The organism is Pediococcus stilesii (assembly GCF_001437075.1).
GTDB lineage: Bacteria > Bacillota > Bacilli > Lactobacillales > Lactobacillaceae > Pediococcus > Pediococcus stilesii.
The window spans coordinates 54,950-112,620 of the sequence record NZ_JQBX01000004.1 but is presented as its reverse complement, the minus strand read 5'-3'; the positions used below and the strand labels follow the sequence as shown (position 1 = coordinate 112,620).

The following is a 57,671-nucleotide window of genomic DNA, read 5'->3' as shown; positions in this document are numbered from 1 at the left end:
TGTTGAAATTTTATAGTCATAGACTGGAATTTGAATAGTTTGATTATTCTTCAACATTTTTAAATGTTCGTACAACAAATCTGCATCAAATGCGAGTGGATGGTCATAATTGACTGCCCGACGCTCTTCCATTGTTTTTTCAGCTTGATCTTTATAATAAGAATCCTGCTGGATAATTGAAATCGAATGTCCACTTAACTGTTCTAAAATTTTCTGACTAACGGTTGTTTTACCACTACCGGATCCACCAGTCACCCCGATAATAATTGGGTTATTACTTGCACTCATAAACTCTAATTCCTCACTATTTACCATCTGGATTATATTTTGCTACTGCTTCGTTGAACGAATTAATGTCCTTGTAGAACAATACATCTCCAACTTTATATTTTGATCCGGGAACCTTTTCAGTTACGGCAAAGAAGAATAGGTATCCGTCTTTTGTATCAGCATTGACAACTGATAAAATTGAATTTTCACCTGGATTATCTACTGGGCCTGGCATGTAGCCGGTATTAACCCGTGTATTGTATGGATTAGTACTTGCTAAATCAGATGTTGTTAAATCTTCAGTTGCTGACTTCTTAACAGCATAACGCGTTGAGACGTCTGAACCTAATGTTTCGCCTTGCTTAATCCGATTTAAAAAGACACCCGCAATTTTAGTCCGATCGCCTGCTTTACTACCTTCCATTTCCACCAATGAAGCAACACTCAAAGTTTCTTGCACCGTCATTTTATTGGACTCAATTTTTGAGTAGTATGGTTGAAGCACTGCGTCCGTCTTCGCGACCATTTGAGTAACAACATCTTTTAAACTAGTCGTCTTGTCGACAGCATAGCTTGCTGGGAATAAATAACCTTCCAAACGATAACGCACATCAGATGCCTTCATCGCTGAGCCTAAAAGCTTAGGATACTTCTTAGCCAGTTGTTGAATAAATGTTTGATCTTTCATTAGTTTTAAAAAGTCATTTTTATTAAAGTATTTTGAGCTCTTTAAGGAATTAGCAATTTGATCAATGTTTTCGCCTTCCTTAATCAAGAGCTGTGGTCCATTAATTGCAATTGGTTCAGCGGCTCCGCCCTTTTCAAGCTTTGTAGCAATTTGTTTTAAAGTCATTGAAGGTTTTAAAACATAGTATCCTGCTTGAAAATTATTTATCTTTTTGGATTTTGTATAATAGTTAAATACTGCTCCGCTCTTAACAACGTGCTTGTTTTCCAAAATTGATCCAACTTCCCTTGAAGTTGTTCCAACCGGAATATTTATTTCAATTTGTTTACTACTCTTAGCGTCCAGTGGCTGTAATGACGTACTGTAGTAGCGGTAACCCATAAAAGTTGTGATTAGAACAACTGCTACCAAAATTCCAAGCACCCACTTAATAATGCTATGACCGCTTCTTGATCGTTTCGTGTTTGCTTGAACACGACTACGGCTGCGATTTGAATCATTGTTATTATTATCCAAGATCTCATTCTCCTATCGTTTCACAATATTGGTAATTATACAAAACTATTATTAATTTCGCATTAAAGTAACAAAGATTTAACACGTTTATCTGATTGTCGCATCTAGTTGTTCTTTGAGTTGTTCAATTACCTTTGAAAATTCTTGATTGACGGTATCTTCTTGTAAAGTGTCGTTGATATCTTGGTAGGTCAGCTGATATGCCATCGATTTCATTCCATCCTCAAGATGTTCTCCAGCATAGACATCGAATAGTTCAACGTTTACTAAGTTAGCTTGTTTAGTTTCACGGATGACATTTAAAATTTGTTCGTTTGTAACGTCTTTGCTAATTAGCATGGCAACATCGCGCGTAATTGCTGGATATTTAGAAATTACGCTGTAATGCTGCAATTTCTTTTGCGCATTAACAATTTCGGTTAAGTTTAATTCGAATACGTAAGTTTCCTTAATCTTAAACTCTTTAGCTGTTAATGGATGAATTTGGCCGAGGAACCCAATTATCTGCCCGTCTAATTTTACTTCAGCTGTCCGGCCAGGATGCATTCCATCAAGGTCTTGAACAGCAGTATACGTAATTTCACCCGTCAGTGCTAGATTCTTTAAATATTGTTCGACGATTCCTTTGATGTCAAAGAAAGATACCAGCTTTTCAGGCTCATTCCACGATTTCGCTTGAATTGAACCTGAAATCACACCCGCAATATGCTCAATTTCTTCGGGCTGCCCCGAACCATTAGCATAGAAGACACGGCCCTGTTCATACAAAGCAATGTTGTCTACCGAACGTGCCTGGTTATACGCTACATCATCCAGCAATCCACTGATTAAGTTCATTCGAAGTGCTTCGCGGTCTTTAGTCATTGGCCAGTTGACCTTAACTTGAGCATGATCATCTTTAACAAAGCGCGCACTCTTTGCAATTGTTGTTAGACCATAACTCATTGCTTGAGTAAGCCCTAAACCTTCTAAAACATTTCTTGAAGCACGAATTAATTTTTGCTTGGCAGTTAATTGACCAACCGTTGGAGCACCCGTTGGAAGTGTTACTGGTAAATTATCATAGCCAAAAATTCGGGCTACTTCCTCTAAAATATCTGCTTCGATATGAATATCCCAACGCCGAACTGGAACCGATATTGTAAACGTTTGTTCTTGATCGTCAAACTCGGTTTCAAAATCTAACCGACGAAAGATATCTAAGACTTCACCTTTAGAAAGACTAGTACCCAGAATCTTATTGATCCGTGGCAGAGTTACGGTCACAACTTGTGGCGATTTTTTTACATTACTACCTTCCACGACCCCGTCTAAGACACGACCGTCGCTAAACTGAGCAATTAAAATTGCCGCTTCTTTTAGAGCCTGATTAAGGGCCGAATAGTCAATTCCACGTTCAAAACGCATTGCTGCTTCACTGTGTAAATTATGATAACGAGCAGCTTTCCGAATCTTAATTGGATCAAAAATAGCTGCTTCGATGACAACATTTTGCGTTTGATTGGTAACCTCTGAATCGAGTCCGCCCATTATGCCGGCCATTCCCACGGGGACGTTATCCGCCATAATCATTAAATCACTCGATCTAAGTTCCCGCTTCATACCATCCAAAGTCTCAAACTCACTACCTTCTTTGGCGTCACTAACTGAAATCGTCTTTCCCTTCAAACTGCTTAAGTCGTATGCGTGAAGTGGTTGACCATATTTCAACATTACATAATTAGTTACATCAACAACATTATTAATTGGCCGGATTCCAACCTTCATTAATAAGGTTTGTAGCCAAAATGGACTTTCCTTAATTGATACTCCTTCAACACCCATCATCTTATAAACTGGCGTATCTTTTTCGTCGTTAATCTCAATCTTAATTTGATCCAATAATTTAGTTTCAGATTGAAGACTGGATTCAATCTCCGCTACATCAAAGTTTGCAGTCTGGTCTAAAATCGCCGCAATTTCATGCGCATTACCATTCATGCTAAACATATCACCCCGGTTAGGAGTAACAGATGTATCAATAATATCATCGTCCATCCCTAGTGCTTCCATCACGGAATCACCTGGTTTTACACCACTATCAGCGGGGAAAACGTAGATTCCATCGACAAACTCCTTCGGAACAACATTATCTGGGTAGCCAATCTCTTGTAAAGCACAAATCATACCGTTGGACTTAACTCCACGCATTTTGCTTCGTTTAATTTTGACATTATCTTTAATTCTTGAACCATGTAGAGCAACGATAACATCTTGATCGGCCGCGATGTTTGGTGCTCCACAGACGATTTGAATTGGCTCATCTTCACCGACGTCTACTTGACAGACATGTAGATGATCTGAATCGGGATGATCTGTCACTTCCAGTGTATGTCCAACAACAATTTTCTTTAACTTGTAGTCTAATCTTGTAACCGAATCGACTTCAACGGCTGTTCGTTCGATTTTTTCGGCTAGATCTTTTGGTTCAACGCCATCTAAATCTAAATATTTTGATAACCACTCATATGAAAGTTTCATTTTTTAACCTCGCTTATTGAATTGGGATAAGAATCTGACATCGTTTAAATAGAAATTACGGATATCATCCACTCCATAACGTAGCATTGCAAATCGATCTGGCCCTAAGCCAAATGCAAATCCGCCGTAAACTTCTGTGTCTACGCCAGCCATTTTCAAAACGTTTGGATGAACCATCCCAGCGCCTAAGACTTCAATCCAACCAGTATATTTACATACTGAACATCCCTTACCCATGCAATTAAAACAGGTAACATCTGCTTCAACTGATGGTTCAGTAAATGGGAAATAACTCGGACGTAAGCGTACTTCAAAACGATCACCAAAAAGTTCTTTGGCCAGTGTTACAAGTGTTCCCTTAAGATCACCCATCGTAATATTTTTGTCAATAACTAATCCTTCAATTTGATGGAATTGATGAGAATGTGTTGCATCGTCAGTATCCCGTCGATAAACCACACCAGGGGAAATCATTTTTAAAGGGCCCTTTGAAAAATCATGTTTTTCCATCGTCCGCGCTTGAACCGGCGACGTTTGAGAACGCATTAAAACTTCATCCGTAATATAAAATGTATCTTGCATATCACGTGCTGGATGATCCTTTGGTAAATTAAGCATTTCAAAATTATAGCGATCTAATTCTACTTCTGGTCCTTCAACGACCTGATATCCCATTCCCAAAAAAAGATCCTCAATGTTATCAATGATTTGTTGAATAACATGTGGCTGTCCCTGGTTCATTGGCGTTCCAGGCAATGTAACATCAAGTGCTTCTTCAGAAAGTTTCTTATTTAAAGCCTCCGCCTCTAATTCGGTTCTCCGCTTTTCAATTTTAGCAGTTAAGTTATCACGAACCCTATTAGCGAATTCACCAACCTTTGGCCGTTCCTCTTTACTCAAATCCCGCATTCCACGGAGTACCTCTGTAATTGGACCCTTTTTTCCTAAAAAGTTAACTCGAACCTCATTTAATTTTGACAGTTCTTTGGCAAGGCTAATTTCATTTAAGCCCTTTTCTTCTAGTTCCTTTAATTTTTCTTGCAGACCCATTTTCTTTCCACCTTTCTCCAAATAAAAAAACGCCCCTCAAAAAGGGACGCTTCAGCGCGGTACCACCCTTGTTTACAATTAACATTGCACACTTGGTTAGCCGATAAGGGTGGCCCACCCAATTTAATCGAAGTGAATTCACTGTAATCAACATCGAAATATCTCAATCACGTATCTCGTCCCTGTCTGTTGACCATACCAGCTACTACTCTTCAAAATTTTATTCTCCTAGTTACTTTAACCAAAATAATGTAGGAGGTCAATAGCTAATTAGAACCAGCAGTCAGCAAATTTATGCACCGATTCTAAAACCGGACGCAATGCTTCGCCTTGTTTGGTTAGCCGATATTCGATCAATGATGAATTTTTATAGGTGCAACGTTCAACTAATCCTTCTTCTTCAAGACTTTTTAGTCGTTCAACTAAAACGCGGTCACTACATTTAGTAACACTATGGGCAATGTCTTTAAAACGTTGTGGACCTGCATTTGTTAGTACCTCAAGAATTAATCCGTTCCACTTTTTACCTAGGATATCAAACATTTTTTCGAATTTCGGACAGAGTTCAAAGTCTGTTCTTTCTTGTAATTGTGCATTTTGCATAATAAAAACCTCTTTTACTAAATAAACTTAACAACTTTTTCTTTATATTTCATCAACTTTAATTTAAATTCTTTACGAAGATGACCAAAATACTCAACAATGGCCTGCTCGTCATCTACAAAAGAAACAATGCTACTTTCAAAGTATTTTGGTCGAGCAATAGTTGCTCCCCACATATGCTTCAAGATAATATCTTTCTCTTTTTCGTTTAGTTCCGTCAATTTTTCAGCATTCCGAAGTGCCACTCGCGGATGAATAAACGCATGGGATCCCAAAGTAAACTTAGTTGTTCGCCAATCATAATAAAAAAGATCGTGAAGCAACCCGGCCCTAGCCGTTGAAGTCGCATCTAGATGGAATCTTTTCGCCAATTGATAACTCTCATAAGAAACACTAATGCTGTGATCCAATCGTGTTCCATTATGATGTTGCGTATAATTATCTAATTTTTGAATCTCTTCTTTCTCTAACAAATCGCCAACAATCGCCATGTACTCAGAATCGTTTTTCCAATCTAGTGACTTCATTTAGAGCTCCTTTTTAATATAAGTTAATACCATATTAACCACAAACCTTTTTAAATCAAGTCCATCAAACTTTTTAATATAAAACGTAACAAAACCTTAATCAATCAAACCAAATATTAACACACCAGCCGCCACCGCAACATTTAGGGATTCGGCTGATCCCTTGATTGGAATATACAAGTTAGCATCCGTTAGCGAAATCAGTTCCTTACTCATCCCATTGCCTTCATTTCCCATGATCAACGAGAAGTTTTCAGGAGCCTCAACCTGATGATAATCTAATGCATTTTCATCAAGTATGGACCCAAAAATAGCATTACCATTTGCCTTATTGGAATTAATCCACTTCTTTAGGTTAAGGCGTTTTAGCTGTAAATGATACTGGCTTCCCTGCATGGATCTCAAAATTTTAGGATTATAAAAATCTGCCGTTCCATCGCCAAAAACCACTCCGGTAAATCCGGCTGCATCAGCTGTACGAACCATTGTACCAATATTGCCAGGATCTTGAACGTTATCCAGTAATAACCACTTCCCTGAAAAATCATTTGGAATTTGCCAAACTTGTTCGTCAATAACACCGATCATAAAAATCCCCTGATCATGGACTGTGTCGGCAATATGGTTGGCAACTTCCTTTGTAACTAAAATCAATCTTTCTTCATCAATTCGTTCGGCTAGTTCTCCTAGATCAAACCCCTCTTGGATGATAAGATACTCATAATCTGCTCCCTGTTCAAGCGCCGTTTCAACGGGATGGCGTCCTTCTAAGAGAAACTTTCGATACTTTTTCCTTCCATTGTTTGTCTTGAGTTTAACCCACTCTTTAACCTTTGTATTTTTCGTTGAAGAAATCTTTTCCATAATTATACCTTATCTCCTTACCATTTGTAAGTATAAAATACTATATCCTTTTTCATGGTATCATTATTAGCACCGAAATGGTACATTCCGCACGTTAAAAGCCTTCCCATATTCAGATTTAAAGTTAGAAAAGTCACTGGCTTTGATGTTAAACTATCATTGAAAGGAGCGATTTCGATGAAAACTGTTCATATGATTGTTTCCGGGCGTGTTCAAGCTGTTGGCTTCCGTTATTCAACAAAATTACTTGCCGACCGATTAAAAATCGCCGGCTGGGTTAAAAATAATTCTGACGGAACCGTTGAAATTGTAGCTCAAGCCCCAAATTCAGTTCTAGATCAATTCATTAGCGCTGTTAAAGCATCACCCTCACCTTCTGGGCGTGTCAATAACGTGCTGATTTCTGAAATTCCTGAAATTGATTCCAATTCCTTTACCGTAAAATATTAAAGTGCATTGAAAAAAAGCACAAAATCAAGTATAGTTACCCTTGTATTTCTAGCATAAGAAGGGAACTCTACATACATTATGAAAAAAATTAAAAGTATCTCGACGATTGGACTTATCTCGGGACTCGCACTCATTTTGAGCGGCTGTGTTCAACGTGATAAAAATGGCAATCCCTACGGATTTATTTATGATTACCTCGCGATTCCAACCCAGCACTTTATGAACTATCTTTCCCATTTAATGGGTGGCAGTTACGGGCTGGCAATTATTCTCGTTACTTTTGTTGTTCGCCTTATTCTATTACCTCTGATGCTTAATCAGTCCAGAAAAGCGACTATTCAACAAGAAAAAATGGCGTTTGTTCAACCTCAATTAAAAGTTTTGCAAGCACGAAATCAATCAGCTAAAACTCCAGAAGAACGCGCAGCAGTCAGTCAAGAAATGATGGCACTGTACAAAGATAACAACATTAGCATGACTGGCGGAATTGGCTGTCTTCCAATTTTGATCCAATTTCCAGTTTTTGCGGCCTTATACGCGGCCATTCAATATTCGCCCGAACTACATCAAGGAACGTTTTTGGGAATTGATTTAAGTCGTTCAAGCATCTTACTAGCTGCAATTTCATTCTTAGTTTATCTCCTTCAAGGATGGCTGGGAACATTGGGTGTTCCCGAAGAGCAAAGAAAAACAATGCGTTCAATGATGATTATTAGTCCATTGATGATTCTGTTCTTTACTTTCTCAACTCCTGCCGGACTCGGCCTATACTTTGCAGTTGGTGGTGTGTTTGCATGTATTCAGACCGTCTTAATCAACATGTATCGTCCAAAGATTCGTGCTCAAATACAAGCAGAAATGAAGAAGAATCCACCTAAAATTATCGAACCCACTGGGCCAGTTGATTTAACAGATATCGCCGAAAAAGCTAGCACAAATCAAGATACTGAAATTAAGCCAGAAATTAAACCTGCCCCAGAATCTAAAACTACAAATAAAGATTCACGCAGAAATGCCGGAAAACAACGTCATCATCGTGAATAATTAAAAAAACACGGATCAAGAGATGTGAATTCTCTTATCCGTGTTTTTTAATAGTTGTCATCTTCACTCGTATCGCTTTGGATAACCGGCAATTCAATTCTAAAAATTGATCCTGAACCAATCGAACTCTCTAACGAAATATTTCCGTGATACTCTTCAATTAGTTTTTTAGCAATTGATAAGCCTAATCCATTTCCACCCTGATCTCGGCTTCTAGCCTTATCAATTCGATAAAATCTGTTAAAAACCTGCTTTAAATTTTCCTCAGATATTCCTTCACCAAAATCTTGAATCGCAATCTCCACGGATTGCTTCGTGTTTGCAGTGGAAATATGAATCTCCTTACGTTTTTTGGAGTACTTAACCGCGTTATCTAATAAGATTACCAATACTTGTTCTAAGTGATTTCGATATATATGAACAATTGGCTCTCCGGTAATATCGTCATCCATCACAAAATTAAATTCTGGATGAATCATTTTAAAGTCATTGAATACCTGATCAACCAAGCGAACCACATTTGTCTTTTCGTTAGAATAATTAATCTCAATCTGATCCGCCCGGGTCAAATCTAGCATCTCGCTAACTAAGCTTTTCATTCGCTTAGTTTCTTCCAACGATGCCTCAATCGATTCCTCTAATACTTTTGGATCATCTTTCCCCCATCGTTCCAACATCTTTAAATGTCCTTCAACGACTGCCACTGGTGTTCTCAGTTCATGCGAAACATCTTCTACGAACTGTCGCTGCTGATCAATGTAACGCTGCATTCGATCAATCATCTCGTTAAATTCTTGAGCTAAATCTGAAAGTTCATCATTTGTTCGTAGTTTTGGAACTCGTGAATCCGTTTGAGGATCCTCTTCCAGTTGATGCATCGTTTCATTAATCGATTTCATTGGTTTTAAAAGATACGAAGCTAAGCTATAACCAAAAATCGATATAATCATAAAGATCAAAATCGAAGTTAAACCAAACAACCATATTAACCGTTGATAATTACTATCATAATCCGTCAGCCGATCGACTACGCTGACATAACCGATTAATTTTTTATTTTTATTCAAAATTGGAGATTGGCCCACAATGATATTTTGGTTTTGATATCGTTGCTTTGTGATCGATCTTTGATTAGAAAGCTTAACTGGAATCGTTGTCTCCTCATTTGAAAAGACCGCATCTTTTTTTAAATTATAGACTGTTACCACAAAATCTCGTCGCGTTAAATTGGCCAACAAGCTATCATTAAAACCGCCTTGGTTGTTTTTATTGGCTGTTTGTTGATTTAAATTTGGACGAAACGTATTGGTGGTTTTGTAATCAACTACCTCTTCGTTTTGAAGTCGATCGTGAACCTGGTTAACGGTCGCTTCTACATTGCGTAGTTCTTCTGAATATAATGAATCCGTTACATTTTTAAATAGAAAAAAAGAGAATAGACCAAAAATAAATAGAGCTCCTACTCCCGTGCCAATAGCCCACTTCCATTTTAGTGACATTCTCTTTTTCGGTTTTAGTCCGCTCGCCATATTATGTCCTCATTACATATCCAGTACCACGAACCGTCTGAATATAACTCGGACGACCTTCAACATCAACCTTATTTCTTAGATATCGAATGTACACATCAACCACATTGGTTTCAACTCCATCGTCTACACCCCAGACCTTATTTAACAGTGTTTCTCGTGATTGAACAACATTGACGTTTTCCATTAAAAGAAGTAATAGCTCATATTCACGTTTAGTTAAATTAATAACCTCGTTATTTCGTTTAACGACTCGATTCTCCTTTTCAATCACGATATCCTGATACTCTACCGTCGTTTGATGGAAAGATGTATCTTTTGTTTCTAAATCCACGCGCCGTAAAACCGCCCGCAAACGCGCTAATAATTCTTCAATTGCAAATGGTTTAACAATGTAATCATCTGCTCCATGATCAAGACCTGAAACACGATCAATAATTGAATCACGTGCTGTCATCATAATGATTGGAGTAATTTTTTCACGTCGGATTCGGCGGCACACTTCAATCCCATTGATCTCCGGTAACATTAAATCAAGTAAAATGCCATCAAAGTCTTCCGACAGTGCAGCATCTAATCCAGTCCGTCCGTTGCTTTGAACCTCAACTTCATATCCCTCATGCTGTAGTTCCAATTCAACAAAACGTGCTAGACTTTTTTCATCTTCGATTATCAAAATTCGACTCATTTTTCTACCCCAAAATTAAATTATTTTAATCCCTACCGTACTAAATTTTAACATTAACATTTGAATTTGCCTAGCTGTTACACCATTTAGCTTATAACACTTATAAACTAAGATGTCAGCTGGGCTTCTAATAATTATAATTCAATTTTAAGCCTCAAATTAGATTTAAAATATTCACCCAAATAGGATGAAAATCCAATATTTTAAGACAGTAAAAAAGTTGTGAAAAATATATTATTTATCACAACTTCATCACTAATTAACTGATTATTTAGAAATCTCTATTGTTCTTCATACCATGGATAATGGAAAATACCCTCACGATCCACTCGTTCATAAGTATGTGCTCCAAAGTAGTCCCGTTGTGCTTGAAGCAAGTTAGCAGGCAATACTTCTGAGCGGTATGAATCATAGTAAGCAACTGCAGCTGAAAGCGCAGGAACAGGAATTCCAGCTTTTACTGCAAGTGCGACAACATCACGAACTGCATCTTGATATTTCGCAGCAATCTTTTGGAAATACTCATCCATTAATAGATTGTTTAATTCGGGATTCTTATCAAAAGCATCCGTAATATTTTGTAAGAAACGTGCTCGAATGATACATCCAGCACGCCAGATCTTAGCGATTTCACCGAACTTCAGATCCCAGTCGTAGTTTTCAGAAGCAACCCGCATCTGTTCAAATCCTTGAGCATAACTCATAATTTTACTAAAGTAGAGTGCTTGACGAATCTTTTCAACGATTTCTTTCTTGTCAACATCGATATCCGCACTTGGGCCAGTCAAAACTTTGCTTGCCGCTACACGTTCGTCTTTTAGCACTGAAATATACCGTGCATAAACTGATTCCGTAATTAGAGATTGTGGAACCCCAAGTTCAAGGGCATTTTGAGAACTCCATTTACCAGTTCCCTTATTACCACCCTTATCCATAATTAAATCGACAATTGGTTTATCCGAACCCAAGTCATCAGTTCTTGTCAAAATATCAGCAGTAATGTCGATAAGATAGCTATCTAACTCACCTTTATTCCATTCAGCAAAAATATCAGCAATGTCTTTAACCGATAAACCGACCAATTTACGCATCAAATCATAACTTTCATCGATTAATTGTTCGTCACCGTATTCAATTCCATTGTGGACCATCTTAACGTAATGACCAGCACCGTTAGGTCCAATATACGTAACACATGGTGCTCCATCTTTCGCTTTAGCAGCAATTTGCTCAAAGATTGGTGCAACAAGGTCATATGCTTCTTTTTGACCACCAGGCATCATTGAAGGGCCCTGTAAAGCACCCAATTCACCACCAGAAACTCCTGTACCAATGAAATTAATGCCAGATTGATCTAATTCCTTATTACGGCGCATCGTATCTTCAAAGTACGTATTTCCGCCATCAATTAAAACGTCACCCTTATCCAACAGTGGCAAAAGCTCTGCAATTACTGCGTCGGTTGGTTTGCCGGCCTTAACCATCATCATTATCCGACGTGGTTTTTCCAAAGAGTTAACAAAATCTTCAATTGAGTATGCAGGCACCAAGTTTTTATCAGCGTGATCTTGCATAACCTTTTCTGTTTTTGAAGCTGTACGATTATAGATTGCAACGGTATATCCGCGGCTTTCAATATTTAAGGCAAGGTTTTTACCCATGACAGCCATCCCTACAACACCAATTTGTGGTTGATCCATCGTAATTCCTCCTGTTAAAAAACTTTTTGTTTAACTAATACTATCAAAAAACTTAACCATATTAAAGAACTTGGCACAAAAAAAGAAACAAAAGGACCTAGGCTCCTCTTGTTTCTTTTCTGAATTAGTTAGCTTTCACGTCAATAACTTGTTTACCGTTGTAGTAACCACAACTTGGGCAAACACGATGTGAAACTCGTAATTCACCACAATTTGGACATGGTGCCAAACCTGGAGTAGTTAATTTAATGTGTCCACGACGATTACGTTTACGTGTCTTTGATGTTCTTCTTGCTGGAACAGCCATCAATGAGCACCTCCTTTAAGAGAATTACGGTCTCCCGCTTTTTATTGCCTTACGCTTCAGGTTTATCGTTAAATAAATCCTGTAACTTTGCAAGGCGTGGATCAACTGGTTTATCTTGCTCAGACTCGTCGTCCGCTTCAGAAATAACTTGCCATTCTGATCCAGAAGGCATAATTCCTGCTTGTTCCTCCTCAGGCGTCAATACCTGCATTGGAACTTGGAGAACGACATTGTCCTCAATTAGTTTATCAACGTCGATCTTATCATCCTGCGCCAACATAACTACGTCTTCTTGCGGAAAACTACTGATTATGCTGGCATCATCAACATAGATCTCACTAATCGTAAAATCTAAATGCATATGAACCGGCGTCAAAGATCGCGATGAAGGTACCGTCAACTCACAGCCGATCTCAGCATCAATAATAACTGAGTCTCGATCATTTGTCACGACGCCCTTAAAACTGATTGGTGAGCACTTAATAACTACATCTGGAAAGCGTTCGATTAAAGATTGTTCTAAATCCATCGTTTCATCGAACTGAAACGGTTCTTTATGCTTACGCAGTTCCGTAAAATACCATTCCATACTGAACCTCCAATGCAACAGAAACAATTATACCATGTGGTTTTTGGTTGTCAACGTTTATTCCTTGACATCATCCGTAATAATTGGCGATTTACCCCAATTATATGGTGAAACTAACTGATATATTTCATCTGCTCTTTTTGTGATTTTATAATTTGTCGCAAAATCCACTTTAGAAACTTTAGTCATTAAAAAGTTTTTAAGTTTCTTTTCCTTAATGTAACGGCGTCCAAGAGAATTGGTAGCCAATAGCCGCGACTTAGATAACTGAAATCTTTCGTTATGAATATCTAAGAGAATATTCAGCATTTTTCTTTGAATACTGGTATAGGTGTATCGTTTAGTTTTTAAGTTTTTCATCAATGTCAAAAAAGAATCACTGCCATCTAACATACTTAAAACTCGATATTCAAAACCTTCATTCATATTTTTAACGTGGCTGAGACTTTCAGGAGACGATATTAGAATTTTATACTCCAACAATTCCCAATAATCATCCCAAATCACAGGTTTCGTCGCCGCTAAAACTTCCTTTGTCGCTGTTGGAACTGCCGATTGGTATTCTTGATCATTTTTTAGAAAACTTTTGCGAATCGACGAAGCACTTGCAATATCTCCACCCACATTAGAATCTAAATGATTCGCACCGATTCTTTGAATTGGCAGTAATTGCATTTTCGATTTGCTAGATTGAGCGTTCCAGTAGGCATAATTAATTCCTAAAATATCATTTGAATTAACAATATCGGTTCCGTGAAATAGCTGACTGGCAAAATTTTGATTGTACGAAAGTTGTTCGTTAAAAAGACGGTCTATAATTCGACTTTCTTTTTCAAAATCAAGATTAGGTGTCTCACTCCCAAATGCTAAGTAATCACTTTGCATTTCGTTAGCAATCGTTACCCCGGCGTGAGCGAACTCACGTGCCGAATCGGTCGCATACTCGGTTGGAATCTCAACCACCAAATCCGCCCCATTCATCAATGCTAAACGAGCCCTTTCCCATTTATTAATTAATGCTGGTTCTCCACGCTGCACAAAATTACCGCTCATCACAACGATTAGAATATCAGCACCCGTTTTTTGCCGCGCTTTTTGTAGTAAATAGGCATGTCCATTATGAAACGGATTAAATTCAGCAATGACCGCACACGCCAGCATTTTCATTACCTCCTACAGCTAAAAAACCATCGAGTCGTTGTTTCGTTGACTTCCGCATGTCCAAAATCGGCATAACATTGAACCGAAGTAAACCCTGCTTCTTTCAGTAGTTCTAGATATGTTTTCATTTCATAGGTTCGTTCAAAATGTGTTTCTTCGGTTCTCTTAAACGCTTCAACCCCGGCATTTGTCATTTTGGTAAAAAAGGTTAAGTCATGTTCAATATGATAACAATCTTTTCCGGCAAAACTCGACCAAATAAACGCCTTGCCATCATCTTGATAATTAAACATATATCCCGGATAAACCACGCCAGTTTGATAAGGTGTTATTACATCAAAGATAAATTGCCCATCTAACCTTAAATGCTTGTAAACCTCTTTAAAAGCTTGCAATACCTGATCTTGGTTTGGAAGATAACAGAAGGAATCTGCGTAGCACGAAACAACATCAAATGACGTTAACTCGCTTAAATCCAGCATATTCCCTTGAATCAGCTCTAAGTCAACATCTGCCTCTCGCGCATGCTGATCTGCTAACGACAACATTTCTTCTGATAAATCAAACCCGGTAACTCGCTGATTATTCTGAGCCAATCGAACCGCTAGACGACCGGCTCCGCATGCTAGCTCTAACCAATCTTTCTGCTGCTTTAAATCGACTTCTTTTTTGGTATAATCAAACCAATTTTGATACTCTTCTTCATCAAAAAGCTGATCATACAACTCAGCAAACGTCTGATAAATCATTATTCCGTAATCCAGTCAGTCGTTTCAACTGCGTCAGCTTGAGACCACAATTTTTCTAAATTGTAATATTTTCTTTGGTCAGATTGGAATACATTGATGACAATGTCTCCCAAATCAATTAAAATCCATTCTGCGGCTCTTTGCCCTTCGATTCGGCGAATTTCAAGATTGTTTTCTTTAGCTTTTTCTAAAATTTCATCAGCGATTGCACCCACTTGACGATTCGAATCCGCACTAGTAATGATGAAATAGTCAGCTAATGTACTAATTTCTCGAACATTTAGTACAACCGTATTCTCAGCTCGCTTACTGTCAGCGGCCTTTACTATTAATTCTAATTTTTCTTCGTTATTCAATATAATTCTCCTAAACTCTATATTTTAGAAATCCAAGCATTATAACTATCGATGGTAGCAGGAAAAACGGCTCGGTTATTTGCTACAAGATAAGCTAAAGTACTCTTCATTTGAAACGCAACGCCCTTGGCTAAACTTTGTTCAGTAATAATTCGGGCCTGTTCGACACCTTCAAAATCACGACCATCTTCAATATAATCTGCCATAAATGTGATTTGATCCAGAAGCGTCATGTATGGCGCTCCTACAGTGTGCCGTCGAATCGCGTTTAAAATATCCTCGTCAAAAATGTTCAATTCCTTTTTGACAATTTCAGCTCCAACCACACCATGCCAGATTGCGTTACCATAATCTAATAGCAATGGATCTAGTTCTAATTCATTAATGTACTTAATGAACTCACTATCCGATCTCTGCTTTGCATAGTCATGCAATAAAGCCGCAATACTTGCTTTTTCAAGATCAAAATTATTTTTTTCAGCTAATTGAATTGCCTTTTTTTCAACACGTAAAATATGGTCAAACCTAGAACCTGTCACGCTTTTACCCACTGCTTCAATCAATTCCGTTCTGGACATTGGAATATAATTTTTTTGGTAGACTAATTCTTCGCTATTCATATAAATGATGCTCCTTTATATAATTCTCGACGCTTGTTGGTACTTGGTAACGAATTGAACACCCACTTTTAACATTTTTTCTAATCCCAGTCGAGCTAATATCAAGCTTAGGCGTATCAACCCAGATGATTGGGTATTGACTTCGTTTCGCATACTTTGGTCGATCAACACCAACGAACTGGACCATTCGCGCTAGATCATCAATTCGATGCCAGGTCGGCAAATAGTTTACCATATCACCGCCGATAATAAAGAAATAATCATTTTCCGGATGTAATCTTTTTAATTCTTTAACTGTATCATATGAATAACTAGGTCCCTGTCGATTAATTTCGATTAAATCAAGGTCAAACAATGGATTACCTGCAATTGCTAATCGAACCATCTCAACGCGATGTTTTGCAGCAATGGCTTGCTTTTTATCAACATGAGGTGGAATATAGTCTGGAATAAAGAGTACTTTATCCAGTCCCAGCTGGGTTCCAACCTGGTCTGCAATCAATAAGTGTGCCAGATGTGGTGGATTAAATGTACCACCCAAGATTCCGATTCGTTTACCATTTTTAGAAAAAATTGGTTGCTCGACTACTTCAACTTGAACATCCGTTATTGTTTTTGAATTTGTTGCAATCAAAATTATTCACCTATATTTTTTTAACTTCGTTTGAAATCTCACGGTTTTCTTCTGCTTCTGACACTTTAAAAAGTACCAAAACCCGTCCGATAACTTGCACAACTTGAATGTTAGTATTCGATTCAATAAAGTTTTTTAACTCAGACGTTGTTACGTCGGAACTTTGCTGAATATTTATCTTCAAAAGTTCATGATTGTCTAGCGCTCCGTCCAGCTGGTTTAACCATGCTTCAGTTAAGCCATTTTTACCTATTGAAAATACAGGACGATATGAGTGTGCCCGCGCCCTTAGATATCTTTTTTGTTTTCCTCTTAATTCCATTAGTTCTCCTTTTTATTAAATCAATGATTTTCTTATGACGACAGAGATTCCCTCGGGTGCCCATGCCGTAACTTTGCTACCTTCTCGAACTGAGATCCATCCTAATCCTTCAAAAACAACATCACTATTTTGATCAATATTAAAATGATGTGCCACAAGTTGGGGAAGGTTTGCAATATTTTCGGCGGAAGGTGGTGTCAACAGTTCTCCCGCATGTTTTTCGTAAAATGAATCGGCATTTTCCAACTTTGTACGATGAATCATTAAATTATTCTCAAAATAAGCCGTTACCGAACCTACAGAGTACTCATAATCAAACCTTGCTAGTGCTCCCGCAAAGAGCGTTTGTCCATCGTTTAATTGAAATACACGTGGTTTAATCGTTTTTTGAGGCGAGATGTACTTCAAATCTTCCGCTGTCAAAACATGCGCCATTTGATCATTATGAATAATTCCTGGAGTATCGATTAGATTACTATTTTCATCAAACGGAATTTCAATACGGTCCAATGTTGTACCTGGAAAACGTGAAGTGGTAATTAAATCTTTAATGCCATTTCGAATTGAAATCAAACTATTGATTAATGTCGATTTACCAACGTTAGTTACCCCAACCACATAAACATCGCGGCCTTTGCGTAGTTTTTCAATTAATTCAAACATTTTTTCGACAGATTCAGCATTTTTGGCGCTGGTAATTACAACATCTTCCGGCATAATCCCATTGGCGTTAGCCTGACGTTTTAACCACTCTTTCATCCGATTTCGTTTTAACGATTTAGGGAATACGTCCTCTTTATTTCCGACCAAAAGGACCGGATTATCGCCAACAAAGCGGTGTAATCCTGGAATTAAACTACCATTAAAGTCGAACATATCAACAACGTAAACAACAAGTGCATCTGCTTCACTTATCTGGCTAAGTAATTTTCTAAAGTCATCATCGCTAATATTCACGGGTGCGATTTCGTTATAATGCCGTAGTCTAAAACATCTTTGACAGTATAGTTGACCAGTTTCTAGGCCCTTCTTTAAAGCAGATTCGGGTGTGTATCCCGGCATTTTTTTATCGATTGTTTGCAGTTGCGCACCACAGCCAATACAGTGCAAATCATTTTCTTCGTTCATTATCCAGCTCCTTATGCCAAACTAAATCAGGGTGTTTTTTCTTTAGTAGTCGCTTAATAAATAGTTCTAAAAAACGATTAAATTTTGTATTCCACGCATCCGATTGAATTAATGGTTTTACCAAGACACCACGAATTCCAGACAAGTTTGCCGACACCATGTCTGTTATAAGTTGGTCTCCAACCATAATGGTAGATTTTTTTTCTAAATTATAGCGTTTAACTACTCTATTAATGCCAATCGTAAGCGGCTTGAGGGCTCTTGAATCAAATTCAAGTCCAAAACTTTGGACGGCCTTTTTAACTCGGTTATGGCTATTATTTGAGACAACGATCACTTGAATGCCCGCTAATTTTAATTCCTCAATCCACTGTTTTAATTCTGCCGTACCTTCCGGATTATTCCATGCAATTAATGTATTATCAAGATCCGTCAGAACCGTGGTAATTCCTTGTTTCTTTAAATCTTGTGCAGATAAATTATAAATTTTCTCAATCATCCACGTTGGTTTAAAAATATTCATTACTCTTCTCCCATAAATACTATCTGTTTAATTATAAACGATAATGATGGTTTTTGAAACGAGAAGCTTAATTCTCTTCTATAAGCTAAAAGCTTTGTTTTTATTTAATAATGTATTATCGTAAAGATAAAAATATTTGAGGTGAATAGTTATGAAAGCAATTGGTGTTTCTGAATTTGGCGATCTTGGCCATCTTAAAATGTTAGACGTTCCTACACCCGAACCCACCAAGGGTCGAATTATCATCAAAACGGATGCGTTTGCTTTAAATCCGTACGATATAGGTATTATCGACGGCTCGCAATCTAAATTTCGGCCGATCAAGCTTCCAGCAATTCCTGGAAGCGACGTAGCTGGAGTTGTGGTTGATAAGGACGCCTCCGTGACAGAATTTAAAATTGGCGATCGAATCGTTGGTCGCGCCAACATAGCTGGGTATGCTGAATATGTTTCTGTCCCTCACTTACGGGCCGTTAAAATTCCAGATCAAGTTAGTTCCGAAGTTGCGGCAGCATTACCAAATGCAAGCATCTCGGCCTATGACATTGTGTTTGGTGCTCTTAAAGATCATCATTTTTCCACGGCTCTAGTAATCGGTGCAACAGGTGCCGTTGGTTCGACCGTCAGCCAAATTTTAGACAACGAAGGTAAAAACGTCTCTGTAGTAATTAATTCTGCTAAGGTCGATGATCTTGCACCATTCTCATACGAAAAAGTTGCCTTCTATGATGCACCTGAAACAATTGATTCGCTACCGAATTTTGACGTGATTATAAATGCCGCCCCACAAACCGAACTCGCTTCAATTTACGCCAAGCATCTAAATCAGGATGGGGTCATTTTATCAACGACTGGTGTTGAACAATTCGATCTCCCGGAAAAGCAAAAAATCGACTTCAGCGACGTTGACTTTAAATTAAACCACGCCGCTCTTGAGTACCTAGTTAAAAATGTTGGAGAGAAAAAACTATCAATCGCGGTTGCTAAAATTCTAGATTTTAACGTTCAAGATGTAAAAGCCGCTTTAGATACTATTCGCGATCATCATCCTAGTGGTAAGTACGTGGTGAAGTTGTAACAAACACTTAAAATAAAAAGGATTGGTTTCAAAACACAAGGTTTTGTTCCAATCCTTTTTATGTACATTCATTCTGAAATTCAGATTAAAGAGCCTTTTTTGCTTCTTCAGCTAAGTTCTTGAATGCGTCAGCATCATTAACAGCAAGATCAGCAAGCATCTTACGGTTCATATCGATTCCAGCTTCCTTAAGACCGTGCATTAATTTGCTGTAGCTCAAACCATTCATTCTTGCAGCAGCGTTGATCCGTGCAATCCAAAGACGACGGAATTCGCCCTTACGATTACGACGGTCGCGGAATGCGTACAATCCTGACTTCATAACTTGGTCTTTAGCAACCTTAAATTGAATATGTTTTGCACCGCGATAACCCTTAGCAAGTTTTAAAACGCGTTTACGACGACGACGTGTAACTGTTCCACCCTTTACTCGTGGCATAATAATTCCTCCTTAAATCACCCGAAGGTCATTCATTCTTTTAATAATTTGAATTACTTTAATTAGATATTTGAAAGTAATTTTTTGTAACGTTTTACGTTCGTACTATCCATCATATCAGTACCACGTAATTGACGACGTTGCTTTTTAGTCTTGCCGTGAAAACGGTGACTTGTATAAGCATTTGCACTCTTAAGTCCACCATTAGCAGTCTTCTTAAAACGCTTTGCAGCAGCGCGGTTTGTCTTCATCTTAGGCATAATCTGTTCCTCCAGAATCTTAAATTATTTATCAGTATTTGGAGCTAGCACAAGAAACATGCTTCTGCCGTCCATCTTTGGACGAACCTCAACGCGAGCGACATCAGAAGTTTCTTGAGCCATTCGTTCAAGTACTTGGCGACCAATCTCTTTATGAGTGATTGCACGGCCTTTAAATCGAATCGATACACGGACCTTATCACCCTTACTTAAAAACTTAACTGCATTTTTAAGTTTGGTATTAAAATCATTTGTATCAATTGTTGGACTTAAACGAATTTCTTTAATACTGACAGTCTTTTGCTTTTTACGAGCTTCGCGTTGTTTCTTTTGTTGCTCGAAACGATATTTTCCATAATCCATAATTTTGGCAACCGGTGGCTTTGCCTTAGGAGAAACGACTACGACATCAAGATTTGCTTCTTCAGCAATCTTGATAGCTTCTGCCTTAGACTTAACTCCCAATTGATCACCATTAACACCAATTAAGCGGACTTCTCTAGCCCGAATGGTTTCATTTACCATTACATCATTTGCTATGGTTCTTCACCTCCAGGAAAATTAGCGAGAATGCAGAAAAACGGATGGCACACGCCACCCGTTTCATATTGGATATAAAAATCCATTCAACGTTCTTTAGCCCAGCAACTTGTTAGTTACAAGGCGAGAAGCGGTGGCCTCTGCTTTTTCTCAACGTTTAATAGAATATCAAATTTTATCTTTCCTGTCAAACATTTGCTTCGTAACTCACATAAAAAGACGTGCATAGATTGGAACCAGTATATCCATCACCAAAGCAATAACTACAACCGCCACTGACGCCATCGCCCCTTGAACCGAACCCAATTGCACTGCTTTAGCAGATCCGATTGTATGTCCAGAAGTTCCCAATCCCAAACCAATTCCAACTTTAGAGGCCCGATTGAGTTTGAATATTTTAATTAAAAATTCTGCTAAAGCATAAATAATAACGGCATTTAAAATGCAGACCATTGCCGTCACTGCCGGATCTCCACCGATACTTTTAGCAATTGGCATTGCCACCGCCGTAGTTGCCCCCTGTGGAAGCATTGAAGCGATCGAAACTCTTGATAGACCAAACAATTTCGAAATCATATGAATTCCAAAAAGTGAGATAAAACCTCCGATAAACAACGTCAATAAAACATCAACCCAGTATTTCTTAAAAACATCGTTTCGTCGATACAACGGGATTGCGAATGCGACCGTTGCTGGATTTAAAAACCAAAATATTATATCACCGCCCGGTTTATAAAAACTTTTATACGCAGTAATCGTTGAGACATTCATGTATTTTCCAATTAGAATTAATATTATTATTCCTAGAACCATGCCAGCCAGAAGTGGAGTAAAAAGAAAGAATCCCCTACTTTTTTTAAAGAGCCAGACTCCAATCAAATAAACTAAAATTGAAATTAAAATTCCAGTAAATGGTGTCGCTAAACCGTTCATTTTTGTTCCCCCCTTTTATCCATATTCTTTTCAAGTCCCCGATGAATTTTAATAAAGAAGGCGCCACAGTACGTAATAACCACCAAAAGAATTATTGTCGCAAAAACGGTAACAACGACGTCTTTGACCCCTTCATTTTGAATTAACTTTAAACTACCGGCCAATTGAATCCCCGACGGAATAAATAAAAATGAAATTAGACCAATCAACGAATCGCCTAAATTTTCAACCTGGCTCAACTTAACAACATGCGTTAGCAAGAGCAAGTATAAAATGATCATTCCAATCAGTGGTGCAGGTACAACAAATGTAGGTGGAAAGAGACTAGAAATAATTTGAGAAACAAATAGAATCGCTGCAAATATTCCCATCTGAACAAGTAGTGGTGTTTTTTTATCTTTGTTATCCATCAAAACCCCTCCAAATCTAGTGGTAACCTTTTCTTAACAACTCGTATTTTAGCTCATATTTAGACGTTGTTACCGCTTTCACAACGAAAGACAAAAAAGAAGGGCTGAAGTACCTTAACGCGGTTGTAAAATGCCTCCCATATTTTATCAATAAGAGAGGCATTTACAATTTTAAATTATTCCTAGTGCTTTTTTAGTAACATTGACATATGAGCGACTAACCGCAATCTTTGAATTATCATTTAAAGTTAGCTCATAAGTGTGATTAAAACTCGGCTGTAGTTCCAAAACAGAATTCAAATTAACTACAAAACTACGATGAACTCTTAAAAAATGATTTGGATCCAGTTGACTGATTATACTAGTCAGAGTTTCTTTGCTCTTTATTTTTGAACCTTGCCGCGTATGAATTGAAACTATTCCACTTTTGGCTTCTAAATACAGAATATTTTGTTTCTGGATCACCATTGTTCTTTCCTCATTAGTCACCGAAAGACGTGGATTATCGTACTTTTTTTCATCGCTTTCTGCTTTCCCTCTTTTACCAATTAGTCGATTAATTCGGATTAGTGTTTGATCAATGCGAATTTGGTCAAAGGGCTTTAATACGTAATCAATCGCCTCTGCGTCGAAGGCATCCAGTGCATATTGATCATATGCCGTAGCAAAAACAATGTATGGATGTTGAGGAAGTTTTTTCCATAACTTTGCTAAAACCATACCATTCCCATCATCCAACTGAATATCTAGAAAAACTACGTCTGGATTAGCTGTTTGAACCATATCTTGAGCGCTCTCTACTCCATCGGCTTCCTTAACTTCTTCGACCATTGAATTGTTTTGCAGAAGATAGCGTAATTCAGAACGTGCTAAAGGTTCATCATCAACAATTAAAATTTTCACTTTTCTCCTTCCCCCTTTTCCATATAAGGAATCACAACTCTTACAACCGTTCCATAGTGGTCACTGTCCACCTTTAATTCTCCATCACTACCATATAGACCAGATAATCTAGCACTTAAATTCTGTAATGCCGTACCACTACCTTTTTTGGAAGAAATTGCATCTTTACCAATTTTACCAATTATTTCCTTGTCGATGCCGGAACCATTGTCAGCTACCCTTAACTCCAATTTATCTTTTATTCGAGCCACGCGAATACTGACAACGTTATTGGTTTTACTTTTTGAAAAGGCATGCTTAATCGCATTTTCAACTAAAATTTGGATTGAAAATGGTGGGATCATTACATTTTCATCAACCGTATTATTAAAATTTATTTCATATTTATCTGGAAAACGAGTTTGTTCCAGCGATAAATATGCTTTTACATGCTCAAATTCTTTTGCGAGCGGAATCACCGTTTCCCGAACACCTAATAAATTGGACCTAAAGTAAGTGCTTAGTTGTAGCAAGAGCGATCTTGCTTGGTCGCTGTTTATTCTCATAACAGCACTGATTGTGTTAATAGCATTAAAAAAGAAATGTGGATTAACCTGTGCCTGTAAAGATTTAATTTCGGCATCACGGACCAGATTTGATTGTTTTTCCATTTCACCAAGCATTATCTGCATGGCCAAAATCTCACCCAACCCTGTTCCAAGCTGGATTTCAACTGGACTAAGCTTCCATTGCTCCGTATGGTAAAGTTTTAAACTTCCGACAATCTTATTTTGAGCCACTAACGGAACTACGATTGCCGAATGTAAAGGACAGTTGGGAACTTTACAATTGATTTCCTTGGCATTATTTCCAATTTGGACTTCACCCGAATTGATTGCCTTTTCAGACAAACTAGTTTTTATTTCTTGACCTGCAATGTGATGATCCTGGCCCGTTCCAGCAAAAGCAAGAATTTTATGTTCATTTGAAATTCCGGCTGCTTCAAAACTCGTATACTTTAAAATAAGTTCAACCACTTTTTTGGCAGCCGTTTTGTTCAATCCCTGACGAAACTCAGGTAGAGTTCGTAAGGCCAACTGTAAAACTGTTTTTGTCTGAGCAGCTTGTACATCGACCTCTTGGCGGAAGTACAGTGAAATAATCGACAAAAATACGGAAGTTCCAAGTGCTCCAATCGTAATCATTGGAATAGCAATATATTTAACTAATGTCCATCCCGTTGGACTAAATATCAGAATAAATATCATCTGAATTGATTCCATTAAAAGACCGATTAAAAATCCTTGCCATGCTTTCATTATTGCAAAATGATGCTGCTTTTGAATTGAAAAGAGACCGGATAAAAAACCAATGATAATTGAACTCGGTAAATAAAATAAAGCATCTAAAGTAAAGGATTCTTGTAATATTCGGTGAACACCTGCCACCATTCCAACAACACTTCCAACAAATGGCCCACCAATTATTCCTGAAACGGTAACTGTTAATATCCGAATGTTAGCGACCGAATCTCCTGGCGAAACGTTCAAAAGAAGCGGGGTAACATCGGTATCATTGTTAGGAGATATTTCAATTCCAATTAAATTAGCGATAATGGTGAATAAGGAAAAAATTACAATTAATTCTACTTTCGTGACTGTATCCGTTCGAAAAAGCAATCTGCGAAATTGAGGTATATTAACAAGGAAAAAGGCCAAAATAATAATTAATCCTACCCTCTCAATTAGCATCATCATTAAATTTATCAAAAAATCTCCCCCATTCATTACCCGATTTATCATTCATTATACATTTACTTTTATGATTGATTATCAATAAAAAGGGCCTGTGACATCAATTTTTTGTCACAGGCCCTTCCCTATCCAAGCTTCATTTAAATTTAAAAATCAATTTATAGTAAAACCGACTTTCTTAATCTTCACGACTGTAAGTTGCAATTTCATTAACCAAGTTATCGATAAATTCCGCACTTGATTCTGATTTTGAACTCTCTTCACCGTAATGCCGTACACTAACTGCATCAGCTTCTAATTCGTCATCACCAACCACCAAAATGTAAGGTACCTTTTGGGTTTGAGCTTCGCGGATCTTATAGCCCATCTTCTCGTTACGATGATCAACTTCAGCACGAATGTCTTGATCGACCATCTTTTGACGTAATTGATCCGCATATTCACCATGCAAGTCATCCTTAACTGGAATAATTGTTACTTGTTTTGGTGCTAACCAAGTTGGAAAGGCACCCTTGTACATTTCAATTAGATAAGCTGTAAAACGTTCCATCGTTGAAACTAAGCCCCGGTGAATCATCACTGGACGATGTTCTTCTCCATCAGCCCCCACGTAATGTAAATCGAACTGCTTAGGTAGCATAAAGTCTAATTGAATAGTTGAAAGTGTCTCTTCATTTCCAAGGGCTGTCTTTGTTTGAACGTCCAATTTAGGACCGTAGAAAGCGGCTTCTCCTTCGGCTTCAACGTAGTCTAATCCAAGGTCATCCATTGCGGCTTTCAACATTGATTGCGAATGGTTCCACATTTCGTCATCATCAAAATACTTTTCTGTATTCTTCGGATCACGATAGCTCAAACGGAATGAATAATCCGTAATATTAAAGTCTTTGTATACTTCAACCATTAATTGAAGGACTTTTTTGAATTCGTCTTGAATTTGGTCTGGCGCAACAAATGTATGACCATCATTCAAAGTCATTTCACGTACTCGTTGTAAACCTGAAAGAGCACCTGATTTTTCATAACGATGCATCATACCCAATTCAGCAATTCGAATTGGAAGTTCGCGGTAAGAACGAATGTGATGCTTATACACTTGAATATGAGAAGGACAATTCATGGGACGTAGTTCCAACATTTCGCCATCACCCATATCCATTGGTGGGAACATATCTTCCCGGTAATGCTGCCAGTGACCAGATGTCTTATAAGCATCTAAGTTCATTAAAACGGGCGTATAAACGTGTTGGTAGCCATGCTTAACTTCTTTGTCAATAATGTAGCGTTCAATTGTTCGACGAATTGTTGCTCCATTTGGCATCCAATAAGGTAATCCAGCTCCAACCTTTGGATCAACAAAGAACAGATCCAAATTATTACCAATTACTCGATGGTCTCGTTCACGGGCTTCCTGTTGACGAACCAATTCAGCATCTAGTTCTTTTTGTTTATAGAACGAAGTTCCATAAATTCTTTGTAACATTGGGTTACTAGACTTTCCTTCCCAATATGCGCCCGCTACAGAAAGTAGTTTGACAGCTTTAATATCGGCCGTATTCAATAAAGCAACGTTATCACTAACGACAATTTTGCCGTCAATATCGTAAACGCTAACTTGATTATCTTGCGCATTACGCTTAATAATCATGGCTTGATAAGGGTCGCCATCAACACTAGCTAAAGCATCGTCTACGCTGACCAATTCGTGCTTCAAAGCAATCTTGGACTTAATCATCTCTTTCATCTTGTCTTCAATTGCTGGTAATTGATCAACTGAAATTTGCTGGTCGGTCTTATCTGTATCAACGTAAAAACCGTGTTCACCATTATCAATTTCGCCAAAATGAACTTCAGGGTAGATACTTTTAATTGCGGCAGTCAAAACTAAGGCTGCGGAATTCCAGTTCACTACGTTTCCGTCAGCAGAATCCTTGGTTACGATTTCAACCTTTGCACCTTGCTCAATTTTTTGGTCCAAACGCACTAATTGATCGTCTAATTTTCCGGCAACCGCCTTTTTTGCCAAGCTTGTGCTGATTGACTTTGCAATATCTAAAACTGAGACCCCCGCCTCAAACGGTTTTACACTGCCATCTGGAAATTCAATTTTAATTTCTGCCATAACCATACTCTCCTTTAATTTTATGTACAAAAAAATCCCTGGTAATAAATTACCAGGGACGTGTTAATTACAACGTTAATTCACGCGGTTCCACCCTCATTGCAGGTTATTAAACTAACCTACCACTCAATTAAAAACCATAACGGTGGCTACCGAGCTGATATTTCGATCAGCCTCTAGTCAATTGGGAAGTTTTTCATTGCTTTGCTTGCAGTCACGGCTCCGCTCCCTGAATTAAAAACTACATGTTTGACTGTGATTTATAACAACCATTTTACCTATTTTTTTCAGCTTGTCAATCTTGTCGATGATTTTTTCCAGTCATTGATATTTCAGTACTGAGAAATTTAATTCGTTCCATCAGCCTTTTGGCCTTCAACGGCTCCGCCTCACCACGCTGATTGACAGTTAAGTGTTCTCTTTCTAATTGGCTCATTGAAAAATTAGAGGTAAAGAACGTTGGAAGTTCTTCTTGCATTCGATACTCTAAAATCACTCCTAAAACATCATCCCTAATCCAGGAAGAAATGCTGTCTGCACCAATATCATCAATTACCAAAATTGGAGCTTTTTTAACAGCATCAATTTTATCTTGAATGGTGGTGTTTTGTTCACCAATTGCGTTTTTTAATTCAACCGCCAGACTCGGAAAATGAATAATAGTTGTCGAATATCCTCCCTGATCGGCCAACGCATTTGCCATTGCTCCCATTAGATAAGTTTTTCCAACTCCAAAACTTCCCGTTAGGTAGACCCCCTTATGGAACCCTCGGGGGTCATCCAAATAACTTGTAACAAAATCAATGACCACTGACAAAGCGTCCGTTCGCTCAGGCTCCTGGTAGTAATCTTCCAACGTTGCTCTTTGAATTAGTTTTGGCATATTAATCGATTTAACTAAGGCACGTCTTTTTTGCTCCTGTTCCATTAGATTCCTTTGTCGAGTAGGAACATATTCAATATCAATTAGATGATTGCTCAACACTAAAACAGGCTGATAACCTGGCAAAAACGTCGGTTGATTAGCTTCGATCTTTTTTCGTTCGGTCACAAATTCATACAGTTTGGCGGCACTACGTTCAACCGCTTCTTTTGACAGTTCTTCCTTGTGTTTTTCACAAAATGCAATCACTTCAGGATCAGAATAAACAGTTTTCATAACATCTCTAAATCGTTCATCAAGCTTTCTTTTGCTCATCAATTCCTGTAAAGTTTGTCGAACATTTTCCATTATTACCCCTCCCTACCTCTAGAACGGAGCTTTTTAAGCTGTTCATTAATTTTTTTGGTTGTATTTGGATCGGCTTTTTTAGTTGCTTTTTTGCTCTGCTCATTATCCGGTTTGGCCCAATCTGGAAGCGTCTCCCTTTGAACAATTTTTTTGCTCTTAGAATATGACTTTGTTTTTCGCTCATTTTGCCGATTTCGAACAAAGTTCAAGGCTTCAACGGGAGTTTGAACTTTATTTTTAATCCAACTATTAGCGATTGCCTCGGCTAAATTTTTATTTAATGTAGCATTTCCCTGGTCAACTAGTAAATAATAGATCAAAAAGTTAACAACGCTAACTGGAATCATTCCCGTATTCACTAAGCTCGAAATCACTCTTTCCTCGGCAGAAGTTAAAAATCCGCCTGAAGATTCCTTCAAACTTCTAATAAAGTCAATTGGTGCCATTGCGTACGTGGCATTAATTACTTCTTGCTCTTGTTTTGTTAAATTATTGATTTGTTTATAGTTGATTTTTTCATCAGAAACATTCATCAAATTGGGGGTCTTTTTAGCTTGCACGCCCGAGACTGGGCTATCAAAGGTGGCCGCAATTTTTTTCTTCAATTCATTTTCATCAATTTGATTATCCTGATAGCTTGTTGCCGCTTGGATAAACTGACTCATTTCCATTTCATTGATTCCATAAATTGTCTGTTCAACCATAATCAGGTGTTGATTATTCATTAGACTCTCATGGTCAACAAAACTAGTGCTTAAAATTTGTTCCAATAGCTTGAAATCGAAGTTATGGTTAATTCCCTCATCTTCAATAACTGCATTGCTATCTTCCAATTGATTTTGCACCTTTTCAATTGCCTCTGACTTGTTGATCACGTTATTCCCCAATTGAAAATAATCATTGATTTTCTTTGAAACATTATAAAAATCTTGATGGTTAGATGCAGCTTTTATAAATGAATGACTTAAACGATAGAATTCTTTTTCACCGATCACTCCCAAAAGTAAAGCACTCAGTGTGTCATCCTTAAAAAACTTCATTGGGTCCGCAGGAGGCTGCAATTCATATATAAAAAGTGAACGATTGTCAACCTGCTTACGCAAAGTTTGCATTAATCCTAAGGCTTCTAATCGTCCCCGTGCATCCTCAATTGACGGCAAATCAATTCCTAGCCAGTTCAGTAAGATCACATGTCGATATTGGTTTTCTAAACTTACAGTCTCTTCTTCCAATTCCCAAAGGACTGATATTAAGCTGTAGGCATCTGATGTTAAAAGCGGGCGATAAAGTGCAACCAAAGCTTTTCGTTCAAGGTCGCTTGCTTTCCGCTGGCAGTTAATGATAAATGAATCATTTGGTGCTAACTCATTCATTTACTTTTTCCCTTTTCCTCATCTTTTTTGACCATGTCCTGTAATTCATTCAAGAAAACGTTCATATCCTTAAATTGGCGGTAAACACTGGCAAACCTAATATATGCAATTTCATCTAAGTCGACTAAAATGTTCATTACGTATTCACCGATAATTTGGCTTGAAATTTCACTCTCACCCAAAGAGCGGACTTTATTTTCAACCTTATCAACTATATCAGTCATTTGATCCATTTTTACTGGTCGTTTTTCGGCCGCTCGTACAATTCCTCGTAAAATTTTATCACGATCAAATTCTTCTCTTGAGCCATTCTTTTTAATGACCAGCAGAGGGGTCGCCTCTACTCTCTCAAAAGTTGTAAATCTAAAACCGCATTTTTCACATTCTCTTCTTCGTCGAATAACTCGCCCCTCATCGGTTGGACGACTATCAACAACTCTAGATCCATTATTACCACAGTGTGGACATCTCATTTTATTTTACCTCGCCAAATTCTCCAGGGTTTTGAAGCAATTTCTTATTAACAAGCCATTTTACCACTTGTTGTTGCGTGGCTTCAATTGTCCCGCTGGTGTCAATTACAACCGTCGCTTTTTTCATCTTCTCTTCAATTGGAATTTGTGCCTCTATTCTTTTCTTGGCATCTGATTTACTTAAGTTATCTCGCTGCATCAAACGGCTAATTTGCGTTTTTTCATCCGTTGCCACAACCATCACGTAATCCACTGATTTTTCGTATCCTTGCTCAAATAAGACTGGCGCATCCAAAATAACCATTTTTTCACTACTAAGAGTAGCAATTTTTTTTGAAATTTCCGCCCTGATTTGTGGTTGGACAATCGCATTTAGTCTTTTCAATTTATCTGGATCACTGAAAACAATTTTTCCTAGCCGTTTCCGATCAACCGTACCATCCGGATTCAAAAAAATTTTTCCAAATGTGTCCGCAATATCTGACACAACGTTCGAAAAATTTAAAACTGCGTGTGCAATTTGATCCGCATCAACAACTTTAATCCCCTTTTTCTTCAAAAAGTTACTAATTGTTGACTTTCCCATCGCAATACCACCGGTCAAACCTATTATTACTGACATTTATCTACCTCAACACTTGGCAATGAGGGCAAAAGTGAGTCCCTCTCTGAGCAACCTTGATTCGTTCAATTAAAGTTCCACACCGATGACATGGAAGTCCCTGACGATGGTAAACGTTTAATTGATTCTGAAAGCTTCCAGCATGGCCGTCTGCATTTAAATATGAAAAGACCGTTGTTCCCTTTGCCTCAATCGCCTTTCCAAGTTCTGCAAATATGCTTTCACGTAAAAGTTTAATTTCTTCATTAGTAAGCGTATTGGAGACTTGCTGTGGATGAATTTTACTCAGCCAGAGGACCTCGTCGGCGTAGATGTTGCCTAATCCGGCAATCATTGACTGATCAAGTAAAAAGCTCTTCATTCCCCGTTTTCGGCTCCGAAGTTGATGCGTTAAGTATTCCAAAGTTAGTGTCTCCGGCGTGGGTTCAGGACCAATGGTTTTTAATCCACCGATTTGCATCTCTTCACCCGCAGAAACCAGATTCATTCGTCCAAATTTACGAGTATCGTTATATCGTAAATCCTGTCCGTTATCCAACTCGAAAATTACATGGTCATGCTTGCCATACGGCTCTTGCCGCCCTACTACCGAATACTTTCCTTCCATTCGTAAATGTGAGACCATGACTAAATCATCACTAAAATTAAAAAGAAGGTATTTCCCGCGTCTTTTAATATCAATGATTTTTTGATTCTTTAATTTTTCAACAAAGATTGGCGCTTCTGGAGTAACCATTTTGGGATACCTAACAATCACCCGTTCAATGGTTCTTCCTTTAACTAATGCAACTAACCCTCTTCGAACAGTTTCTACCTCAGGTAATTCAGGCATTTTTATTCCCTCCAGTTATTTTGCATCGTACCATGTGTTTCCCCAAGAAGTTTCAACCTTTAGTGGAACATCCAGTTTGATTGCCGAATCCATAACACTTGGTACTAATTTTTTAATTTCTGCCATTTCTTCATCAGGAACTTCAAAAATTAATTCATCGTGTACTTGTAATAACATTCTCGTCTTTAAATTTCTCGTTTCAAGTTCTTTTTCCATATTGATCATTGCAATTTTTATAATATCGGCCGCACTACCTTGAATCGGCGTGTTCATTGCAGTTCGCTCGGCAAACGATCGTAAATTGAAACTTGAAGAATGAATATCTGGCAAATATCTTCTTCTGTGTGAAATTGTTTCAACGTATCCTTGCTCTTTCGCCAATTCAACTGAGGAGTCAATATATTTTTTTACACCCGGAAATTCTTTGAAATAGGTTTCAATAAACTTCTTAGCATCTTTTCGTGAAATGCCAATATTCTGGGATAAACCATAATCACTAATCCCATACACAATTCCAAAATTAACCGCCTTTGCTTGCCGACGAATGTTCGGTGTGACTTCGCTAGCATCCTTTAATCCAAAAATTCGAATAGCGGTACTAGAATGAATGTCTTCCCCGTTTTTAAAGGCTTCTTGTAGATGTTTGTCGCCCGTAATATGTGCCAATACACGCAATTCAATTTGAGAGTAATCAGAAGAAAGAATGTGCCACCCTTTGTGTGAAGGGATAAAGGCCTGACGAATTTTCTTTCCTTCTTCAATTCGAATTGGAATATTTTGTAAATTGGGTTCAATTGACGATAACCGGCCTGTTTGCGTTAAAGTTTGGAGATAAGTCGTATGAATCTTTTGATCATTTGAATGAATCACCTTTAAAAGTCCTTCGACGTAAGTTGACTTTATTTTTGATATTGTCCGATAATTCAAAATATTGTCAATAATAGGCGATTCGCCCTGAAGCTTTTCCAATACGTCTACAGCTGTTGAATAACCCGTCTTAGTTTTTTTAATAACCGGTAACTTCATCTTTTCAAAAAGGACTTCACCCAACTGTTTAGGCGAATTAATATTGAATTCTTCACCCGCTTCACGATAAATATCAGTTTCAATTTCGGCAAGGCGTTCCGTAAATTCACTCTGCATCTGATGTAATCGATCACTATTGACTTTAATCCCACTAATTTCCATTTTAGCTAGGACGATTGATAAAGGTAACTCAATTTCCCAATATAATTTTTCCTGTTTATTATCCACTAACTCTGCTTGAAGCTGTTCCCCTAAAACTTGAATCGCCTTCACTTTACGAGCTAAATGTTTCAATAATATTGTCGTTTCTGGAACAGCCCGCTTCGCACCAGTTCCGTATACTTCAGCATCGGTATCAATTTGATTATAATTATGTTCATGTGCTAATTGACCTAGGTCATTTGAGTTATCATTCGTATCAAGTAGATATGATTGCAACAAGATATCAAAATTAATATTGTCTAATTCAATACCCAAGCGATGTAGTCCGACATACGTCCGCTTTCCATCAAAAAGGTTAACTTTGGTAGTCGAACTACCTAATAAGTTTTTGATAACCGCATTATTCAGCAGTTCAATATCATCACTAACCCAAATGTTTTCTGGGGTCCCAATCACAAAGCCACAAAAATCGGATAAATGGTAGTTTTTATCGAGCATCTCTAAGTAAAAGCAAATTTCATCTGGTAAGTTTTTTAATTGTTCAATATTCTGTTCATCCAAAATATTAAACTTAATTTCTTCATCCACATCCGCTGCCGTTTGATTCATTTGACTTAAGAACGACTTAAAATTCATCTTTTGGTAAAAATTAATTAGAAAATCTTCATTTTTTCCTTCATAGTTGATATCTTGTAAAGAAATTTTAACTGGAGCATCCCTCTTAATAGTTGCTAGTTTTTTAGACATAAACGCCTGTTCACGATCTTCAATTAGGTGCTCTTTCATTTTACTTTTCTTCAATTCATCAATATGCTCATACAGTGTTTCTACCGAACCATATTCTTTTAGTAACTTAATTGCCGTTTTCTCTCCAATTTTAGTAACCCCCGGATAGTTATCAGAAGTATCTCCGGCAAGGCCTTTAATGTCGATTATTTGTTGTGGTGTTACACCTAGCTTTTCCTCAACATAACTTGGAGTGTATTCTTCAACCTCACTGACACCTTTTTTGGTAACTGCTACGGTTGTTTTATCACTACTCAGTTGAGTTAAGTCTCGGTCTCCTGTGACAATTGTTACGGAATAACCCTGCTCCTCCGCTTCTTTTGAAAGAGTTCCGATAATATCATCTGCTTCATAGTCTGGAAGTTCATATGATTTAATGCCATATCCTGTTAAAAGTTCACGTAAATATGGCATCTGTTCTGAAAGTTCCGGCGGTGTTTTAGAGCGTCCACCTTTATAATTATCAAACATTTTAGTTCTAAAAGTCGTCTTTCCGGCATCAAAAGCAACTAACGCGGCCGTTGGCTGATACTGCGCTAAAATGTTATCCAACATTTTGTTAAATCCATAAATTGCATTCGTATGTAATCCGTCTTTATTTGTAAATTTGCTTAAAGAATTATGTAACGCAAAAAAAGACCGAAACGCAATGCTATTTCCATCGATTAATAATAATTTGTCTTTTTCCATAATTTCCTCCGTTTTCTATCCTCTTCAATAATACCAAAAACCGAAGGCCAACGTGAATAAGATTGACCTTCGGTTTAATTGAATTAATAAGATATTAATTAATCTCGGTTACCTCCCACTCCTCCAAAAATAGTTAAGAAGAATTGGAAGAGGTTAATAAAGTCAAGGTAGAGACTAAAAGCACCTTGAATGGCTAATCCTGTTTCTGAAACCTGATCACCATAATTTAAATATAATCTTTTCATTGTTGCGGTATCATACATGGCCAAACCGGCAAATATCACAATTCCGATAATGGAAAAGAAGAATGTAACCGCCGTACTGTGAATGAAGAACATATTAACAACTGACACAACCAACATTGCAATTAATGCCGCAATCAACTGGTTCCCCATTTTTGAAAGATCTCGCTTCGTGGTTACACCCATAATGCTCATGACAATGAAAACAGAGGCCGCCGAAAAGAATGCTCCGGCAATTGTTCCAATGCTATAGATCAGAAAGACACTCGATAGCGTTATTCCGAAGAAACCAGAAAAAGCAAATAGCATTAAAAAACTAACCGTTGGGTTTCTTAGAGCCGCCTTTTGGCCAAAAATCATGAACATAAACAAGGCAATGAAAATAATCCATATACTCATTCGTCCTTGTGAGAGAAATGTCATAATTGCTGGACGCCAAATTGTCGCTCCCATATAAGCGATAACACCTGAAAAAGCAACCGCCGCGGCCATCCAGCCGTACATTTTTGTTAGAAATCGGTTTAAACCGATTTCCGTATTAATCACATTTTGCTGTTGATCCAATCTAATTCCTCCATTCTTTATTTACCACATTGTAACAAGAAAATTATGGAATAGCTATCAATAAAGGTCAACATTAGTCAAAAATTAAATTTTCTTTTTATTTAAATAATGCTTTATAGGCATTTTCATATTTTGTAATATCGCCGGCTCCCATAAAGACTAGTACTGCATCATGTAAATTACTAATTGCGGATAGATCATCTTCATGGATTAAACGGGTGTTATTACCAATCTTATCAGCCAGATCTTGAGATGAAACTTCTCCCGCGTTTTCCCGCGCAGAACCGAATATTTCAGTTAAAACGACTTGATCAGCCAAACTCAAGCTTTGAGCAAATCCATCAATTAAAGCTGCTGTGCGTGAATAAGTGTGCGGCTGAAAAACAGCTACAATCTTCTTATCAGGAAACTCCTGGCGAGCAGCATCAATTGTTGCTTTTATTTCTGATGGGTGGTGTGCATAATCATCAATTAAAATGTTATCGGCCACGGTCTCTTTTGAAAAACGTCGCTTAACACCTTGATAACTCAAAATTTCTTTTTGAACTAAATCTAAATCGACTTTTTCGAAAAACGCAACTGCTATTACGGCCAAAGAGTTTAAAACGTTGTGTTCGCCAAAAAGGTTAATCGTAAACCGACCTAATTTCTCACCATTGTGGAAGACATCGAATTCTGATCCTGTTGTTGTTCGTTCAATATTTTTTGCCTGAAAATCGTCATTTTCTTTAGTACCATAATAATAAATTGGCACATCGGTTTTTAATTTACGTAGATTTTCATCTTCACCCCACGCAAAAATCCCTTTTTTGACTTGATTAGCAACCTGCTGAAAGGCACTTTCAACATCAGCCAAATCTTTATAATAATCAGGATGATCGAAATCAACATTCGTCATAATCATATAGTCAGGATGGTATGCGACAAAGTGACGACGATATTCATCAGCTTCAAATACAAAGAAGCGGGCATCGGGAATTCCCTTGCCAGTTCCGTCACCGATTAAATAGCTCGTCTTATCTAGGCCGCTTAAAACATGTGCTAACAATCCGGTTGTACTCGTTTTACCATGAGTTCCGGCCACTCCAATACTAGTGTAAGAGTCTAGCATTTGTCCAAGCAATTCATGATATCGAATTACCGTTAGACCTAGTTCATGTGCCCGCTTAATTTCCGGATGATCATCTGTAAATGCGTTTCCTGCAACCACCGTTAAACCAGCGCGTAAATTATCAGGATTGAACGGCAAAATTTTAATTCCGGCTTCTTCCAATCCTTTTTGAGTAAAGGTATACTGCTCAATATCCGATCCTTCTACTTTGTATCCTTCGTCATGCAAAATAAGGGCCAATGAACTCATCCCCGACCCCTTAATACCGATAAAATAATAAGTTGAATCTTTATCCACCTTTACCACTCCTATAATTTTGATTATTTTTAGTTTATCATATTATTCTTGCGTTTCATCAGTGTTGTAATAAACTTCCCGCGGTTTAGATCCCCGCGACTCAGAAATATAGCCCGACGCCTCTAATTGATCGATAATTGTAGCCGCCCGATTATATCCAATCGAAAACATTCGTTGTAATTTTGAAGTAGAAATTGTATCTTCACTTGCCAAGAATTCCAATACATCACCCATCAACTCGTCTTCGCTATTCAGTTCTTCATTTTTTTCTTTTAGTTCATTTGGATTAAAAGCGTACTTAGGCGCGGCTTGTTCCCGAACAAAATCCGTTATGTCATCAATTTCTTCATCGATAAAAGCTCCTTGAAGACGCATTGGATTACTCTTACCGTTACCCAAGAAAAGCATGTCCCCTCGACCCAATAAACGCTCGGCACCAGAATGGTCTAGGATTGTACGCGAATCAACTTGACTAGAAACCATAAATGCAACACGGGTTGGAATGTTATTTTTGATCAAGCCCGTTACAACATCAACGCTTGGCCGTTGGGTAGCAATCAATAAGTGAATCCCAGCCGCCCGTGCTTTTTGAGTAATTCTTACAATATAATCTTGAACTTCAGATGAAGAGACCATCATTAAGTCAGCCAGTTCATCGATAACGACCACAATATAAGGCATTTTATTTGCGTCATTGTTTGCCTTCTCGGCCTTCTTATTAAATTGTTCAATATTTCTGGCCCCTGCGGCAGCTAGCCGTTCGTAACGCTGATCCATTTCATTAGTGACCCATTTCAAAGATGCAGAAGCAGCTTTTGGATCTGAGATTACGGGAGCTAATAGATGAGGTAACTCATTATATGGGGCAAGTTCCACCGTCTTTGGATCAATCAAAAGCAACTTAAGTTCCTGTGGAGTTGCTTTATATAAGAGCGAAATTAACACACTATTAATAAAAACACTTTTACCCGAACCAGTTGCTCCGGCAATCAGTCCGTGCGGCATTTTTCTCAAATCATAAACTTGCGGTTCACCGAACAAGTCAACCCCTAAAGCAACTGTTAATGGCGACTCGCTACGCTTAAAATTATCAGATTCGATAATTTCACTTAGCGGAACAGGTCGTGGATGTAAATTAGGAACCTCAATTCCAACCGTATTTTTACCAGGAATTGGAGCCTCAATCCGAATATCTTTAGCCGCCAATTGTAATTTTAAATCATCCGCTAAATTAGTAATTTTATTAACCTTGACGCCTCGACCTAATTCAACTTCAAACTGCGTGACGGTTGGACCAACCGTCCAATTAACAACGTCCGCATCAACATCGAAAGCTAATAGAGCATCGTTTAAACGCTGAATTTGGTCTTCTAACCACTCATCCGTATTACTTTCATCGACCACCTGTGGCGGTAACAACTTCTCACTAGGAAATTGATAACCTAATTGATGATTATCAATCTGATTATGATTCCCACGGTTAAGTTCTGTCGGATTTTGTTCATTTTTAACCGTTACACTAACTGAGTCAGCACTTTTAACCATAGCCGAATTTGTGCTCTTTAAACTGTCATTAGGAGCAATCGATTCTTGATTTTGCATAAGTTGAATTCGGCTTGGCTCTAGTTGATGCCGATTCTGAACTTTATTAAGAACGGGCATTTTTCGTTTTGGAGCCTTATAAGACGTTCGAGGCATTTTAAACCGCTGTGGTGTCTGTGATACTTGGGACTGGGTTTCTTTTTGATTATTTACAGACAAATGCTTTTCTTTTTGTTCTTGATCTGTTTTTAAAGACAGGCTAGATTTGTTCGTTTTAGACGACTGTGAATTTACTTTAGAAGCTACGTCTTGTTCAGGATATTGGGAACGTTGTTTAATGGCTGGTGTAAAACTTTCTTTTCTCATGATTGAGTTTTGATGATCTTGATTTTCTAGCGATTTATTTTTTAAATCTAGTCCCTTTTTTCTAAAAAAGGCTGGTCCATCATACTTAGCCATTTATACCATTCTCCTAATCAAAAATATGGTTACCCTTTTCAAAATCAAATGCCTCTCCAACTACAAAGTCATCTGGCAAAATTAATGCACCTTTCTTTTGGGGAGCATTATTTAACTTTAATTCCCGACCAGAAACGATCATTCCGTCACTCTCAATGCCACGTAATTTTCCCGGCCAAATAACCAATCCGTCCGGCATAATAGCACCGACTTTTGCAACAACGACTTTGATATGTTCCACCATATTGGGTGATCCGCTAACAATTTGCACAACCTTACCTTGATCCACCATTGTTTCAGTAATTTGTAAATGATCTGAATCTGGATGGGGCTTGGCTGATTTTACGTATCCCACAACAAACTTTGGCTCTATATCAACAACTATTTCTGGATCAAATCCAGCCTCGTCTAGAATTTTATTTAAAGCATTAACCTGAGCAGCGTTAAGCGTCACTGGCCCTTTAGAATCAAGCGTTCCTAAAACCGCACTAGCATTTAAAAAATTAAATCCAGTTGTTTCATTCGTCTTTGGATCAAAAATTCGAACCACATTATCCTTTTGGATGAATTCGGTTTCTTCAGCATCTGGGCGAATCATTGTAATCAGGATATCTCCCATTGTTTCTTTATTATAACTTGCAACTAGCATCTCAATTCTCCTTAAATTTATATAGTTTTTCATTCTCAAATTACTTCCAATAATGTTAAACTTGAAGAAAAGGAAGTGGTTTCATGGCATCTAAATCATCTGTACTTACTGGAATTACACTAACAGCAATCGGAACCTTCGTGCTTGGCTCCTTAATTACTAACCAAATTAAGGGACATCGAAAAGTCCGACCACAAGCCGCCTTAGCAAGAGTACGCAAATCTTTTGAAGAAGACGGCCCTATTGAAGGCGCTTGGATTGAATCCAAGGCCGCGCCCTTAAATCGATTTGGCTTAAGGGCTTCCGTATACTACGGTGGTATTACAAAATATGAAGAAAATGAATTAATCCAATACGAATTCATTGCAGACGCATATACCGGAACCATTATTGACATTTATCGCCGTTAAAACAATAAGATCTTTAGCAATATCAGAATAATGTAAGATAAAGCGTAAATCCGTGGGATTTACGCTTTATCTTTTTCAACTCGGACGGTATGGCAAAAATCCTCTATGAACCACTTATCAACTTAAAAATGAGCGCGAACTTTATAAATTGGTTGTCCCTTTGCACTAAACTTGTGCTCATACTCAGTTTCGACATTTTCATCGTTTTCTTCACTATGATGCAAATCAAGCCAAACTCCATCAAAGTGCATTCCGTAATTATTCAAACTCGATAAGGAATATTCAAACAGTCCCTGATTATCCGTCTTAAACTCAACTACGCCATGTTCAATTAAAATTTGCTCATATACTTTTAAAAAGCTTTTAAAGGTCAAACGGCGTTTTTCATGTCGTGTTTTTGGCCAAGGATCAGAAAAGTTTAAAAATACCTTTGATACCTCATGATCTTCAAAATAATCCGTTAACTCGGCCCCATCAGCGTATAAAAATTGAAGATTTGGCAACTGTTCTTCTAATGCATTTTTTAAGGCAATCGCAATCACCGTTTTTTGAATCTCAATTCCAATAAAGTTATATTGAGGATACTTTTTAGCCATATTAATAATAAATTGGCCTTTACCCGTTCCGACTTCAATAAAAAGTGGTTGTTTTTTAGCAAAACGTTCATGCCACTTTCCCTTGAATTCTTGTCCTTTTTCAACAATCAGGTCGGGATGTGCCTCAATTAATTCAGGCGCCCACGGTTTATTTCTAACTCTCATAATTACCTCTTAATTATTATTTTAATTTTTTAATTTTTTAATATATCTTGGGACAAACCATTTTAACAAAACAATCGCAATGGCAAGCTGTGCCATAACTGAACCTAGTATAAATTCCAGTGAATGATTAGAGATCAGTCCGATTGCCGTTAAAAATATCGCGCTTATAAGTATGATTCTTTTCATAACAGATAACAAGTCTTTTTCTTGATTTTCAATGTTAATTGGGTAGATTCTAACAAATATGTTTTCATGCACCGGCCGGTATACATCAACCATTTGAATTACAATCAAATACGTGGTCACCGCTCCAATAAGAACTTTAAGCAAAATTTCATTGCTAAATCCCTCAATTAACGCTCCTAGTAACAATAATCGGAGCATTAAATTTCCTTGGCTGCCACTACGAATAATTATTCTCGAATATAGATACGTAAATGTCGTGTCTTTTCTTGAAAGAAAGTTAATTATTCCATCCGCATATTTTCTTCTTTTCACACGAGGTTGAATGTTTTTAACCGTCGTGAACAGACTAAAGAAATGATACAGTCGGTTCATTCGGTTAGACTCAACCTTAATTGCTTTATTCCAATAAAAGCTCCCTTGCTTAAATATTTTCCCCAGCAGACTTAAATTGAAAATAAAAATTCCAATCAATCCAATAACACCCAGTATTGGACTAAAAGCGACTCCAATTCCAATCAATGCTATAACTAAGACTTGCTTAATTAATTTTAGGTTTTTTCCATAAAAGAGCATTTGGTAATCGGTTAATATGTTGGTAAACAAACCAATAAGTGTTGAAAAAATCAGAATACCAACGACCAGCAAGTTGTGAAACTCTAGTGCCAACAGAGGAAAAATCAAAACGCTTCCCACTAGCAATGGTAACATGGCTGAAAATAACGATCTTCGAATTGACCTTTTTAAATAAATTTGAATATTTTTCTCCTGCGCCATCAAAAATATTTTGTCTGGTTCTTCCAATAATAATATTGGTTGACCAACCATTGTCAACATTCCTAATACCAAAAAAAGTAATGGTTTCAAATACCACAATCCAGGTTCTAGGGTTTTTAACCAATTCGAATATGCGAGCCCTAACCCACCTACAAAAAATAATAATGCCAATACCAGATGATCGTTTAGAACATAGCGTAAATATTTCAAAATCATTTTCTGATATTTTTTGGACCGATCATTCCAGATTTCATTCATGACGATCACACTTTGCAATTGCTAGATAAATATCGTTCAAGCTTTGTTGCGGAGCCTGATACTTAATCTGAAAATCATTTAACGTACCAACCGCTTTTAGTTTACCTTCATTTAAAAGTGCAAATCGATCACAATACTTTTCCGCGGTATCAAGGACGTGCGTCGACATCAAAATCGATGCACCGCTTCGTTTTTTTTCATTAATAACGTTTAATAAATCATCGATAGCCAACGGGTCCAGACCCAAAAAAGGTTCGTCAACAATAAATAGTTCTGCATTTGTCATAAATGCACATACAATCATCACTTTTTGACGCATTCCTTTTGAAAAATTTGCCGGAAACCAGTCTAATTTATTATCTAATCGAAAAGTCTTCAAAAGTTCGTTAGCTGTTTTCCAAGCCTGCGTTGGATTCATTTCATAAGCTTTGATGGTCAGTTCAATGTGTTCACGTAGCGTTAATTCATCATACAAAATCGGCATTTCAGGAATGTAGGCCAATTTAGATTTGTACTCCTCTGGTTGTTGCCACAAGTCAACCCCATCCAGGAGAATTTTTCCCTTCATGGGTTGCATTAAACCAATTATATGATTAATGGTGGTTGATTTACCGGCACCATTTAACCCGATCAACCCCATTAGTTCTCCATTTTTTACGTCAAAATTAATATCCTTAATCACTGGAGTTTGTGTATACCCTCCAGTTAAATGTTCAATTGATAGTGTCAATTTTAAGTCCCCAATCATTTGAAAAACATTTTAAAAATCCCCATTAGTATATCATATCAAGATTTGAAATCGTTGAACATACCAATACAGTTTATAAAAATTCATGTATAATTAAACTTAAAAATGGAGGTAGATTTATATGGATGAAAATTGTGTGTTTTGCAAAATTGTTGCGGGTGAAATTCCAAGCTATACCGTCTATGAAGATGACATTGTTAAGGCCTTTTTAGATATTTCACAAACCACGCCTGGTCACACCTTGGTAATCCCCAAAAAGCACGTACCAGATATCTTTGCTTATGATCAAGATTTAGCTGCTGAAGTATTTTCAAGAATTCCACGAATTGCAAAAGCAGTCAGGGATAGCGACCCCTCAATTAAGGCAATGAATATTGTTAATAATAATGGTGAGTTAGCTTATCAAAGCGTTTTTCATTCACATTTCCATCTAATTCCGCGTTATTCTGAAAATGATGGTTTTGGGATGAAGTTTATAGACAATAGTTCGAAATATACTTCTGAACAACTACAAAAAATTCAAAGACAAATTGTTAAACAGTTGGAGAATTAATTATGGCAAAAAAGAAAACGAAAACTTCTTGGCTTAAATGGAGCATCGGATCCTGGATTGGTTGGAAGAGTCTAAATTACATCGTTAACCATCCCAACTTTATCCGTGATTTAAAATTATCTTTTAATTCATATCTAACCGCATTGAGTGACTTGATTGACGCATTACAATCTCTTAAGGCAAACTCCGCGCAACTTCAAGTTGAGCTAAAAAAAACTGAACGGACGGTAAATCAAATTGATCGATCTGTTGACCGTTTTCAATATAAACTTCAGCCTCGGCTTGATAAAATTAGCGAGCTTCAGAAGCATATAACCAATGAACTCAATCAGGTTCAGAAGCAAACTTTGGATAAAAAACGAAAATGATGCAAACATTTTATAAAGTTTTTCGCTGATTACTTATAGCTTCAGCGGTTATGGTATGATAGGCTTTGTATTTAACAAATTATATTGTTGGGATGTGTAAATTGTAATGAAAAAGGTTTTAATCGGGTTAGCCAGTATCGCAATAGCACTAACCTTAGCAGCATGTGGAAATAAAACTGTTGCCACTACATCAGGTGGTAAAATCACTCAAGACGAGTATTACAGTAGTTTAAAGGATACTTCGAGTGGTAAACAAGTTCTTCAAGAAATGATCGTTAACAAAGTGTTGGAAAAGCAATATGGTGACAAAGTTTCAAAGAAGACCGTCACTAAGCAATACAACTCTTATAAAGATCAATATGGCTCGTCATTTAAGAGTGTCTTATCATCTAATGGCATGACTGCTTCTTCTTTGAGAACTCAAATTCGTTCTAATCTTTTATTGAAGGAAGCCGTTAAGGATCTCGACAAGATTTCAAATGCAGATTTGAAAAAAGAATGGGAAAATTATCAACCTAAAGTAACGGTTGCTCAAATCTTAGTTTCAAAGAAAGATACCGCCGACAAGGTTATTGATGAATTAAAAGATGGTAAAGACTTCTCCGATCTAGCTAAGAAGTATTCAACTGATTCTTCTTCAAAAAATAATGGTGGAAAGATCGCCGCTTTTGACGATACAAACACTACTTTAGACTCTGACTTCAAGAAAGCTGCGTTCAAACTTGACGAAGGGAAATATACAACTACTCCTGTCAAAACTGAATACGGCTATCAAGTTATTAAAATGTTGAAGAAGCCTGCAAAGGGTAAGATGTCTGATCATACAAAAGACCTTAAAGAACGTATCTGGACTGATGACATGAGCAGTAGTACAAAACTACGAAGCGTAATTACAAAGGTACTTAAGAAAGGCAATGTTACTATCAAAGACAACGATCTTAAGAATGTTCTTGATGATTATCTTGGTAGTTCCTCAAGTAGCAAATAATCATTTTGTAAGAAATTAAAATATCAAAAATGCTCCATAGCTCTAGACACCGCAATGGTTAGAGTTATGGAGCATTTTACATTTTAAGCCGCTTATTTTCTATAACGGCCGGTTAGATCTATTGCTTAGTTCATGTTCACGAAACCGCACTTCAATTGATCCAAACTAATTGATGCTTGGTTTATAAAAATTGCGTCCGTCCATTCCAAAAATTCGCTCACTAAAATCACCTGGTTCAGTATTTTTCAATGCGCCTGAAACCATTTGAATTTCAGCGTCCAACTCATCCAAAGCATGTAAAATTACTGCTTCGAGCATGTGTGGTTCAACCGGCGAACCGTATTCTTTTAATCCATGATGTGAAACAATCATATGTCTTAAAACAACCAGTGATTCGGAACTCGGATCAATTTTTAAATCCTTCGCTGCTTCTACAATTTCCTCATCAACGATCACGATGTGTCCAAGCAAATTTCCTTCAATCGTATACTTCGTTGCTACTGGACCAGACAATTCAATCGTTTTACCTAGGTCATGTAAAATTGCCCCTGCAATGAGCAACGATTCATCAACCTGTTCATACTGGGTAATCACACTTTTCGCCAATTTTACGATTGACAGTGTATGAAATGCCAGGCCACCCTCAAACGCATGATGATTGGTTTTTGCAGCTGGAAAAGTGAAAAATTCCCGATCATACTTTTTCAATAAATACCTTACAACTCGATTCCAGTCAGGATTAGTGATTTCAAAAACGAGTTTAGCAAATTCATCTCGTAATTGATCAGCTGAAACGGGAGCTTTTTGAGTGTACATGGTTGGATCACTCGGTTCATCATCACGGGCAACGCGCATTGAAATGATCTTAACTTGTGGCGCATTTTTATATATTTCACGTTTGCCCTTCAGTAAAACAACCCTTCCAGCTTGAAAATTCTTAAAGTCTTCCTCTTTTGCATCCCAGTAATTTCCCCGAATTTCACCAGAGCGATCCTGAAACGTCAACGCAATAAAATCTTTTCCAGTCTTCGTGACTCTTTTTTCAGCGCCCTTTATTAAAGCAAAGAGTTCCATCTCATCATCAGTTTGAAATTCCATTAATTTTTTAGCCAAGTTATTTCCCCTTTCTCTTACTTAGTATTTAGGTCAACTATATCCCTATCATCCGTCAAATTGTATACTTCTTTTTTAGCCGTGAAGTAAATTACCTGGTTCTGATCAGCAATGCTTTTTAATAAATCAAAGATTTGTTTTATTCGAATGTCATCAAATGCAACAAATGCATCGTCAATAATAATCGGCAGTTGAACCGTATCCGAAAATGACTTCATAAATGCAAAACGAATTGAAATATAAAGCTGCTCCATTGTCCCTTTAGACAATTCGGCAATTTCAAAAGTTTCACCATGTTTATCAGTCACGTTAATCATATCATCCTTATCAAATTCAATCTTTGAATATCTACCATTTGTAATTTGATTAAAGTATCGATTAGCTTCTTCCATAATAATTGGGAGACGTCCTTTTGTGGCGATACTTAGGGTTTGGTCGACCCACTTTGCGCCTAACTGTAACGTTAACCAGTTGGCTATCAACTCCTTTAATTCTGTCTGAAGTTCTGATAATTGCTGTTGTTCATTTAAAATGTCCACACTATTTTTCAAGCCACTCAGTTTACCGATTTGATCCGCTCGTTCATCTAAAATTTGGTTCTCGGTTTGCTTTAACTCCGCCAATTTTGATTCTTGACTACTTTGACTTTCACGAAGCATTGCTGAATCCTTATATTGTTCTAGTTTTTGCGTCAAAGTGGCTGACAATGAGTTTTCTAACGCTGTTAACCTAAGATATAAATTTTGTTTTGTTCGAACTTCTTCAATCCACTGATCAGAATCTTCATCCACTCCGGACATGATAAGCAATTTAGGATCACTTTCTAGTTTTTTTAATAATACCTGTTGATCCTGAAGATTTTTATTCAGAATTTCACTTTTTTGAACATTTTCACGCTGGAGGTTTGCCGCTTGAACAAGTTTAGCAATTTGATTGGTGAGTGGCGCGATTGCTTCTTTGCTCCGTGTTTGTGGCATTACTACCACCTGTTGGCTAAATTGCCAAAAATTCTCAATTTGCGTCGTTGTCTTGTTCAACTTTTGTTTTAACTCGTCAACTTCTTTTAATTGATGTTGATAGTTTTGTAAATCGTTTTGTAATACGCTCCAGTCTTCTCTTGAAAAAGAACCAAAGCCCGTCTGCTGTCCAATCGAAAAAATATCTTTTTTGATTTTATCTAAATTGGCTTCATTTTCCTCCAATAAATCAGATAGACTCGCAGCTGGTGCAGAAGTGGTTTTAGGAGCTTTGACCGTTACATAACCCGCGACAATAATGATTGCTAGAATGACTACTTTAATATATATGTTCAATGGTAACAAGAAATCAATTATAGATAAAATTGCGGCCAAACCTAAAACCATATTAGCACTTGGATTAGACGCTTTTGAACGCCTGGATGGTGCCGTTTCTAACATTTGATTTTTTATTTGATTGATATCAGCGTTAACCCGTTTTTCCTTCAGGGCTAATTCTTTGAATTCGTTAAACTCTTTTTCAGTCATTGGGTGTACCCCAGAAAGGTCTTGATTATATTGTTTCTCGATCATACGGGATTGATCCAATAGCCGTTGAATTCGCTTATTCAAATCTTCAACCTGACCATAGTTCAGCTTAACCTCTGGCAAACGACCTTGAAGCTGTACCAATTTTTCTGCATCATCTTGCTTTTCATTTGTAAGCTTTAATTCTGATAGTTCATGTTTTAATTTCTTAATTTCAGACCGAGTCGCTTTAATTTGATTCAAAAGAATTTCCAACTCATTTAGATCAAGTTTCAGATATTGGGTTGGCACATCTTTTAAAGCTTCCCTTATTTGTCTAATTTCTGCGTAATTATCCCAGTTATTAAGTAAACTAGTTGTTTCTGCTAACTGATTACCAAGAATATTAATCTGATCTCGAACTTCTTTTAAATGCTGTTCGCTTTTCTTTTGAAGCTCTTGGATACTTTGATAGTCTGGAAAGCGATCTTTATCCTCCTGAAGCTTTTTTTGGGCCTGCTCATACTCTTTGATTTTGCGGTCGAGCTGCCGAGTTCGAGAACTAACCGTGTACATCTCATTTGCTTCTTTTTTTAAGCTTTGCTCCAACTTGATCCACTCATCGCTACCAACTGCACCCATTCGTAAGATGTGTCGTCTTAAATCATCTCGATTACTTAAGTCGTTGAAATCATCAAGATCACTCTGATTAAAACCCAATAGTCTCTCATAAGTTTTCTGATCAACGGGCCCTAGAATCTCACTTAAAAATTCTGGAGGCATCGTAATTCCCGTATCTAAATTCTTTATTGAAACAGTACCACCATTTTTTCCTTTTGTTCGTTCGACAGCATATAAATGCTTCTGGTACTCAATCTCTAAAATACCACCATAAGCCGCTGACTTTTTACCTTTTTTTGGAATATATCTTAAATATTTATTACCACCTTTGCCCGTTGCAAAGCCAAATAATACGCTATATATAAACTGGCGTAATGTTGATTTTCCCGCTTCATTTAGTCCATAGAAAACTTGTAAGCCCTGTTTTAAATCAAACGTTATATTATTCCATTTGCCAAAACCATAAATTTCGATTCTGTTAATTTTCATCTTATTCGTCTCCAAGTACGTTTCGTTGCTTTAGCATCAATTCTACCCGATCTTTAACCAGGGCAACCTCTTCTTCATCGCTGTACTCCTCAGCAATGAAATCTAATTCGATTAGCCTTCCAAGCGTTTCCTGAACTGTTTTAGAATTAAATACTAAATTCTCTGACTTCTCCCAAAATTCACGATCTAACTCTGAAAACATTTGAATATTTTCGTTTGCTTTCATTGTAATTCGATGGAATAGAATTTCATTAGGATCAACTTGTTTTTGAATCTGCATTAGTGCTAATCCACTACTAATATCATCAAGAACTACTGAATCTAAGATATTACTGTCTCGCAATATAATGTTAATTAATTGGAATTTTGATTGCGTTGCGTCGCCTATTTCACGTAATATGGCCGCTATTAATTTATCTAGGTCCATACCCGCAACGGCCTTGACTTCGATACTATTCCATTCGATCACGTCTGTCTCCAAAAAGTTTACTGTGGCCTTTTCTTTAGAATCAATCGTAACCAAATTAACACCCTTAACTCCCGACTCATTGACATGCCGTCCCTGCGTATTTCCCGAATAGGTAATAATCGGTTTTGAATTAATCTCTTGGCGCTTGTGGATATGTCCCAACGCCCAATAATCATAGTTCTTAGAAATTAATTGGGACTGGGTGAACGGGGCATAGTGCGCCTCGGTAGAGTTAATTCCGTCCATACTTCCATGTAACATGCCAATTTGAAAATCGACGTCCTGATTCTTAACCGGATATTCATCAATTCTAGCGTTGACTTCTGCTCGCTTAGCGTAACTAAATCCCGTAATTGCAACTGTCATTCCATCTTGAAGCGTCTGCGTTTTGGTCTCAACTTGGTTACCAAATATTTTTACATTTTTTGGGAAAATGTTACTAGGAATTTTAAAATTAAGATAGTCATGATTCCCATAACTCAAATAAACCGGAATTCCCGCCTCATTCAACTTATCCATCCCACTAATTGCTATGTTGAGCGTTTCTAAATCCGGCTCGGGATTATCAAACAGGTCCCCAACAATACATACGAAATCGACACTATTATCGATTGCATCCTGGACTAATTTATTATATGCCTCACCGGTTGAAGCAATAACTTTTTCTCTAACATCATTAGAAATTTTCCTTAATCCTTGGAAGGGGCTTCCCAAATGAATATCAGCAGCATGTATGAATTTCATAGTTTCCTCCGTTTTATCTACTAAATAAAAATGGGACTGCGACAACATTTGTCTCACAGTCCCTATTTTTAGAGCATAGCTTTATAGTAAATTAATTGTCACTTTGTAATTAGTTTTTATATAGCTCTTGAATTGGTTTAACAATAATTTGATTAATATCCGTGAATAATTGGTTAAGGCTTCGTTCCTTATCCATAAGATCTTTAATCAGATCGACGCTTTCAATTTTATCAGCAATTGCGTGAACTTTTTTGATTTCATCTTCAGAAAGTTCTTCCCCATTCATTTGCTTTTGTTGAAGCTTGCTTTGAACTTCTTGAAACTCTTTATACAAAGCACTGGCATTTTCATCTTGCTGCACATCAGCGAAAGCTCTTTGTAAGCTTTTATACTCATTTGTTTCGCGAATCTCTTGTTCCATTTGGTTTGCGGTATCATAAATGTTTACAGCCATAGTACGCCTCCTCTAGATTGACAACCCCATTATATCATTTAGCCTCGAGTTTTAGTATAGAAAATCATTGTCCTGTAACGAACTTTTTAGCATTGCTGAAAAATTCACCGAACTTTTCTTTTACTCCACTTGCACCCTTAGAAATACTATCTGTAATTGAAGAGGTCCCATCTTCAATATTATCCCAGATATTCGAAGTAATGTTACTTCCGTTACTGTTGGCCATTGTTGATGCCGATTTTACATCAAAAGCCGTTCCTTTTGTATTAGGGAGAATTGTACTCAACTCGTTTTTGAACATGCTATTCATTCCAACGCCGGTTATATTTTCCAAATGATGGGACTTATTTGTGTCGTCAAAACCTTCCCACGTTGCCACAACCACGTCTTTAGTATAGCCAACCATCCATTTATCTCGTGTTGCATCCGAAGAGCTGCTTCCTGTATCAGCTTCAGTACTACCAGTTTTACCAGCAATTGTATATCCGCTAGGTTCCGCACCATACCCGGTTCCAGAACTGTCTCCATATACCCCAAGCATCATACTTGTCATTTCTTTAGAAACCTTTTTAGAAATAACTCGCTTTGATTCCGTCGAACTATTAACAATGGTATTACCCGATGCATCAACGATTTTTCTAATAAAGCCGGTTTTTGACATTTTTCCGTCATTAGCAAACGCCGTATAAGCCGAGGCCAATTGAATCGGAGAAACCCCGTTCGTCAGACCGCCAAGTGCCATTGCCAAGTTTTTATCATCTTTTCCTGGATTCAAGCCAAATTTTTTAGCATAATCATAACCCTTATCCACGCCGATTTTATTTAATAACCAAACTGCCGGAGCATTTTTACTCTGTTCCAGCGCTTGATACATTGCAATTTTACCGGAATATTCATCGTTATAATTCTCTGGTTTATACTTATTAGTTCCATACGATTGAAGTTTATCTTCTAACACAGAAGTATAACTATATCCGCTAGACAATGCTGGAGCGTACACCGCGATTGGTTTTAGTGTTGAACCAGGTTGCCGTTTAATCTGTGTTGCACGATTATATCCACGGAACACATGATTGCCACGGCCACCGACAATCGCCTCCACTCCACCATTTTTAGCATTAACTGCTACTGAAGCGGCTTGAACCTTCGTACCATCGGTAGCGTCAGTTGGAAAATTAGCGGAATTGTTAAATGTTTCCTGCATCCCTTCTTGACTATCTTGGTCGAGATAAGTATAAATCTTATACCCGCGGTTCATAATATCAGATTCTGTTAAACCGTACTTGCTAATCGCTTCATCAATCACGGCATCAAAATAGTACGGGTACTTATAACCATCGGTACTATCATAATTATTACTAGTTGCCATACTGGTTTGTGCATAGGATTGAGCTTCTGACTTAGATATTTTCCCCGTCTCGGCCATCAAGTTCAAGACAACATTACGCCTTGCAATTGAATTTTTAGGATGATCAATTGGATTATAGCCACTTGGGTTAGTTAACATTCCAGCTAAAGTCGCTGCTTGCGGTACTGTTAATTCAGACGCATTCACACCAAAATAACGTTCAGAGGCATCTTGAACGCCCCAAACCCCATTGCCAAAGTAGGCGTTATTAAGATACATTGCTAAAATATCTTTTTTTGTGTAGACATTTTCTACTTCAATTGATAAAAATAGTTCTTTTGCCTTCCTAGTAAAGGTCTGTTGTTGCGATAAAAAGGCATTTTTAACCAATTGTTGCGTTAATGTACTCCCACCTCCAGAAATATAATTACGTCCAAGAAGCTTATTCATTCCGTACATCACAAATGCTCGTCCGATTCCTTTAATTGAAAATCCGTATTCTTTATAAAAATTTCGGTCTTCAGTAGCTATCACCGCATTTTGAACGTTAGGCGAAATTTTATCCAAATTAGCCCACGTTCCTTTTTGCGAATACAAGCTTCCTGCTTTCTCGTTATTTTTATCGTAAACCATCGTTGGCTGCGAAAGAGCCGCCTTTAAATCTTTTACATTAGCCGTTTTAGCTTGATAAGTTAGAATTGCACTGGAAAAGAATACCAAAGCTAAAAAGGCAACGATAATCCACCTAGTAAGCTGGTATCGATGCCAATATTTATGGATAAATGGATGCACTCGACTCCAAATTGGCTTTAAGAGTTCACCGATTCTCCGCATAAATGCCTTGATTGTACTCCAAATTTTTTTCATATTCATAAATTACCTCGTTACAGATTACGATACTTTAGATATTCTATCATATCATGCTAATCTCATTGAGGCTTATTATGTTTATTTTACTTCGTCTTAAAAAACCGCTAATTTAAAAGGGAGTTTAATTTTTCATTTAATTTTGTTGCTTCTTCCTGATCGGCACTAAAAATCACCAAAGTATCAAATCCGGCTATCGTGCCACGTACACCTTCCATCTCTGTATCATCTACAACTGCCGCAACTCGATTTCCGTCATTGGGCTGAGTTTTGACGATGTTAATAAATTGGACTTGAGTTATCTTCATGACACTTTCTTTAATGATTTCCTTTATTGGACTAGCATCATACTCAACCTGTTCTTCGGGATTTAGAACTCGGTATGATAAATCACCAGTTATATCAGCCTGTTTTACTAAATTAAGTTCTTTTATATCTCTTGAAAGAGTTGCTTGCGTTGTTCCAATCCCAGCATTATCTAGTGCTTTTAATAAATCCAGTTGCGTTGCAATCGAGTTTTCAGCAATCAAATCTAATATTTTTTTCTGACGAAGGTCTTTTTTCATGTTCACACTTCCATTCCTCACATAAACGAAATTATCTTCTTATTATACGACACTTTTTTCTCTTTCTTCATTTGATTTATCACCGTTCCAGCAGTTTCACTTGTAGTTCCGCTTAAAGTTGCCAAATCTTTCAAGAAAATTTTGAATGGTATTTTACGAATTCCATTTTCACGTTGGCCATATTCCTCAACCAGGCCTTCAAGAACCTGCTTAACACGTTGCTTTGCGCTTGAACTAGTCGTTCTTTCTAACAGACTCTCTGAGTAACAAACCATTTTCTCCATCCTCTTCATGAAAGAAATCGTAAAAGTATAGTTATGGATTATTGTTCGACGCATTTCTTCCGCCGGTAAATAGTAAAGCTCTACATCGCATAACGCAACCGCATTATATTGATATTCTTTACTATCCAAAATACCGCGAACCGGAAACATCGATTTGGGAGTTACGAACGATAAATAACCTTCTTCTCCTTCTTCATTCATAGAAAATAATTTTACATGTCCTTCCTTTAAAAAGAACACGTTCTCAAAACCATCCTCTTGGTCAAAAATCCATTGACCTTTTCGAACTCTCTTTAGCTTGATTGATTCAAGCAAACCATTAAATTCCGAAACTGGTAAATTTTCAAAATCTGACTGTCCTTCAAAGAATCTTCTAATTTCTTGTTTTAAATAACCCTTTATCATTTATGAATCCACTCTCTTTTCTTTAATTTTTATGATAACACTAGTGTAACTGAATCGTTTTTAGAATTTAAGGTGCAGTTTTTTGCAAAAATCGTGTAGTTTTGGTCCAAAAAGGTGTAGTTTTGAGATAAAGCGCTATCTTGATTAAAATTATGAGTTTTTAATGATAAAAAAATAGAGATTGAATCTTAAAGGCGATTTAAGATTCAATCTCTATTAGTAAAAAAGGAACATTATAGTTGTTATTTAACTAAAAGTAACGGTTCTACATTTCGTCCGGAGATTTAACTCCAAGTAAACGAAGAGCTTCTTCTAAAACAATGCTTACACTTTTAACTAGTGCTAGACGCGCAGTCCGCTCATTATCATCGGTAAGAATTTTAGAATTGGCATAATATTTATTAAACGCTTTTGCTAAACCTAGTGCGTACTTTGCAATAACTGATGGTTCATACTGATCAGCCGCTCGTTTAACAATATTTGGAAATTCTTGAAGTGCCTTAAGCGTATCCCAAGCGTTACTATCCGAAATTTCTAATTGATCAAATTCCGCGATTTCTCCCGCTTTTCTTAAGATACTTTCTGCTCGCGCACGACTGTATTGAACGTAAGGACCCGTTTCACCTTCAAATCGAACAACTTCTTCAAGATTAAAATCAAACGAATTCGTTCTTTCGTTTTTAAGATCGTGAAAAATTACTGCTCCGACGCCCACTTCTTTGGCAACTTCATCCGCCCCTTCTAACTCAGGGTTCTTTTCATTAATCTGTTTTTGAGCCAAATCAACGGCATCATTTAAAACCTCGTCCAACAAGACCACTCGTCCCGAACGCGTTGATAATTTCTTACCATTTAGGGTAATTAGTCCAAATTGGATATGATGAATGTCATCCGACCATTCAAAGCCCATTTCCTTTAAAACGGCCTTCAGTTGCTTAAAGTGATTTGTCTGTTCAGCGCCCACTACGTATAATGATTGAACAAAATTATATGTTCGGTAACGATATAATGCAGCCGCTAGATCACGCGTAATATATAAAGTGGCTCCATCAGTTTTCTTGATTAATGCCGGATTCAAATTATATTTTTCCAAATCAACGACTTGGGCTCCCTGACTTTCTTTCAATAAGCCCTTATCTTCAAGCAATTGAACAATCTCATCCATTTTATCATTATAAAAGGCTTCACCCTTATATGAGTCAAACGTAATACCAAGTTTATCGTAGATTTGTTTGAACGATTTAAGTGATTCTTCACGGAACCATTTCCAGAGATTAGTTGCTTCTTCATCGCCGTCTTCAAGTTTTTTGAACCAATCACGAGCAATATCATCTAACTCAGGTTTTTCTACATCTTCCTTATGAAAACGGACATAATATTCCAATAACTTATTAATCGGGTCCGCCTTAACTTCTGATTCGCTTCCCCATAGTTTATACGCCGTAATTAGCTTACCAAATTGTGTTCCCCAATCCCCAAGGTGATTTATCTTAATTGGGTTATAACCATTCTTATTCATAATTAAAGCAAGCGAGTTACCAATTACTGTCGATCGCAAATGTCCCATCGAAATCGGTTTAGCAATATTAGGTGATGACATATCAATTGGTACATTGCCATTATTTCCTTCATCATTGCTACCATAATTTTCTTTTTGGGCAAGGATCGTTTCTAAAACTTCCGCACCAAAGGCCGTCTTATCAAGGAAAAAGTTGATATAAGGTCCTGCAGCTTCAACTTTTTCAAATTGACTTTGATCAATTTTTTCGATAACCTCATTGGCAATCATTTGTGGTGCTTTTCGTAAAACTTTTGCCAATGTAAAAGTTGGAAAAGCATAATCTCCCATTTTGCTTTCTTTTGGAATTTCAATTTTTCCGTAAATTTCTGAATCTGACAGGTATTCTCCCAAGGCAGGTTTCAAAGCAGCGACAATCATTTTTTTATAATCCATAGTTCCCTCACTTTCTGCGGAAATAAAAAAGTCTCTCACATTATAAGAATAATAATGTAAGAGACGAGTTATTTACCCGCGGTACCACTCTAATTGATTAAAATAATCCACTCTATTGATATATTTAAGTTTCACGAAATCACGCCTTCATCTCTGCTATATACCTGACTTCCACCAAATACAGGCTCGCTTAAACACAACAAGAGATTACTACTATCCCGCTATTTCATATATTGTACCAAAAAATGAGTCTAATTCCAATATATTTTATAGTTGATCTAATGCTAAAAACTCATCATCCGAAAGAGTGATATACGCCGCCTGAATATTGCTCTCGAAATGTTCTACATTAGAGGTTCCAGGAATAGGTAAGATTACATCAGATTTTTGCAGAAGCCATGCCAAAGCAATTTGACTCGGAGTTGCGAGATGATTTTGAGCAATCTGGTTCAATAAGCTGTTATCATCATTTGCTAATTTTCCGGTTGCTAACGGGAACCATGGAATAAACGCCATGTGATTTTCCTCTGCAAAATGTAAAACGTCCTCATCTTTCCGATCAATTAAATTATAACGGTTTTGAATTGAGGAAATTTTAGCCACGGATTGTGCTCGCTTTATTTCCTCAACGCTAACCTGACTGAGACCAATGTGCTTAATTTTACCCTCTTTTTGCATATCGGCAAGTACGCCAACTTGTTCTTCAATCGAAAAGCGCGGATCAATTCGATGTAATTGCATTAAATCAATCTGCTCCAGTCCGAGCGACCAAAGATTTAACTCTATCTGCTGTCTTAAGTAATTTGGATCCCCGACCACACTCCAAATGTCAGGCCCTTGGCGTGTAAAACCTACTTTACTGGCAATCATCTTATGTGGTCCATCATAGTTTGCCAATGCTTTTTTTAGATACAAATTAGCATAAAAAGGTCCATATGAATCCGCGGTATCAATAAAATTAACATCACTATTAAGGACGCTATCAAGGACCGTTACGGCATTTTGAGGATCCGCACTTGGACCCCATACACCGGGGCCCGGCAACTGCATTGTCCCATAACCTAACCGGTTTACGCGTAATTCTTCATCAAATTCAAAAGTTGTTTTTATCATAATTCCCTCCACTTTCTTGCTACCGTCTATTATAACTGGTTTGTGTGTTTTTTTCTAAAAATGATATTTATACTTTGACAACTTTACTTTTTTAAAGAATAGAGCTAAAATTAAAAGCATGCGAATGTAGTTTAGTGGTAAAATTCAAGCTTCCCAAGCTTGTGTCGCGGGTTCGATTCCCGTCATTCGCTTTTTTGTATGTCTTGAGAAATTAATATGAAAAATGTGTAATAACTATAAACGTTGGTGTATCAGTGTTTTACGACTATTTTTAAAAATAGTTGGTTATATGAATATCATATGAATTAAAAAAGTCTGCCCCCTGTCTGCCCCCTCGGCAGAACTAAGCTATTGCCGAAATAATTTAAAAATCACTTGTCCTTAATTGGGCCAAGTGATTTTTAATTCTCACATTAATATAGTTGCGGCCGAAGAGTTTTTAAATCAGAGCCTCACGCTATCTTTTTATTTAAATACCATAAAAACATGAACAACTAGATTAAAACTTTTAAATATAGACTAAAGTTAATTATTTAGTACTACTAAAAACGGCCTGCACACCTACTTGATGTACAAGCCACTTCCTATTTAAGCAAATCAATTGCCCAACTTTGGGCTGATAGTAGTTCTGCCTCACTAATCGCGTGGGGTTGTTCGTTTCTAAAAACTTTGATTTTTGCTCCAGACAATTCAACCAACAATCTATCAAAATTATCGGAAGACACAAAACTATCTTGCGTACCAAAAGACATCCAGAGATTTAAATTTGATAGTGACACATCCATTGGATTCTCTTCTATAAGCATTGGATGAAAAAGAACTCCATTCTTAATCGGATTTCTTCCTTTTAGCCAGGCATTAATTGCAATATTAGCACCGTTAGAGTAACCAATAATAACTGCTCTCTCAGTCTTTAAATTGCGGCTCGTTATCTGCGAGGCAATCTCATCCATCAACCAATTAGTTTCAACGTCAAGGCTTTTAAGATCAAAGCCACCATTTTCATCGTGAGTAAAGTACCTAGTGTATCCATTCTCCAGCAATCGGCCACGAATACCAATTTGCGGACTATCTGTGAATAAAAAATCGGCAATGGTTGTTAGATCCGATTCGGTTCCACCGGTTCCGTGTAATAAAACAACCGGAATATCCTTATTTGATCCCTCTTTATAATATACAAAAGTTTCTGCCATTAGTTATTCCTTCTTATCAGTATTAAATGGAGTGAGATTTGCTTCAATATCAGCACGTTGTTCTTCCAAGAAAGGTGGAAGTTCTAAATGCACTCCGGCCTCCTCATACGTTTCATCAAGTAAGAAACCAGGGCCATCAGTTGCGATTTCAAAAAGCACTCCCCGTCCTGGACGGAAGTATTCCGACTTGAAATAAAAGCGATCAA

Annotated in this window: 59 protein-coding genes, 1 tRNA gene and 1 other annotated feature (2 of these 61 running past the window's edge); of the genes, 8 read left to right on the top strand and 52 right to left on the bottom strand. The window is 37.4% G+C overall.

The window, feature by feature from the left end; genetic code table 11:
- The 7 genes from udk to IV81_RS02860 all read right to left on the bottom strand — a co-directional run.
- Positions 1 to 288: the 5' end (the start) of a uridine kinase gene (udk, locus tag IV81_RS02890; protein WP_057802100.1), read on the bottom strand. Its footprint begins 369 nt before the window's first position; only the first 288 of its 657 coding nucleotides appear in the window; its start codon is at positions 286 to 288; its stop codon lies off the left edge, out of view.
- 16 nt (positions 289 to 304) lie between these two features.
- A complete protein-coding gene (gene mltG / locus IV81_RS02885; protein ID WP_057802098.1) occupies positions 305 to 1,474 on the bottom strand; it encodes an endolytic transglycosylase MltG in 1,170 nt (389 codons plus the stop codon).
- A gap of 87 nt (positions 1,475 to 1,561) precedes the next feature.
- Positions 1,562 to 3,994, bottom strand: coding sequence for a phenylalanine--tRNA ligase subunit beta (gene pheT, locus IV81_RS02880; protein ID WP_057802096.1), 2,433 nt, complete (start codon positions 3,992 to 3,994; stop codon positions 1,562 to 1,564).
- Positions 3,995 to 3,997: 3 nt separating this feature from the next.
- The gene (gene pheS, locus IV81_RS02875; RefSeq protein ID WP_057802093.1) at positions 3,998 to 5,044 is read right to left on the bottom strand and encodes a phenylalanine--tRNA ligase subunit alpha; all 1,047 of its coding nucleotides are present in this window, start codon (positions 5,042 to 5,044) and stop codon (positions 3,998 to 4,000) included.
- Positions 5,045 to 5,314: 270 nt separating this feature from the next.
- Positions 5,315 to 5,647 carry a winged helix-turn-helix transcriptional regulator gene (locus tag IV81_RS02870; RefSeq protein ID WP_057802091.1) on the bottom strand — a complete coding sequence of 111 codons (333 nt, stop codon included), beginning with the start codon at positions 5,645 to 5,647 and terminating at the stop codon, positions 5,315 to 5,317.
- Between the two features lie 17 nt (positions 5,648 to 5,664).
- Positions 5,665 to 6,174, bottom strand: a complete 510-nt coding sequence (locus IV81_RS02865) for an HD domain-containing protein (RefSeq protein WP_057802089.1) — start codon at positions 6,172 to 6,174, stop codon at positions 5,665 to 5,667.
- A 96-nt stretch (positions 6,175 to 6,270) separates the two neighbouring features.
- The gene (locus tag IV81_RS02860) at positions 6,271 to 7,038 is read right to left on the bottom strand and encodes a TrmH family RNA methyltransferase (protein WP_057802087.1); all 768 of its coding nucleotides are present in this window, start codon (positions 7,036 to 7,038) and stop codon (positions 6,271 to 6,273) included.
- A gap of 177 nt (positions 7,039 to 7,215) precedes the next feature.
- Here IV81_RS02860 and IV81_RS02855 point away from each other — a divergent pair, with 177 nt between their 5' ends.
- Both IV81_RS02855 and yidC read left to right on the top strand, forming a co-directional pair.
- Positions 7,216 to 7,488, top strand: a complete 273-nt coding sequence (locus IV81_RS02855) for an acylphosphatase (RefSeq protein ID WP_057802085.1) — start codon at positions 7,216 to 7,218, stop codon at positions 7,486 to 7,488.
- A gap of 78 nt (positions 7,489 to 7,566) precedes the next feature.
- Positions 7,567 to 8,532, top strand: coding sequence for a membrane protein insertase YidC (gene yidC / locus IV81_RS02850; protein ID WP_057802084.1), 966 nt, complete (start codon positions 7,567 to 7,569; stop codon positions 8,530 to 8,532).
- A gap of 47 nt (positions 8,533 to 8,579) precedes the next feature.
- Here the strand turns inward: yidC and IV81_RS02845 are convergent, their stop codons facing one another.
- The 13 genes from IV81_RS02845 to IV81_RS02785 all read right to left on the bottom strand — a co-directional run bounded on the left by IV81_RS02845 (position 8,580) and on the right by IV81_RS02785 (position 18,838).
- On the bottom strand, positions 8,580 to 10,061 hold the full coding sequence (locus IV81_RS02845; RefSeq protein ID WP_057802082.1) for a sensor histidine kinase: 1,482 nt from the start codon (positions 10,059 to 10,061) through the stop codon (positions 8,580 to 8,582).
- A 1-nt stretch (position 10,062) separates the two neighbouring features.
- Positions 10,063 to 10,749 carry a response regulator transcription factor gene (locus IV81_RS02840; protein ID WP_057802080.1) on the bottom strand — a complete coding sequence of 229 codons (687 nt, stop codon included), beginning with the start codon at positions 10,747 to 10,749 and terminating at the stop codon, positions 10,063 to 10,065.
- Between the two features lie 281 nt (positions 10,750 to 11,030).
- Positions 11,031 to 12,449, bottom strand: coding sequence for an NADP-dependent phosphogluconate dehydrogenase (gndA, locus tag IV81_RS02835; protein ID WP_057802078.1), 1,419 nt, complete (start codon positions 12,447 to 12,449; stop codon positions 11,031 to 11,033).
- A 124-nt stretch (positions 12,450 to 12,573) separates the two neighbouring features.
- Positions 12,574 to 12,756: a 50S ribosomal protein L32 gene (rpmF, locus tag IV81_RS02830; protein ID WP_002831400.1), complete on the bottom strand. Its 183-nt coding sequence runs from the start codon at positions 12,754 to 12,756 to the stop codon at positions 12,574 to 12,576.
- Between the two features lie 49 nt (positions 12,757 to 12,805).
- Positions 12,806 to 13,345: a YceD family protein gene (locus tag IV81_RS02825; protein ID WP_057802076.1), complete on the bottom strand. Its 540-nt coding sequence runs from the start codon at positions 13,343 to 13,345 to the stop codon at positions 12,806 to 12,808.
- Positions 13,346 to 13,402: 57 nt separating this feature from the next.
- A complete protein-coding gene (locus IV81_RS02820) occupies positions 13,403 to 14,506 on the bottom strand; it encodes a nucleotidyltransferase family protein (RefSeq protein ID WP_057802074.1) in 1,104 nt (367 codons plus the stop codon).
- Positions 14,507 to 14,511: 5 nt separating this feature from the next.
- Positions 14,512 to 15,255: a class I SAM-dependent DNA methyltransferase gene (locus tag IV81_RS02815; protein WP_057802072.1), complete on the bottom strand. Its 744-nt coding sequence runs from the start codon at positions 15,253 to 15,255 to the stop codon at positions 14,512 to 14,514.
- Entirely contained in the window at positions 15,255 to 15,611 is a 357-nt protein-coding gene (gene rsfS, locus IV81_RS02810) for a ribosome silencing factor (protein ID WP_057802070.1), read from the bottom strand. The genes IV81_RS02815 and rsfS overlap by 1 nt, the downstream gene beginning before the upstream one ends.
- A gap of 17 nt (positions 15,612 to 15,628) precedes the next feature.
- Positions 15,629 to 16,231, bottom strand: coding sequence for a bis(5'-nucleosyl)-tetraphosphatase (symmetrical) YqeK (yqeK, locus tag IV81_RS02805; RefSeq protein ID WP_057802067.1), 603 nt, complete (start codon positions 16,229 to 16,231; stop codon positions 15,629 to 15,631).
- Positions 16,224 to 16,865 carry a nicotinate-nucleotide adenylyltransferase gene (locus tag IV81_RS02800; RefSeq protein WP_057802065.1) on the bottom strand — a complete coding sequence of 214 codons (642 nt, stop codon included), beginning with the start codon at positions 16,863 to 16,865 and terminating at the stop codon, positions 16,224 to 16,226. The genes yqeK and IV81_RS02800 overlap by 8 nt, the downstream gene beginning before the upstream one ends.
- Positions 16,866 to 16,875: 10 nt before the next feature.
- Positions 16,876 to 17,187, bottom strand: a complete 312-nt coding sequence (yhbY, locus tag IV81_RS02795; protein WP_057802063.1) for a ribosome assembly RNA-binding protein YhbY — start codon at positions 17,185 to 17,187, stop codon at positions 16,876 to 16,878.
- A gap of 15 nt (positions 17,188 to 17,202) precedes the next feature.
- Entirely contained in the window at positions 17,203 to 18,315 is a 1,113-nt protein-coding gene (gene yqeH, locus IV81_RS02790; RefSeq protein ID WP_057802061.1) for a ribosome biogenesis GTPase YqeH, read from the bottom strand.
- Positions 18,299 to 18,838 carry a YqeG family HAD IIIA-type phosphatase gene (locus tag IV81_RS02785; protein ID WP_057802058.1) on the bottom strand — a complete coding sequence of 180 codons (540 nt, stop codon included), beginning with the start codon at positions 18,836 to 18,838 and terminating at the stop codon, positions 18,299 to 18,301. Before IV81_RS02785 ends, yqeH begins: the two co-directional genes overlap by 17 nt.
- Before the next feature lie 151 nt (positions 18,839 to 18,989).
- On the opposite strand from IV81_RS02785, the gene IV81_RS02780 reads away from it, so the two are divergent.
- Positions 18,990 to 19,916: an NADP-dependent oxidoreductase gene (locus tag IV81_RS02780; protein ID WP_057802056.1), complete on the top strand. Its 927-nt coding sequence runs from the start codon at positions 18,990 to 18,992 to the stop codon at positions 19,914 to 19,916.
- Positions 19,917 to 20,001: 85 nt separating this feature from the next.
- On the opposite strand, the gene rplT is transcribed toward IV81_RS02780, so the two are convergent.
- The 18 genes from rplT to ytpR all read right to left on the bottom strand — a co-directional run bounded on the left by rplT (position 20,002) and on the right by ytpR (position 39,315).
- Complete coding sequence (gene rplT, locus IV81_RS02775) at positions 20,002 to 20,355, bottom strand: 50S ribosomal protein L20 (RefSeq protein WP_057802054.1); 354 nt, start codon at positions 20,353 to 20,355, stop codon at positions 20,002 to 20,004.
- A 62-nt stretch (positions 20,356 to 20,417) separates the two neighbouring features.
- A complete protein-coding gene (gene rpmI, locus IV81_RS02770) occupies positions 20,418 to 20,615 on the bottom strand; it encodes a 50S ribosomal protein L35 (protein WP_002833800.1) in 198 nt (65 codons plus the stop codon).
- 24 nt (positions 20,616 to 20,639) lie between these two features.
- Positions 20,640 to 21,140 (bottom strand): translation initiation factor IF-3, encoded by a 501-nt coding sequence (gene infC, locus IV81_RS02765; RefSeq protein ID WP_057802052.1) that lies wholly within the window; start codon positions 21,138 to 21,140, stop codon positions 20,640 to 20,642.
- 41 nt (positions 21,141 to 21,181) lie between these two features.
- Positions 21,182 to 21,307 (bottom strand) — a sequence feature (ribosomal protein L20 leader region).
- A gap of 55 nt (positions 21,308 to 21,362) precedes the next feature.
- Entirely contained in the window at positions 21,363 to 22,088 is a 726-nt protein-coding gene (locus IV81_RS02760; protein ID WP_057802050.1) for an LrgB family protein, read from the bottom strand.
- Positions 22,085 to 22,498, bottom strand: coding sequence for a CidA/LrgA family protein (locus tag IV81_RS02755; RefSeq protein ID WP_057802048.1), 414 nt, complete (start codon positions 22,496 to 22,498; stop codon positions 22,085 to 22,087). The genes IV81_RS02760 and IV81_RS02755 overlap by 4 nt, the downstream gene beginning before the upstream one ends.
- Before the next feature lie 171 nt (positions 22,499 to 22,669).
- The gene (locus IV81_RS02750; RefSeq protein ID WP_057802046.1) at positions 22,670 to 23,401 is read right to left on the bottom strand and encodes a LytR/AlgR family response regulator transcription factor; all 732 of its coding nucleotides are present in this window, start codon (positions 23,399 to 23,401) and stop codon (positions 22,670 to 22,672) included.
- Positions 23,398 to 25,149 carry a sensor histidine kinase gene (locus IV81_RS02745; protein WP_057802044.1) on the bottom strand — a complete coding sequence of 584 codons (1,752 nt, stop codon included), beginning with the start codon at positions 25,147 to 25,149 and terminating at the stop codon, positions 23,398 to 23,400. The genes IV81_RS02750 and IV81_RS02745 overlap by 4 nt, the downstream gene beginning before the upstream one ends.
- A gap of 163 nt (positions 25,150 to 25,312) precedes the next feature.
- On the bottom strand, positions 25,313 to 27,256 hold the full coding sequence (thrS, locus tag IV81_RS02740) for a threonine--tRNA ligase (RefSeq protein WP_057802042.1): 1,944 nt from the start codon (positions 27,254 to 27,256) through the stop codon (positions 25,313 to 25,315).
- Positions 27,257 to 27,551: 295 nt separating this feature from the next.
- Positions 27,552 to 28,487 (bottom strand): primosomal protein DnaI, encoded by a 936-nt coding sequence (dnaI, locus tag IV81_RS02735; RefSeq protein WP_057802040.1) that lies wholly within the window; start codon positions 28,485 to 28,487, stop codon positions 27,552 to 27,554.
- Positions 28,488 to 28,489: 2 nt separating this feature from the next.
- On the bottom strand, positions 28,490 to 29,860 hold the full coding sequence (locus tag IV81_RS02730) for a replication initiation and membrane attachment family protein (protein ID WP_057802038.1): 1,371 nt from the start codon (positions 29,858 to 29,860) through the stop codon (positions 28,490 to 28,492).
- Positions 29,857 to 30,333: a transcriptional regulator NrdR gene (nrdR, locus tag IV81_RS02725; RefSeq protein WP_057802036.1), complete on the bottom strand. Its 477-nt coding sequence runs from the start codon at positions 30,331 to 30,333 to the stop codon at positions 29,857 to 29,859. The genes IV81_RS02730 and nrdR overlap by 4 nt, the downstream gene beginning before the upstream one ends.
- Position 30,334: 1 nt before the next feature.
- A complete protein-coding gene (gene coaE, locus IV81_RS02720) occupies positions 30,335 to 30,955 on the bottom strand; it encodes a dephospho-CoA kinase (protein WP_057802034.1) in 621 nt (206 codons plus the stop codon).
- 4 nt (positions 30,956 to 30,959) lie between these two features.
- Complete coding sequence (gene mutM / locus IV81_RS02715; protein WP_057802032.1) at positions 30,960 to 31,787, bottom strand: DNA-formamidopyrimidine glycosylase; 828 nt, start codon at positions 31,785 to 31,787, stop codon at positions 30,960 to 30,962.
- 15 nt (positions 31,788 to 31,802) lie between these two features.
- On the bottom strand, positions 31,803 to 34,451 hold the full coding sequence (gene polA / locus IV81_RS02710; protein ID WP_057802030.1) for a DNA polymerase I: 2,649 nt from the start codon (positions 34,449 to 34,451) through the stop codon (positions 31,803 to 31,805).
- Between the two features lie 98 nt (positions 34,452 to 34,549).
- A complete protein-coding gene (locus tag IV81_RS02705; protein ID WP_057802028.1) occupies positions 34,550 to 35,257 on the bottom strand; it encodes a Bax inhibitor-1/YccA family protein in 708 nt (235 codons plus the stop codon).
- Positions 35,258 to 35,354: 97 nt separating this feature from the next.
- Positions 35,355 to 36,665 carry a UDP-N-acetylmuramate--L-alanine ligase gene (gene murC / locus IV81_RS02700; RefSeq protein ID WP_057802026.1) on the bottom strand — a complete coding sequence of 437 codons (1,311 nt, stop codon included), beginning with the start codon at positions 36,663 to 36,665 and terminating at the stop codon, positions 35,355 to 35,357.
- Between the two features lie 42 nt (positions 36,666 to 36,707).
- On the bottom strand, positions 36,708 to 38,666 hold the full coding sequence (locus tag IV81_RS02695) for a DNA translocase FtsK (protein ID WP_057802024.1): 1,959 nt from the start codon (positions 38,664 to 38,666) through the stop codon (positions 36,708 to 36,710).
- 13 nt (positions 38,667 to 38,679) lie between these two features.
- A complete protein-coding gene (gene ytpR / locus IV81_RS02690; RefSeq protein ID WP_057802022.1) occupies positions 38,680 to 39,315 on the bottom strand; it encodes a YtpR family tRNA-binding protein in 636 nt (211 codons plus the stop codon).
- A gap of 83 nt (positions 39,316 to 39,398) precedes the next feature.
- Between ytpR and IV81_RS02685 the strand changes: the two genes are divergently transcribed.
- Positions 39,399 to 39,725, top strand: coding sequence for a PepSY domain-containing protein (locus IV81_RS02685; RefSeq protein ID WP_057802020.1), 327 nt, complete (start codon positions 39,399 to 39,401; stop codon positions 39,723 to 39,725).
- Between the two features lie 122 nt (positions 39,726 to 39,847).
- Here the strand turns inward: IV81_RS02685 and trmB are convergent, their stop codons facing one another.
- Genes trmB through IV81_RS02670 form a run of 3 tightly spaced genes read right to left on the bottom strand, consistent with a single transcriptional unit; the run spans position 39,848 to position 42,434 of the window.
- A complete protein-coding gene (gene trmB / locus IV81_RS02680; RefSeq protein WP_057802018.1) occupies positions 39,848 to 40,486 on the bottom strand; it encodes a tRNA (guanosine(46)-N7)-methyltransferase TrmB in 639 nt (212 codons plus the stop codon).
- Between the two features lie 21 nt (positions 40,487 to 40,507).
- A complete protein-coding gene (locus IV81_RS02675) occupies positions 40,508 to 41,704 on the bottom strand; it encodes an ABC transporter permease (protein ID WP_057802016.1) in 1,197 nt (398 codons plus the stop codon).
- Complete coding sequence (locus tag IV81_RS02670) at positions 41,697 to 42,434, bottom strand: ABC transporter ATP-binding protein (RefSeq protein ID WP_057802113.1); 738 nt, start codon at positions 42,432 to 42,434, stop codon at positions 41,697 to 41,699. Before IV81_RS02670 ends, IV81_RS02675 begins: the two co-directional genes overlap by 8 nt.
- Positions 42,435 to 42,573: 139 nt before the next feature.
- Between IV81_RS02670 and IV81_RS02665 the strand changes: the two genes are divergently transcribed.
- The 3 genes from IV81_RS02665 to IV81_RS02655 all read left to right on the top strand — a co-directional run bounded on the left by IV81_RS02665 (position 42,574) and on the right by IV81_RS02655 (position 44,361).
- Positions 42,574 to 43,005 carry an HIT family protein gene (locus tag IV81_RS02665; protein ID WP_057802014.1) on the top strand — a complete coding sequence of 144 codons (432 nt, stop codon included), beginning with the start codon at positions 42,574 to 42,576 and terminating at the stop codon, positions 43,003 to 43,005.
- A gap of 2 nt (positions 43,006 to 43,007) precedes the next feature.
- The gene (locus IV81_RS02660) at positions 43,008 to 43,373 is read left to right on the top strand and encodes a hypothetical protein (protein WP_057802012.1); all 366 of its coding nucleotides are present in this window, start codon (positions 43,008 to 43,010) and stop codon (positions 43,371 to 43,373) included.
- A gap of 106 nt (positions 43,374 to 43,479) precedes the next feature.
- Positions 43,480 to 44,361 (top strand): peptidylprolyl isomerase PrsA, encoded by an 882-nt coding sequence (locus IV81_RS02655; RefSeq protein ID WP_057802009.1) that lies wholly within the window; start codon positions 43,480 to 43,482, stop codon positions 44,359 to 44,361.
- Positions 44,362 to 44,526: 165 nt separating this feature from the next.
- Here IV81_RS02655 and IV81_RS02650 read toward each other — a convergent pair whose 3' ends face one another.
- The 9 genes from IV81_RS02650 to IV81_RS02610 form a co-directional block, all read right to left on the bottom strand.
- Positions 44,527 to 45,474 carry a 3'-5' exoribonuclease YhaM family protein gene (locus IV81_RS02650; protein ID WP_057802007.1) on the bottom strand — a complete coding sequence of 316 codons (948 nt, stop codon included), beginning with the start codon at positions 45,472 to 45,474 and terminating at the stop codon, positions 44,527 to 44,529.
- Positions 45,475 to 45,491: 17 nt separating this feature from the next.
- On the bottom strand, positions 45,492 to 48,068 hold the full coding sequence (locus IV81_RS02645) for an ATP-binding protein (protein ID WP_057802005.1): 2,577 nt from the start codon (positions 48,066 to 48,068) through the stop codon (positions 45,492 to 45,494).
- A 1-nt stretch (position 48,069) separates the two neighbouring features.
- Positions 48,070 to 49,281, bottom strand: coding sequence for a metallophosphoesterase family protein (locus IV81_RS02640; RefSeq protein ID WP_057802003.1), 1,212 nt, complete (start codon positions 49,279 to 49,281; stop codon positions 48,070 to 48,072).
- 109 nt (positions 49,282 to 49,390) lie between these two features.
- Positions 49,391 to 49,735 (bottom strand): YlbF/YmcA family competence regulator, encoded by a 345-nt coding sequence (locus IV81_RS02635; RefSeq protein WP_057802001.1) that lies wholly within the window; start codon positions 49,733 to 49,735, stop codon positions 49,391 to 49,393.
- A gap of 64 nt (positions 49,736 to 49,799) precedes the next feature.
- Positions 49,800 to 51,950, bottom strand: coding sequence for a PBP1A family penicillin-binding protein (locus tag IV81_RS02630; protein ID WP_057802111.1), 2,151 nt, complete (start codon positions 51,948 to 51,950; stop codon positions 49,800 to 49,802).
- A gap of 107 nt (positions 51,951 to 52,057) precedes the next feature.
- A complete protein-coding gene (locus IV81_RS02625; protein ID WP_057801999.1) occupies positions 52,058 to 52,516 on the bottom strand; it encodes an arginine repressor in 459 nt (152 codons plus the stop codon).
- Between the two features lie 17 nt (positions 52,517 to 52,533).
- On the bottom strand, positions 52,534 to 53,205 hold the full coding sequence (locus tag IV81_RS02620) for a Crp/Fnr family transcriptional regulator (RefSeq protein WP_057801997.1): 672 nt from the start codon (positions 53,203 to 53,205) through the stop codon (positions 52,534 to 52,536).
- A gap of 265 nt (positions 53,206 to 53,470) precedes the next feature.
- Positions 53,471 to 55,159 (bottom strand): arginine--tRNA ligase, encoded by a 1,689-nt coding sequence (argS, locus tag IV81_RS02615; RefSeq protein ID WP_057801995.1) that lies wholly within the window; start codon positions 55,157 to 55,159, stop codon positions 53,471 to 53,473.
- A 267-nt stretch (positions 55,160 to 55,426) separates the two neighbouring features.
- Positions 55,427 to 56,272 (bottom strand): aldo/keto reductase, encoded by an 846-nt coding sequence (locus IV81_RS02610; protein WP_057801993.1) that lies wholly within the window; start codon positions 56,270 to 56,272, stop codon positions 55,427 to 55,429.
- 120 nt (positions 56,273 to 56,392) lie between these two features.
- Here IV81_RS02610 and IV81_RS02605 point away from each other — a divergent pair.
- A tRNA-Gly gene (locus IV81_RS02605) sits at positions 56,393 to 56,463 on the top strand.
- A gap of 393 nt (positions 56,464 to 56,856) precedes the next feature.
- Here the strand turns inward: IV81_RS02605 and IV81_RS02600 are convergent.
- A complete protein-coding gene (locus tag IV81_RS02600; protein ID WP_057801991.1) occupies positions 56,857 to 57,465 on the bottom strand; it encodes an alpha/beta hydrolase in 609 nt (202 codons plus the stop codon).
- 3 nt (positions 57,466 to 57,468) lie between these two features.
- On the bottom strand, positions 57,469 to 57,671 hold the 3' end of the coding sequence (locus IV81_RS02595; protein ID WP_057801989.1) for a ring-cleaving dioxygenase. 766 nt of this gene lie beyond the right edge of the window; only the last 203 of its 969 coding nucleotides appear in the window; the start codon falls outside the window, past its right edge; the stop codon is at positions 57,469 to 57,471.

What these genes read in the sequence shown, in the direction of transcription:
- pheT (WP_057802096.1), bottom strand. Translation starts at nt 3,994, where the DNA reads ATGAAACTTTCATATGAGTGGTTATCAAAATATTTAGATTTAGATGGC.
- pheS (WP_057802093.1), bottom strand. Translation starts at nt 5,044, where the DNA reads ATGGGTCTGCAAGAAAAATTAAAGGAACTAGAAGAAAAGGGCTTAAAT.
- IV81_RS02870 (WP_057802091.1), bottom strand. Translation starts at nt 5,647, where the DNA reads ATGCAAAATGCACAATTACAAGAAAGAACAGACTTTGAACTCTGTCCG.
- IV81_RS02865 (WP_057802089.1), bottom strand. Translation starts at nt 6,174, where the DNA reads ATGAAGTCACTAGATTGGAAAAACGATTCTGAGTACATGGCGATTGTT.
- IV81_RS02860 (WP_057802087.1), bottom strand. Translation starts at nt 7,038, where the DNA reads ATGGAAAAGATTTCTTCAACGAAAAATACAAAGGTTAAAGAGTGGGTT.
- IV81_RS02855 (WP_057802085.1), top strand. Translation starts at nt 7,216, where the DNA reads ATGAAAACTGTTCATATGATTGTTTCCGGGCGTGTTCAAGCTGTTGGC.
- yidC (WP_057802084.1), top strand. Translation starts at nt 7,567, where the DNA reads ATGAAAAAAATTAAAAGTATCTCGACGATTGGACTTATCTCGGGACTC.
- IV81_RS02845 (WP_057802082.1), bottom strand. Translation starts at nt 10,061, where the DNA reads ATGGCGAGCGGACTAAAACCGAAAAAGAGAATGTCACTAAAATGGAAG.
- IV81_RS02840 (WP_057802080.1), bottom strand. Translation starts at nt 10,749, where the DNA reads ATGAGTCGAATTTTGATAATCGAAGATGAAAAAAGTCTAGCACGTTTT.
- gndA (WP_057802078.1), bottom strand. Translation starts at nt 12,449, where the DNA reads ATGGATCAACCACAAATTGGTGTTGTAGGGATGGCTGTCATGGGTAAA.
- rpmF (WP_002831400.1), bottom strand. Translation starts at nt 12,756, where the DNA reads ATGGCTGTTCCAGCAAGAAGAACATCAAAGACACGTAAACGTAATCGT.
- IV81_RS02825 (WP_057802076.1), bottom strand. Translation starts at nt 13,345, where the DNA reads ATGGAATGGTATTTTACGGAACTGCGTAAGCATAAAGAACCGTTTCAG.
- IV81_RS02820 (WP_057802074.1), bottom strand. Translation starts at nt 14,506, where the DNA reads ATGCTGGCGTGTGCGGTCATTGCTGAATTTAATCCGTTTCATAATGGA.
- IV81_RS02815 (WP_057802072.1), bottom strand. Translation starts at nt 15,255, where the DNA reads ATGATTTATCAGACGTTTGCTGAGTTGTATGATCAGCTTTTTGATGAA.
- yqeK (WP_057802067.1), bottom strand. Translation starts at nt 16,231, where the DNA reads ATGAATAGCGAAGAATTAGTCTACCAAAAAAATTATATTCCAATGTCC.
- yhbY (WP_057802063.1), bottom strand. Translation starts at nt 17,187, where the DNA reads ATGGAATTAAGAGGAAAACAAAAAAGATATCTAAGGGCGCGGGCACAC.
- yqeH (WP_057802061.1), bottom strand. Translation starts at nt 18,315, where the DNA reads ATGAACGAAGAAAATGATTTGCACTGTATTGGCTGTGGTGCGCAACTG.
- IV81_RS02785 (WP_057802058.1), bottom strand. Translation starts at nt 18,838, where the DNA reads ATGAATATTTTTAAACCAACGTGGATGATTGAGAAAATTTATAATTTA.
- IV81_RS02780 (WP_057802056.1), top strand. Translation starts at nt 18,990, where the DNA reads ATGAAAGCAATTGGTGTTTCTGAATTTGGCGATCTTGGCCATCTTAAA.
- rplT (WP_057802054.1), bottom strand. Translation starts at nt 20,355, where the DNA reads ATGCCACGAGTAAAGGGTGGAACAGTTACACGTCGTCGTCGTAAACGC.
- rpmI (WP_002833800.1), bottom strand. Translation starts at nt 20,615, where the DNA reads ATGCCTAAGATGAAGACAAACCGCGCTGCTGCAAAGCGTTTTAAGAAG.
- infC (WP_057802052.1), bottom strand. Translation starts at nt 21,140, where the DNA reads ATGGTAAATGAAACCATTCGGGCTAGAGAAGTCCGCTTAATTGGTGTT.
- IV81_RS02760 (WP_057802050.1), bottom strand. Translation starts at nt 22,088, where the DNA reads ATGAACGGTTTAGCGACACCATTTACTGGAATTTTAATTTCAATTTTA.
- IV81_RS02755 (WP_057802048.1), bottom strand. Translation starts at nt 22,498, where the DNA reads ATGGATAACAAAGATAAAAAAACACCACTACTTGTTCAGATGGGAATA.
- thrS (WP_057802042.1), bottom strand. Translation starts at nt 27,256, where the DNA reads ATGGCAGAAATTAAAATTGAATTTCCAGATGGCAGTGTAAAACCGTTT.
- dnaI (WP_057802040.1), bottom strand. Translation starts at nt 28,487, where the DNA reads ATGGAAAATGTTCGACAAACTTTACAGGAATTGATGAGCAAAAGAAAG.
- IV81_RS02730 (WP_057802038.1), bottom strand. Translation starts at nt 29,860, where the DNA reads ATGAATGAGTTAGCACCAAATGATTCATTTATCATTAACTGCCAGCGG.
- nrdR (WP_057802036.1), bottom strand. Translation starts at nt 30,333, where the DNA reads ATGAGATGTCCACACTGTGGTAATAATGGATCTAGAGTTGTTGATAGT.
- coaE (WP_057802034.1), bottom strand. Translation starts at nt 30,955, where the DNA reads ATGTCAGTAATAATAGGTTTGACCGGTGGTATTGCGATGGGAAAGTCA.
- mutM (WP_057802032.1), bottom strand. Translation starts at nt 31,787, where the DNA reads ATGCCTGAATTACCTGAGGTAGAAACTGTTCGAAGAGGGTTAGTTGCA.
- polA (WP_057802030.1), bottom strand. Translation starts at nt 34,451, where the DNA reads ATGGAAAAAGACAAATTATTATTAATCGATGGAAATAGCATTGCGTTT.
- IV81_RS02695 (WP_057802024.1), bottom strand. Translation starts at nt 38,666, where the DNA reads ATGGCTAAGTATGATGGACCAGCCTTTTTTAGAAAAAAGGGACTAGAT.
- ytpR (WP_057802022.1), bottom strand. Translation starts at nt 39,315, where the DNA reads ATGCTAGTTGCAAGTTATAATAAAGAAACAATGGGAGATATCCTGATT.
- IV81_RS02685 (WP_057802020.1), top strand. Translation starts at nt 39,399, where the DNA reads ATGGCATCTAAATCATCTGTACTTACTGGAATTACACTAACAGCAATC.
- trmB (WP_057802018.1), bottom strand. Translation starts at nt 40,486, where the DNA reads ATGAGAGTTAGAAATAAACCGTGGGCGCCTGAATTAATTGAGGCACAT.
- IV81_RS02675 (WP_057802016.1), bottom strand. Translation starts at nt 41,704, where the DNA reads ATGAATGAAATCTGGAATGATCGGTCCAAAAAATATCAGAAAATGATT.
- IV81_RS02665 (WP_057802014.1), top strand. Translation starts at nt 42,574, where the DNA reads ATGGATGAAAATTGTGTGTTTTGCAAAATTGTTGCGGGTGAAATTCCA.
- IV81_RS02660 (WP_057802012.1), top strand. Translation starts at nt 43,008, where the DNA reads ATGGCAAAAAAGAAAACGAAAACTTCTTGGCTTAAATGGAGCATCGGA.
- IV81_RS02655 (WP_057802009.1), top strand. Translation starts at nt 43,480, where the DNA reads ATGAAAAAGGTTTTAATCGGGTTAGCCAGTATCGCAATAGCACTAACC.
- IV81_RS02645 (WP_057802005.1), bottom strand. Translation starts at nt 48,068, where the DNA reads ATGAAAATTAACAGAATCGAAATTTATGGTTTTGGCAAATGGAATAAT.
- IV81_RS02640 (WP_057802003.1), bottom strand. Translation starts at nt 49,281, where the DNA reads ATGAAATTCATACATGCTGCTGATATTCATTTGGGAAGCCCCTTCCAA.
- IV81_RS02635 (WP_057802001.1), bottom strand. Translation starts at nt 49,735, where the DNA reads ATGGCTGTAAACATTTATGATACCGCAAACCAAATGGAACAAGAGATT.
- IV81_RS02630 (WP_057802111.1), bottom strand. Translation starts at nt 51,950, where the DNA reads ATGAAAAAAATTTGGAGTACAATCAAGGCATTTATGCGGAGAATCGGT.
- IV81_RS02625 (WP_057801999.1), bottom strand. Translation starts at nt 52,516, where the DNA reads ATGAAAAAAGACCTTCGTCAGAAAAAAATATTAGATTTGATTGCTGAA.
- IV81_RS02620 (WP_057801997.1), bottom strand. Translation starts at nt 53,205, where the DNA reads ATGATAAAGGGTTATTTAAAACAAGAAATTAGAAGATTCTTTGAAGGA.
- argS (WP_057801995.1), bottom strand. Translation starts at nt 55,159, where the DNA reads ATGGATTATAAAAAAATGATTGTCGCTGCTTTGAAACCTGCCTTGGGA.
- IV81_RS02610 (WP_057801993.1), bottom strand. Translation starts at nt 56,272, where the DNA reads ATGATAAAAACAACTTTTGAATTTGATGAAGAATTACGCGTAAACCGG.
- IV81_RS02600 (WP_057801991.1), bottom strand. Translation starts at nt 57,465, where the DNA reads ATGGCAGAAACTTTTGTATATTATAAAGAGGGATCAAATAAGGATATT.